General features: G+C 42.0%; 62 protein-coding genes and 1 other RNA gene. 54 read left to right on the top strand and 9 right to left on the bottom strand.

Annotated features, from left to right (window positions below; all coding sequences use genetic code 11):
• Window positions 1-230: 230 nt before the first annotated feature.
• From mtrB to P855_RS0107680, 21 genes are all read left to right on the top strand, one after another.
• A complete protein-coding gene (gene mtrB / locus P855_RS0107780; protein ID WP_028783039.1) occupies window positions 231-455 on the top strand; it encodes a trp RNA-binding attenuation protein MtrB in 225 nt (74 codons plus the stop codon).
• Between the two features lie 104 nt (window positions 456-559).
• Window positions 560-1,351 carry a heptaprenyl diphosphate synthase component 1 gene (locus P855_RS0107775; RefSeq protein WP_235062618.1) on the top strand — a complete coding sequence of 264 codons (792 nt, stop codon included), beginning with the start codon at window positions 560-562 and terminating at the stop codon, window positions 1,349-1,351.
• 2 nt (window positions 1,352-1,353) lie between these two features.
• The gene (locus P855_RS0107770; RefSeq protein ID WP_028783037.1) at window positions 1,354-2,061 is read left to right on the top strand and encodes a demethylmenaquinone methyltransferase; all 708 of its coding nucleotides are present in this window, start codon (window positions 1,354-1,356) and stop codon (window positions 2,059-2,061) included.
• Window positions 2,062-2,077: 16 nt separating this feature from the next.
• A complete protein-coding gene (gene hepT / locus P855_RS0107765; protein ID WP_028783036.1) occupies window positions 2,078-3,052 on the top strand; it encodes a heptaprenyl diphosphate synthase component II in 975 nt (324 codons plus the stop codon).
• A gap of 94 nt (window positions 3,053-3,146) precedes the next feature.
• Window positions 3,147-3,593, top strand: a complete 447-nt coding sequence (gene ndk, locus P855_RS0107760) for a nucleoside-diphosphate kinase (protein ID WP_028783035.1) — start codon at window positions 3,147-3,149, stop codon at window positions 3,591-3,593.
• Window positions 3,594-3,832: 239 nt separating this feature from the next.
• Window positions 3,833-4,999: a chorismate synthase gene (aroC, locus tag P855_RS0107755; RefSeq protein ID WP_028783034.1), complete on the top strand. Its 1,167-nt coding sequence runs from the start codon at window positions 3,833-3,835 to the stop codon at window positions 4,997-4,999.
• A gap of 1 nt (window position 5,000) precedes the next feature.
• Window positions 5,001-6,077, top strand: coding sequence for a 3-dehydroquinate synthase (gene aroB, locus P855_RS0107750; protein WP_028783033.1), 1,077 nt, complete (start codon window positions 5,001-5,003; stop codon window positions 6,075-6,077).
• Window positions 6,077-6,457, top strand: coding sequence for a chorismate mutase (gene aroH / locus P855_RS0107745; RefSeq protein WP_028783032.1), 381 nt, complete (start codon window positions 6,077-6,079; stop codon window positions 6,455-6,457). Before aroB ends, aroH begins: the two co-directional genes overlap by 1 nt.
• A complete protein-coding gene (hisC, locus tag P855_RS0107740; RefSeq protein WP_028783031.1) occupies window positions 6,454-7,560 on the top strand; it encodes a histidinol-phosphate transaminase in 1,107 nt (368 codons plus the stop codon). The genes aroH and hisC overlap by 4 nt, the downstream gene beginning before the upstream one ends.
• Complete coding sequence (locus P855_RS0107735) at window positions 7,557-8,657, top strand: prephenate dehydrogenase (RefSeq protein WP_028783030.1); 1,101 nt, start codon at window positions 7,557-7,559, stop codon at window positions 8,655-8,657. The genes hisC and P855_RS0107735 overlap by 4 nt, the downstream gene beginning before the upstream one ends.
• A 21-nt stretch (window positions 8,658-8,678) precedes the next feature.
• Window positions 8,679-9,959, top strand: coding sequence for a 3-phosphoshikimate 1-carboxyvinyltransferase (aroA, locus tag P855_RS0107730; RefSeq protein WP_037985953.1), 1,281 nt, complete (start codon window positions 8,679-8,681; stop codon window positions 9,957-9,959).
• 66 nt (window positions 9,960-10,025) lie between these two features.
• Window positions 10,026-10,901 (top strand): hypothetical protein, encoded by an 876-nt coding sequence (locus P855_RS0107725; protein ID WP_028783028.1) that lies wholly within the window; start codon window positions 10,026-10,028, stop codon window positions 10,899-10,901.
• A gap of 18 nt (window positions 10,902-10,919) precedes the next feature.
• Complete coding sequence (locus P855_RS0107720; protein WP_028783027.1) at window positions 10,920-12,188, top strand: tetratricopeptide repeat protein; 1,269 nt, start codon at window positions 10,920-10,922, stop codon at window positions 12,186-12,188.
• Window positions 12,189-12,209: 21 nt separating this feature from the next.
• Window positions 12,210-12,776 (top strand): ReoY family proteolytic degradation factor, encoded by a 567-nt coding sequence (locus tag P855_RS0107715; protein ID WP_028783026.1) that lies wholly within the window; start codon window positions 12,210-12,212, stop codon window positions 12,774-12,776.
• Between the two features lie 84 nt (window positions 12,777-12,860).
• Window positions 12,861-13,316 (top strand): DUF2487 family protein, encoded by a 456-nt coding sequence (locus tag P855_RS0107710; protein WP_028783025.1) that lies wholly within the window; start codon window positions 12,861-12,863, stop codon window positions 13,314-13,316.
• Between the two features lie 131 nt (window positions 13,317-13,447).
• Window positions 13,448-13,957, top strand: coding sequence for a ubiquinol-cytochrome c reductase iron-sulfur subunit (locus P855_RS0107705; protein ID WP_028783024.1), 510 nt, complete (start codon window positions 13,448-13,450; stop codon window positions 13,955-13,957).
• A gap of 2 nt (window positions 13,958-13,959) precedes the next feature.
• Complete coding sequence (gene qcrB, locus P855_RS0107700; RefSeq protein WP_028783023.1) at window positions 13,960-14,634, top strand: menaquinol-cytochrome c reductase cytochrome b subunit; 675 nt, start codon at window positions 13,960-13,962, stop codon at window positions 14,632-14,634.
• Window positions 14,635-14,666: 32 nt separating this feature from the next.
• Window positions 14,667-15,482, top strand: coding sequence for a menaquinol-cytochrome c reductase cytochrome b/c subunit (locus P855_RS0107695; protein ID WP_028783022.1), 816 nt, complete (start codon window positions 14,667-14,669; stop codon window positions 15,480-15,482).
• An 88-nt stretch (window positions 15,483-15,570) separates the two neighbouring features.
• Window positions 15,571-16,158: a DUF1405 domain-containing protein gene (locus P855_RS0107690; protein WP_037985714.1), complete on the top strand. Its 588-nt coding sequence runs from the start codon at window positions 15,571-15,573 to the stop codon at window positions 16,156-16,158.
• Between the two features lie 62 nt (window positions 16,159-16,220).
• A complete protein-coding gene (locus P855_RS0107685; protein ID WP_028783020.1) occupies window positions 16,221-16,967 on the top strand; it encodes a sporulation protein YpjB in 747 nt (248 codons plus the stop codon).
• 65 nt (window positions 16,968-17,032) lie between these two features.
• Window positions 17,033-17,716, top strand: coding sequence for a zinc metallopeptidase (locus P855_RS0107680; protein WP_028783019.1), 684 nt, complete (start codon window positions 17,033-17,035; stop codon window positions 17,714-17,716).
• Between the two features lie 268 nt (window positions 17,717-17,984).
• Here the strand turns inward: P855_RS0107680 and P855_RS0107675 are convergent, their stop codons facing one another.
• On the bottom strand, window positions 17,985-18,857 hold the full coding sequence (locus tag P855_RS0107675) for a YitT family protein (RefSeq protein ID WP_028783018.1): 873 nt from the start codon (window positions 18,855-18,857) through the stop codon (window positions 17,985-17,987).
• A 188-nt stretch (window positions 18,858-19,045) separates the two neighbouring features.
• On the opposite strand from P855_RS0107675, the gene P855_RS0107670 reads away from it, so the two are divergent.
• From P855_RS0107670 to nth, 17 genes are all read left to right on the top strand, one after another.
• A complete protein-coding gene (locus P855_RS0107670; RefSeq protein WP_037985950.1) occupies window positions 19,046-19,375 on the top strand; it encodes a nucleotide pyrophosphohydrolase in 330 nt (109 codons plus the stop codon).
• Window positions 19,362-20,162 (top strand): 4-hydroxy-tetrahydrodipicolinate reductase, encoded by an 801-nt coding sequence (gene dapB / locus P855_RS0107665; protein ID WP_028783016.1) that lies wholly within the window; start codon window positions 19,362-19,364, stop codon window positions 20,160-20,162. The genes P855_RS0107670 and dapB overlap by 14 nt, the downstream gene beginning before the upstream one ends.
• Before the next feature lie 11 nt (window positions 20,163-20,173).
• A complete protein-coding gene (locus P855_RS0107660; protein ID WP_028783015.1) occupies window positions 20,174-20,587 on the top strand; it encodes a methylglyoxal synthase in 414 nt (137 codons plus the stop codon).
• Window positions 20,588-20,591: 4 nt separating this feature from the next.
• Window positions 20,592-21,716 carry an N-acetyl-alpha-D-glucosaminyl L-malate synthase BshA gene (gene bshA, locus P855_RS0107655; RefSeq protein ID WP_028783014.1) on the top strand — a complete coding sequence of 375 codons (1,125 nt, stop codon included), beginning with the start codon at window positions 20,592-20,594 and terminating at the stop codon, window positions 21,714-21,716.
• Window positions 21,713-22,936, top strand: coding sequence for a CCA tRNA nucleotidyltransferase (locus P855_RS0107650; protein WP_028783013.1), 1,224 nt, complete (start codon window positions 21,713-21,715; stop codon window positions 22,934-22,936). The genes bshA and P855_RS0107650 overlap by 4 nt, the downstream gene beginning before the upstream one ends.
• Window positions 22,912-23,913: a biotin--[acetyl-CoA-carboxylase] ligase gene (locus P855_RS0107645; protein ID WP_028783012.1), complete on the top strand. Its 1,002-nt coding sequence runs from the start codon at window positions 22,912-22,914 to the stop codon at window positions 23,911-23,913. Before P855_RS0107650 ends, P855_RS0107645 begins: the two co-directional genes overlap by 25 nt.
• Window positions 23,900-24,739 carry a 3-methyl-2-oxobutanoate hydroxymethyltransferase gene (panB, locus tag P855_RS0107640; RefSeq protein WP_028783011.1) on the top strand — a complete coding sequence of 280 codons (840 nt, stop codon included), beginning with the start codon at window positions 23,900-23,902 and terminating at the stop codon, window positions 24,737-24,739. Before P855_RS0107645 ends, panB begins: the two co-directional genes overlap by 14 nt.
• Window positions 24,736-25,596 (top strand): pantoate--beta-alanine ligase, encoded by an 861-nt coding sequence (gene panC, locus P855_RS0107635; RefSeq protein WP_028783010.1) that lies wholly within the window; start codon window positions 24,736-24,738, stop codon window positions 25,594-25,596. Before panB ends, panC begins: the two co-directional genes overlap by 4 nt.
• A gap of 22 nt (window positions 25,597-25,618) precedes the next feature.
• Window positions 25,619-26,008, top strand: a complete 390-nt coding sequence (panD, locus tag P855_RS0107630; RefSeq protein WP_028783009.1) for an aspartate 1-decarboxylase — start codon at window positions 25,619-25,621, stop codon at window positions 26,006-26,008.
• Between the two features lie 844 nt (window positions 26,009-26,852).
• On the top strand, window positions 26,853-29,639 hold the full coding sequence (gene dinG / locus P855_RS0107625; protein ID WP_028783008.1) for an ATP-dependent DNA helicase DinG: 2,787 nt from the start codon (window positions 26,853-26,855) through the stop codon (window positions 29,637-29,639).
• Window positions 29,640-29,696: 57 nt separating this feature from the next.
• Window positions 29,697-30,482: a hypothetical protein gene (locus tag P855_RS0107620; RefSeq protein WP_028783007.1), complete on the top strand. Its 786-nt coding sequence runs from the start codon at window positions 29,697-29,699 to the stop codon at window positions 30,480-30,482.
• Between the two features lie 206 nt (window positions 30,483-30,688).
• Window positions 30,689-30,859: a YpmA family protein gene (locus tag P855_RS21765; protein WP_084315639.1), complete on the top strand. Its 171-nt coding sequence runs from the start codon at window positions 30,689-30,691 to the stop codon at window positions 30,857-30,859.
• Window positions 30,813-31,346 (top strand): DUF5590 domain-containing protein, encoded by a 534-nt coding sequence (locus P855_RS0107610; RefSeq protein WP_152526194.1) that lies wholly within the window; start codon window positions 30,813-30,815, stop codon window positions 31,344-31,346. The genes P855_RS21765 and P855_RS0107610 overlap by 47 nt, the downstream gene beginning before the upstream one ends.
• 14 nt (window positions 31,347-31,360) lie before the next feature.
• Complete coding sequence (locus tag P855_RS0107605) at window positions 31,361-32,545, top strand: pyridoxal phosphate-dependent aminotransferase (RefSeq protein WP_028783005.1); 1,185 nt, start codon at window positions 31,361-31,363, stop codon at window positions 32,543-32,545.
• Between the two features lie 17 nt (window positions 32,546-32,562).
• A complete protein-coding gene (gene asnS, locus P855_RS0107600) occupies window positions 32,563-33,855 on the top strand; it encodes an asparagine--tRNA ligase (protein ID WP_028783004.1) in 1,293 nt (430 codons plus the stop codon).
• Between the two features lie 119 nt (window positions 33,856-33,974).
• Window positions 33,975-34,667: a DnaD domain-containing protein gene (locus P855_RS0107595; protein ID WP_028783003.1), complete on the top strand. Its 693-nt coding sequence runs from the start codon at window positions 33,975-33,977 to the stop codon at window positions 34,665-34,667.
• A 17-nt stretch (window positions 34,668-34,684) separates the two neighbouring features.
• Window positions 34,685-35,350 (top strand): endonuclease III, encoded by a 666-nt coding sequence (gene nth / locus P855_RS0107590; RefSeq protein ID WP_028783002.1) that lies wholly within the window; start codon window positions 34,685-34,687, stop codon window positions 35,348-35,350.
• A gap of 89 nt (window positions 35,351-35,439) precedes the next feature.
• On the opposite strand, the gene P855_RS0107585 is transcribed toward nth, so the two are convergent.
• Both P855_RS0107585 and recU read right to left on the bottom strand, forming a co-directional pair.
• Window positions 35,440-38,148, bottom strand: a complete 2,709-nt coding sequence (locus tag P855_RS0107585) for a penicillin-binding protein 1A (protein ID WP_028783001.1) — start codon at window positions 38,146-38,148, stop codon at window positions 35,440-35,442.
• A gap of 18 nt (window positions 38,149-38,166) precedes the next feature.
• Window positions 38,167-38,754, bottom strand: a complete 588-nt coding sequence (gene recU / locus P855_RS0107580; RefSeq protein ID WP_028783000.1) for a Holliday junction resolvase RecU — start codon at window positions 38,752-38,754, stop codon at window positions 38,167-38,169.
• A 126-nt stretch (window positions 38,755-38,880) separates the two neighbouring features.
• On the opposite strand from recU, the gene P855_RS0107575 reads away from it, so the two are divergent.
• From P855_RS0107575 to P855_RS0107560, 3 genes are all read left to right on the top strand, one after another.
• Window positions 38,881-39,831 (top strand): DUF2515 family protein, encoded by a 951-nt coding sequence (locus tag P855_RS0107575; RefSeq protein WP_051353118.1) that lies wholly within the window; start codon window positions 38,881-38,883, stop codon window positions 39,829-39,831.
• A gap of 318 nt (window positions 39,832-40,149) precedes the next feature.
• Entirely contained in the window at window positions 40,150-40,434 is a 285-nt protein-coding gene (locus P855_RS0107565) for a hypothetical protein (protein ID WP_028782998.1), read from the top strand.
• 61 nt (window positions 40,435-40,495) lie between these two features.
• Window positions 40,496-40,867 carry a DUF1798 family protein gene (locus P855_RS0107560; protein ID WP_028782997.1) on the top strand — a complete coding sequence of 124 codons (372 nt, stop codon included), beginning with the start codon at window positions 40,496-40,498 and terminating at the stop codon, window positions 40,865-40,867.
• A 13-nt stretch (window positions 40,868-40,880) separates the two neighbouring features.
• Here P855_RS0107560 and P855_RS22640 read toward each other — a convergent pair whose 3' ends face one another.
• Window positions 40,881-41,012 (bottom strand): hypothetical protein, encoded by a 132-nt coding sequence (locus P855_RS22640; RefSeq protein ID WP_268744482.1) that lies wholly within the window; start codon window positions 41,010-41,012, stop codon window positions 40,881-40,883.
• A gap of 68 nt (window positions 41,013-41,080) precedes the next feature.
• Window positions 41,081-44,152 (bottom strand): efflux RND transporter permease subunit, encoded by a 3,072-nt coding sequence (locus P855_RS0107550; protein WP_028782996.1) that lies wholly within the window; start codon window positions 44,150-44,152, stop codon window positions 41,081-41,083.
• Between the two features lie 180 nt (window positions 44,153-44,332).
• On the opposite strand from P855_RS0107550, the gene cdd reads away from it, so the two are divergent.
• The 7 genes from cdd (at window position 44,333) to P855_RS0107520 (ending at window position 49,708) form a co-directional block, all read left to right on the top strand.
• Window positions 44,333-44,734, top strand: a complete 402-nt coding sequence (gene cdd, locus P855_RS0107545) for a cytidine deaminase (RefSeq protein ID WP_028782995.1) — start codon at window positions 44,333-44,335, stop codon at window positions 44,732-44,734.
• A 172-nt stretch (window positions 44,735-44,906) separates the two neighbouring features.
• Window positions 44,907-45,407 carry a CotD family spore coat protein gene (locus P855_RS21505; RefSeq protein ID WP_051353117.1) on the top strand — a complete coding sequence of 167 codons (501 nt, stop codon included), beginning with the start codon at window positions 44,907-44,909 and terminating at the stop codon, window positions 45,405-45,407.
• Between the two features lie 112 nt (window positions 45,408-45,519).
• Window positions 45,520-46,083, top strand: a complete 564-nt coding sequence (locus P855_RS0107535) for an SLOG family protein (RefSeq protein WP_028782994.1) — start codon at window positions 45,520-45,522, stop codon at window positions 46,081-46,083.
• Between the two features lie 76 nt (window positions 46,084-46,159).
• A complete protein-coding gene (gpsB, locus tag P855_RS0107530) occupies window positions 46,160-46,486 on the top strand; it encodes a cell division regulator GpsB (protein WP_028782993.1) in 327 nt (108 codons plus the stop codon).
• Between the two features lie 102 nt (window positions 46,487-46,588).
• An RNA gene (rnpB, locus tag P855_RS21760) (RNase P RNA component class B) lies at window positions 46,589-46,965 on the top strand.
• Window positions 46,966-47,066: 101 nt separating this feature from the next.
• The gene (locus P855_RS0107525; protein WP_028782992.1) at window positions 47,067-48,203 is read left to right on the top strand and encodes a THUMP domain-containing class I SAM-dependent RNA methyltransferase; all 1,137 of its coding nucleotides are present in this window, start codon (window positions 47,067-47,069) and stop codon (window positions 48,201-48,203) included.
• 11 nt (window positions 48,204-48,214) lie between these two features.
• Window positions 48,215-49,708 (top strand): carboxypeptidase M32, encoded by a 1,494-nt coding sequence (locus P855_RS0107520; protein ID WP_028782991.1) that lies wholly within the window; start codon window positions 48,215-48,217, stop codon window positions 49,706-49,708.
• Window positions 49,709-50,225: 517 nt separating this feature from the next.
• On the opposite strand, the gene P855_RS0107515 is transcribed toward P855_RS0107520, so the two are convergent.
• Genes P855_RS0107515 through P855_RS22045 form a run of 3 tightly spaced genes read right to left on the bottom strand, consistent with a single transcriptional unit; the run spans window position 50,226 to window position 52,567 of the window.
• Window positions 50,226-51,884, bottom strand: coding sequence for a b(o/a)3-type cytochrome-c oxidase subunit 1 (locus tag P855_RS0107515; protein WP_028782990.1), 1,659 nt, complete (start codon window positions 51,882-51,884; stop codon window positions 50,226-50,228).
• On the bottom strand, window positions 51,881-52,387 hold the full coding sequence (locus P855_RS0107510; protein ID WP_028782989.1) for a cytochrome c oxidase subunit II: 507 nt from the start codon (window positions 52,385-52,387) through the stop codon (window positions 51,881-51,883). The genes P855_RS0107515 and P855_RS0107510 overlap by 4 nt, the downstream gene beginning before the upstream one ends.
• A gap of 30 nt (window positions 52,388-52,417) precedes the next feature.
• Window positions 52,418-52,567 carry a cytochrome c oxidase subunit 2A gene (locus P855_RS22045; protein WP_152526193.1) on the bottom strand — a complete coding sequence of 50 codons (150 nt, stop codon included), beginning with the start codon at window positions 52,565-52,567 and terminating at the stop codon, window positions 52,418-52,420.
• 393 nt (window positions 52,568-52,960) lie between these two features.
• Between P855_RS22045 and P855_RS0107500 the strand changes: the two genes are divergently transcribed.
• The 6 genes from P855_RS0107500 (at window position 52,961) to P855_RS0107475 (ending at window position 56,971) form a co-directional block, all read left to right on the top strand.
• On the top strand, window positions 52,961-53,728 hold the full coding sequence (locus P855_RS0107500; RefSeq protein WP_028782988.1) for an SDR family NAD(P)-dependent oxidoreductase: 768 nt from the start codon (window positions 52,961-52,963) through the stop codon (window positions 53,726-53,728).
• 126 nt (window positions 53,729-53,854) lie between these two features.
• Window positions 53,855-54,940 carry a type III polyketide synthase gene (locus tag P855_RS0107495; protein ID WP_028782987.1) on the top strand — a complete coding sequence of 362 codons (1,086 nt, stop codon included), beginning with the start codon at window positions 53,855-53,857 and terminating at the stop codon, window positions 54,938-54,940.
• Window positions 54,940-55,467, top strand: coding sequence for an isoprenylcysteine carboxyl methyltransferase family protein (locus P855_RS0107490; protein WP_037985707.1), 528 nt, complete (start codon window positions 54,940-54,942; stop codon window positions 55,465-55,467). Before P855_RS0107495 ends, P855_RS0107490 begins: the two co-directional genes overlap by 1 nt.
• Window positions 55,468-55,574: 107 nt before the next feature.
• Window positions 55,575-55,748: a hypothetical protein gene (locus P855_RS22250; protein ID WP_161628813.1), complete on the top strand. Its 174-nt coding sequence runs from the start codon at window positions 55,575-55,577 to the stop codon at window positions 55,746-55,748.
• A 57-nt stretch (window positions 55,749-55,805) separates the two neighbouring features.
• Entirely contained in the window at window positions 55,806-56,648 is an 843-nt protein-coding gene (locus tag P855_RS0107480; protein ID WP_028782985.1) for a sulfurtransferase, read from the top strand.
• A gap of 35 nt (window positions 56,649-56,683) precedes the next feature.
• Window positions 56,684-56,971 carry a DUF6123 family protein gene (locus tag P855_RS0107475; RefSeq protein WP_028782984.1) on the top strand — a complete coding sequence of 96 codons (288 nt, stop codon included), beginning with the start codon at window positions 56,684-56,686 and terminating at the stop codon, window positions 56,969-56,971.
• Window positions 56,972-57,081: 110 nt separating this feature from the next.
• On the opposite strand, the gene P855_RS0107470 is transcribed toward P855_RS0107475, so the two are convergent.
• Window positions 57,082-57,468 carry a ribonuclease HI family protein gene (locus P855_RS0107470; RefSeq protein WP_028782983.1) on the bottom strand — a complete coding sequence of 129 codons (387 nt, stop codon included), beginning with the start codon at window positions 57,466-57,468 and terminating at the stop codon, window positions 57,082-57,084.
• Window positions 57,469-57,671 lie beyond the last annotated feature (203 nt).

The raw sequence follows: 57,671 nt of genomic DNA, 5'->3' as shown, positions 1-57,671 counted from the left end.
ACAGGTATTGGTGGACTGGCTGTGGCTACCCTGCCAGGGTCACAGAAGTCGCATGCTTTCTATGACGAGAAGCATCAGGGTAAATCACTAAAAAGCGTTTATACACTTGGCCTCGTATGAACTGCACTTAAAAGACTCAAAATAGTAGTGTTTATGACAAAACGGGATGATTTGACATTCCTTGGATTGTAAGCGATATTAAATTTACAGAATAGGGGGAGTGGATGAATATGGATTTGAAAGGCAATGATTTTTTTGTCATCAAAGCATTGGAAGACGGCGTGAATGTGATCGGTTTGACAAGAGGGACTGATACCCGTTTCCATCATTCAGAAAAGCTGGACAAGGATGAAGTGATGATTGCCCAGTTTACGGAACATACCTCTGCGGTGAAAATAAGAGGGAAAGCCTTAATACAGACCAGTCATGGAGAAGTGACGAACGAAACGGAGTAAATCAGTGTTTCCTGTCGTTCGTACATAACACAGGCAATCCTGACAAAGTTATGCTATAATACATGTGTTGTAAACGTCTTTCAGAAAGGACTCAGGTGATCCAGGTGAGTAAAGAACTTGAACTGCAGACATTAAAACAAAAAATAATCGCTAAAGTTCGCCATCCTTTTTTAACCAAATTCATACCAGGACCTGTCATTGATGAAGACAAGTTGGTACTGCTGACGTCTATCATGGATGATACCAATTTGCCGGATGTGAAAAAAGAACAATATATCATCACGACCATGCTTGTTCAAGTAGCTCTTGATACCCATGACCTAGTCACGTTGACAGACGAAGATGAAGAACAGGAAACAGTACGGAACCGCCAATTGACTGTGTTGGCAGGGGATTATTACAGTGGGATGTATTATTACCTGCTATCTCAATTAGATGATATACCGATGATTCATACATTAGCTTCAGCCATCAAAGATATCAATGAACAAAAAATGGAGCTGTATTATAAAGATGTGGATTCTTTTCAGGAATTCATGAATGGCCTTAGAGATATAGAATCATTGCTGATTCAGCGGGTAGCTTCGTATGTGCAGCGGGCAAGCATCAATGATGTTGCGGGTGAATGGCTGCTGACTAAAAAATTATTAGATGAAAAGAAAAACATCCAGCAGAATGGTTTCTCTCCGTTATTTGATTTGCTGTTAAAAAGTCCGACCACTAACACGAACTATGCCCAGATCATGACCATAGTGGAGAATATGATTCAAAAAAATATCAACCGTCTGGAATTGACGATTTCTCAGCTGCCCTTACATTTCAATCAGTTGAAATCGTACGTCCATACGACCCTGAGTGATCACCAATATAAGAAACAATTTGCAGAAGAGGGATAAAGATGCAACAGACGAAGGAAGAACGCGTGCATCATGTATTTGAAAAAATCTATCAGCGATATGATGTAATGAATTCCGTTATTTCTTTTCAACGGCATAAAGCCTGGCGCAAAGACGTCATGAATAGGATGGATGTAAAGCACGGGGATCAGGCACTGGATGTTTGCTGCGGCACGGGTGACTGGACAGTTGCGTTAGCGAAGGAAGTAGGCCGGGATGGCAAAGTCATAGGTCTCGACTTCAGTCATAACATGCTATCGGTAGGTATCCAAAAGAAACTATCCTCTGGTTTGAGTCAAATGGAATTAGAACATGGTAATGCGATGGATCTCCCATTTGAAGATAACAGTTTTGATTTTGTAACGATCGGTTTCGGTTTGAGAAATGTACCAGACTATCTCCAGGTATTAAAAGAGATGACCAGAGTAGTAAAGCCTGGCGGCAAAGTCATCTGCCTTGAAACATCCCAGCCCACTATGCCGGGGTTCAGGCAGGCTTATTATACTTATTTCAAATATATCATGCCTGCATTCGGAAAATTATTTGCGAAAAGCTATCGGGAATATAGCTGGCTGCATGAATCCGCGAAGGACTTTCCGGGTAAAGATGAACTGAAGCAGATGTTTGAGAAAGCTGGTTTACACAATGTCAAGGTGAAGTCATATACCGGCGGGGTAGCTGCGATGCATATGGGAGAGAAATTATCATAACATAAGGGTGGCCACCATGAAGTTAGCTATGATCTATTCTTTTTTAAAACAGGATTTAGCCAAAATAGAAGATTCTATCAATAATACGATACAAGCACAGCATCCCGTTTTACGTGAAGCATCCACCCAATTATTAGCTGCAGGAGGGAAACGGATCCGTCCTGTTTTTGTTTTATTGGGGGGAAAGTTTGGAAACTATCAACTTGACCGTATGGAAGCAGTAGCTGTATCGCTGGAGTTGATTCATATGGCCTCACTGGTACACGATGATGTCGTCGATAATGCTGAGCTTAGAAGAGGTCAGCCGACAATAAAGGCGAAATGGGATAACCGTATTGCTATGTATACAGGCGATTACATATTTGCAAGATCGTTGGAATCACTATCTACTCTCGAAGATCCGAGAGCACATCAAGTACTCGCGAAGACGATGGTAGAATTATGTCTCGGAGAAATAGAGCAGGTTAAGGATAAATATCGGTTAGAACAGAACTTACGTGATTATCTGTTGAGAATCAAGCGGAAAACAGCTCTTTTGATTGCTGCCAGTTGTCAGCTCGGTGCAATTGCATCCCAGGCTCCGCGTGAGTATGAAAGGGCATTATACCGATACGGTTATTTTGTAGGAATGTCTTATCAGATCATTGATGATGTGCTGGATTTTACTGCTTCAGAGGAAGAATTAGGTAAGCCGGCCGGAAGTGATCTATTGCAGGGGAACATTACATTACCGGTCCTATATGCCATGGAAGATAACGCCATTGCTGCTGAACTCTATGAATTGTTCCAGGGGGATACAGAGACCCTGACAGCTGAAGAGCTGGCACGTGTCATCGGTAAAATCAAAGCGAGTGATGCGATTGACCGGTCATTAGAAGTCAGTGACCGATATTTACAAAAAGCCTATCAGGCACTGGAGGTACTTCCCCCAGGACGTGCGAAGCAGACTTTACGCGGGATTGCAAAATATATTGGGAAAAGAAAGTCTTAACAGATTGCCACCAGGGAGAGAATCTGTTAGAATTTTCTTCGGTACTGTTTTTAAGCGCTTACACAAACAAATACATAATTAATGAGGTGTTATTATGGAAAAAACATTTTTAATGGTTAAGCCGGATGGAGTACAACGTAACCTGGTAGGAGAAATCGTGTCCCGTTTTGAGGATAAAGGTTTCAAGCTTGCTGGAGCTAAATTGATGAATATTCCAACGGAACTTGCAGAAAAGCATTATGGCGAACATAAAGACAAGCCTTTCTTTGGGGAATTGGTTGATTTCATCACTTCCGGACCAGTTTTCGCAATGGTTTGGGAAGGTGAAAGTGTGATTGCCACTGCACGTCAAATGATGGGTAAGACAAATCCGCAGGAAGCTCTTCCTGGCACAATCCGCGGTGACTTCGGTGTTACAGTTGGTAAAAACGTCATTCACGGGTCTGATTCTCCAGAGAGTGCTGAGCGCGAAATCGGACTGTTTTTCCAGGAAGAACAAGTGTTATCGTACAATAAGAATGATCAAAATTGGGTTTATTAATCTATTTATCAAAAAACCGTTCTCTAGATTTGAGAGCGGTTTTTCCTTTATAAGATGAGGCTTTCACCAATGAATTACCCGTCCCGGTACAAAAATGTACCGGGATTTTTAACTCTATGACAACCATTTAATGCTTTGACGCTTTTATGTTTTAACCTATTAAAAAATTTAATGCACACAAGCTTGATAAGATATGATATAGTAGAACATAAAATTTATACTATGGAGGGACGTCCACCATGCGCTATTTAACTGCTGGAGAATCACACGGAAAACAACTCACTACAATTATTGAAGGAATTCCTTCTCATTTACCATTATTGAATGAACAAATAAACGAATCCCTGCTAAGGCGTCAGGGAGGCTACGGTCGTGGTCGTCGCATGCAGATTGAAAAAGATCTGGTAGAAATAACTGCAGGGGTCCGGCATGGCTATACTCTGGGCTCACCTATTTCGCTTGTCATCAACAATGATGATTTCAAACATTGGAGAAATATAATGGGGGAAGAGCCTATTCCGGAAGATGAAGAAGTCCGCAGGACAATATCCCGGCCAAGGCCAGGCCACGCCGATCTGAATGGCGGAATGAAATATGGTCACAGAGACCTGCGTAATGTACTGGAACGTTCATCCGCGCGTGAAACAGCTGCCCGGGTAGCTGCTGGAGCTGTTGCGAAAGTATTACTTCAGGAACTGGGAATCAGCGTAGGTGCCTATGTTCGTGAAATAGCAGGTATCGTCAGCAGCTTTGATGAATCGATGTCCTTGAAAAAACGAGTAGATTTAGCGGAATCCTCTCCGGTAAGGACGTTAGATAAAAAAGCAGAAAAAGAAATGATGGAAGCGATTGATCAGGCGAAAAAAGAAGGGGATTCCATTGGCGGAGTAGTAGAGGTATATGTTGAAGGTATGCCTCCTGGCGTCGGTTCTTATGTGCAATATGACCGTAAACTCGACAGTCGTATCGCTGGCAGTGTCGTAAGCATCAATGCTTTCAAAGGCGTAGAGTTCGGTATCGGTTTTGAAGCAGCAAGACGAAATGGCAGCGAGGTTCATGATGAAATTGCCTGGGAAGAATCACAAGGTTATTACCGGAAGACAAATCGTCTTGGAGGATTCGAAGGTGGCATGACAACTGGTATGCCGTTGGTGGTGAAGGGAGTAATGAAGCCGATCCCTACTTTATATAAACCACTTCAGAGTGTCGATATTGAGACGAAGGAGCCTTTTGCTGCCAGTATAGAACGATCCGACTCCTGCGCTGTGCCGGCGGCTGGTGTAGTGATGGAACATGTAGTAGCGTTTGAACTTGCACGTGCCATGATGGAACAGTTTCCAGGGGATTACTTCCCTCGTATGAAACAAGCAGTGGATGCTTACAGGGAAGAGGTAAGGAGATTTTAAGATGAAGCAATTATCAATTCAGGCCAGCAATCACCTATATAAAGTTCAAATTGGCAGTGGACTGCGCCATTCGATCGGCAGTCTTATCGAAGGCAGTTACCCACATGTCCTCATTATCACAGACAGTGAAGTAGCTCCACTATATCTGGAAGATATCAAACAGTCTTTCTCTTCCACGAAGGTAGATACAGCCATTTTTCCAGCGGGTGAACAATCCAAATGTATGAGTCAGTACGAAGAATTACTGACAGCATGTATTGAAAATGGTCTGGATCGCAATTCCCTGGTGATCGCACTGGGGGGCGGAGTAGTTGGAGACTTGGCAGGGTTTGTTGCTGCCACTTATATGCGTGGTATTGATTATATCCAGGTACCTACTACGATACTTGCCCATGACAGCAGTGTCGGTGGCAAGGTTGCCATTAATCATACGCAAGGGAAAAATTTGATAGGCTGTTTCTATAGTCCAACACAGGTCCTGTATGACATCGAGACACTGCGGACGTTACCATTTCACGAAATACGCTCGGGATATGCAGAAATAGTCAAACATGGCTGTTTGGATAATCCGGAATTATTTAAAGATGTAATATCGCGGCCACTTACCAGCGATATCAAAGAAGAGGTGTTAGTAGATCATCTCCTGCAGGGAATAGCAATCAAATCTGCAATTGTAGAGCAGGATGAGAAGGAAAAGGGCATAAGAAAATATTTGAATTTAGGCCATACTCTTGGCCATGCTATAGAAGCAGAATCGGGTTACGGAAGTTTGACCCATGGCGAAGCAGTGGCCATCGGTTTATTGTTTGCGATGTATGTAAGTAAAGAAAAATTGGGTGCAAATTTACCGTTTATGGAGTTGTATAACTGGCTCGAACGGCAAGGATACCCGCTTGATGCTTTGCAATCTTTACATTCCAACCGTTTGGTAGCTCGCATGAAAAAAGATAAAAAATCATCGGCGGGAATTGTGAATATGGTGTTATTACAACAGCTTGGAGAACCAGCCATGATGGAGTTGCAAGAGCAGGAACTGACCGATATGTTAATTCATTTCCAAGAAGAGGTGATGAGCTGATGATCAGGGGGATCAGAGGAGCGACCACAGTAGATAACAATGATAAAGAAGAAATAATTGAGCGTGCCCATGAAATGATGATTGATTTGATTGATGCGAACGATATAAATGCAGAAGATGTCGTTTCGGTTTTATTTTCAGCAACAGGCGATTTGAACCAGGCTTTTCCGGCAAAATCGCTTCGTCAAATCGAGGGGTGGACCTTTGTACCTGTGATGTGTATGAGGGAAATTGAAGTGCCAGAAGCGCTTCCTAAATGCATCAGGGTTATGGTAACTGTCCTTACGGAGCGCGATCAAGATCAAGTGGAACATATTTATCATTACGGGGCGAAAAAATTACGTCCTGATCTGCAAGAGTCGAAAGGAGAATTGGGATGAAAGCAAAAGAAATTTTAAAAACAATGCAGCCGTATAAACCTGGCAAACAAATTGAAGAGGTTAAAAAAGAATATGGGTTAACAGAAATCGTCAAGTTAGCTTCCAATGAAAACCCATTTGGTTTTTCTCCTCAGGTGAAAAAGGAGTTGCCTGGTTTGATAGCAGGTTTAGAAAAATACCCGGATGGATATGCGGCAGAGCTGAGAAGAATTTTGAGTGATAAGCTGAAGGTAAAGGAAACACAACTGATATTTGGAAATGGCTCCGATGAAATCGTTCAGATTATTAGCCGTACGTATTTAGAGCCAGGAACCAATACAGTAATGGCTACGCCTACTTTTCCTCAATATAAACATAATGCTTTGATAGAAGGGGCTGAAATTCGGGAGGTGCCAGTAATTGATGGATATCATGATTTAGATCGCATGCTGGAAGCCATAGACGACCAAACCCGAGTCGTATGGCTGTGTACCCCTAATAACCCGACAGGCTCACACATTTCAGCTCCTGATATGGAAAGATTTCTGGAACGTTGCCCCGATGATGTCCTGGTAGTGATTGATGAAGCTTACTATGAGTACATGGACGCTTCGGATAATTATGATGCGGTAGCAGGGTTAGAGGAATATCCAAACCTCATCGCTTTACGTACATTCTCAAAAGCTTATGGATTGGCCGGTTTGAGAATTGGTTATGGTATAGCCCGTACAGAGGTTATACATCAGCTTGACCCGGCACGTGAGCCTTTTAATACTTCTACAATCGCGCAAGCTGCAGCGATCATCGCTTTAGAAGATAAGAAGTTTTTGAATGAGTCAGTGTCACGCAACAAAGATAATCGAAAAGCGATGATGGATTTCTGTGATGAACACGAATTAGGCTATTTTGATTCACAGGCGAACTTTTTATTGATCAATCTTCCTGTAAGTGGGGACGAATTGTTTGAGCACTTACTAAGCAAGGGATTCATTGTTCGTTCCGGTGAAGCACTCGGGATATCGAACAGTATCCGATTAACGATTGGCAGTAAGGAAGTAATGGAGCAAATCCAACAGGAGATCAGTCAGTTCTTATCTGCTAGTAAAACAGGTGTGAAAAAGTGAAAGAGAAAGTAATGGTAGCGGGACTTGGTTTGATTGGCGGATCATTGGCCATGAGTATCAGGTCCCGCCGGCAATTTCATGTCATAGGGTATGATACACATGAAGAAACGAATAGAATAGCGTTGGAAAACGGGGCTGTCGATGAAATTTGTACGGATTTCATTACTGGTGTCGCTCGGGCTGATATCCTGATTCTTGCTACTCCGATTCCCATTACATTACAGTACATCAGGCTGTTGAATGACATGGATTTGAAGGATAAATTACTGGTCTCTGATGTTTCATCCGTGAAAGGGAATGTAATGAAACAGTCTGCAGAGATTACGAATAGATCTCTCGTCTTCATTGGTGGGCATCCGATGGCGGGGTCCCATAAACAGGGGATACAGGCAGCCAAAGCTCACTTGTTCGAAAACGCCATTTATGTACTCACTCCTTCTGAGAATGCGATAATGGAAGATGTAGACAAGCTGAAGGAAGTATTAGCACCTACCGGGGCCAGATTTTTAATTTTTTCTACAGAGGAGCACGACGAGATGACAGCAGTCATCTCCCATTTTCCCCACCTGATTGCTTCCTCTCTCGTCCATCAGGCACGTAACTGGCAGGAGACCCATCCTTACCTGGAAGATCTCGCTGCAGGAGGTTTCCGTGATATTACAAGGATAGCATCCAGTAATCCTGGACTATGGAAAGATATCTTTTTGCAGAACAGGCCGATATTGATTTCCATGCTGGAAGACTGGATTAGAGAAATGGAGCAGGTAAAATCTTTGTTAAGTGAGAGCAATGGGAAAGCGACAGAAGAATATTTAATGCAAGCAAAACAATATCGAGATGGGTTGCCGGTTAAGAAGCGTGGAGCCATCCCATCTTTTTATGATATCTATGTGGATATTCATGACCAGCCCGGAGCGCTATTGCATGTCATCGGACACCTGGCTGACAAAGAGATATCTATCAAAAATATAGAAATACTTGAAGTACGGGAAGGGATAACCGGAGTACTGCGAATAAGCTTTCAAAGCAGTAAAGAACAAAAAGAAAGTAAACGAGTACTGGAAGACCACAATTATGAGGTTACGATCGAAGATTAGGAGGAAATAGCCGTGAATGAAATGACATTGTCGCCTATTGACCATGCAATTGCTATGGAATTGACAGTACCTGGAGACAAATCAATTTCCCATCGTGCAGTGATTTTTTCATCACTAGCCAAAGGGACCTCCCATGTTTCTAATTTTTTAGCAGGTGAGGATTGTATGCGAACCATTCAGGTTTTTCGTGAATTAGGTGTGAAGATTGAACAATCAGATACAGACCTGGTTATAACAAGTGAAGGGATAGCTTCTCTGAAAGAGGCGGAACGCCCGGTCTATTTTGGAAATTCCGGTACAACTGCCCGCCTTGTCACAGGTGTATTGGCTGCTCTGCCATTATTCACCACTTGTCATGGCGATGCCTCCTTATCGAAACGGCCGATGGATAGAGTTATACTTCCGTTGCATCAAATGGGAGCGAAAATAGACGGAAGAAGTGAAGGCAGCTACCTTCCGCTTGCGATTCATGGCACCAGCCTGCGGGGAATTACTTATGAAATGCCAGTAAAAAGCGCACAGGTGAAATCTGCCATATTGCTTGCAGGTATGCTCAGTTCAGGTGAAACCACCATTATCGAACAGGTGAAAACAAGAGATCATACGGAGCAGATGCTCCCTCAATTCGGGGTTGACTTGACCATCGAAGGCAAGAAGGTGATCATCCATGGAGGACAAGAACCAGTTCCAGCTGATTTGACTGTGCCTGGTGATATTTCCTCTGCTGCTTTTTTCCTGGCCGCTGCTGCCATTGTCCCGGGTAGTCATATCATCGTCCGTGATGTTGGGTTAAACCCTACAAGAATTGGCTTAATCGAGGCATTGGAAATGATGGGAGCAGATATTCTGGTTAAAGAAACGAGAAGAATAGGAGGAGAACCAGTAGGAAATGTGGAAATAAAATACAAAGTCCTGTCAGGTGCTCATATTGAAGGGGAACTCATCCCTTCTTTGATTGATGAGCTGCCGATCCTTGCATTGATAGCAACTCAGGCCAGGGGTAAGACAATCATTGGGGATGCGGGTGAATTACGCGTCAAAGAGACAGACAGGATAGCCGCTGTAGCACAAGTACTCACCAGTTTTGGAGCCGAGGTTGAAGAAAAAGAGGACGGTCTGATCATTCATGGGAAAACCTCATTGAAGGGCACTGTGGCTGATTCTTATATGGATCATCGAATTGGTATGATGATTTCCATTGCTTCACTGGTAGCTGAAGGGGAAACGGTCTTGACTAACGGACAGTGTATTGATATATCCTATCCTGGATTTTTTGATCACTTGGAATCATTGAAAAAATAACATAGTTTATCATACAACTGGTCAAGCTCTCATACCTTATAGAAAGCCTGTCGGAGGTGGACAAGTATGGGAGCTTACTATTTTTATCAACGGACTTGGCATAAAGATGAATGGATGAATAAAGAAGTACTGGTAGAAGAAGACCGCTTTGTAAGGAGGTTCCTTGCTGCATCCCATCCGATGGAGTTGAATGTTGATGCTTTCCACATTACTCCAGGGTACGTCATGGTAGATGTGGCAACCCCTTTGTATCCCTCTGCAGATAAAATGACGCTCAGCTTTGATTACCTGAAAAGAGGCTGTACGTTACTGATCGTACAGCTGCCGATCAAAACTTCTCATCTATTTAAGGAGAAATATGAATCTTTTTGCAGGATGCTTGCTGGACTTCCTCTGGATTATATGATTACTCCTGTCGTTGCACCTCGCCTGTTGACACCCGCTATGGTCCGATTCTTCGGTATGCAAAAAGTTCCTTTCATTTTGTTCGAAGGGACGGATGAAAAAGTATATGAAGAGGTTGCGTGGGAATGGCTTGCTCAAGCTCAAAGTTACTCCAGGACTCCCATTGCACCCCTTGTTTCTCCACAAAAGGAGAATCATCCAAAAGTATATACAGAGTGGAATAAAATAGTAGAGCATTGTGATATGATTACCTTGCAGGATCCTGTTACGGACCTTCCACTAACCAGTAAGAATCTTCGAAGAGCAGGTATTTATCCTTATAAAGGAGAATTGGTACCTGGGGGACAAGCGGATTTCAATATGCATTTGCATAATGGAGACACACTGATTGATGATCCTGCGGAAATCAGTTACTATGGGTCTGTTCCTGATATTACAATCAAGGATGGGAATGTAATCCAGATACATCAGCAAATCCTAAATGAAAAAGTAACAGGAATGCACAGAAAAGTTTCGATACCAATGCATTTTGTATAGATGAGAAAGGATGTCCATATGGAGGAAATACAAGAAGCTGTCCGGCTCATGGAAGCAAACCGGACTGATGAAGCATTAAAAACCTTACAATCCTATTTGCCGGAAGCAGACGAAGAAGAGCGTTTTACCATCGCGGAGTTGTATATCCAATGGGGGATGTTGGAAGAAGCAAAGATGATTCTCAAAGAATTAAGTCAGCGTTATCCAAAAGAAAATGAATTGAAGATTATGTTGTCAGAAATTCATATTGATTTGGAAGAAGATGAGGAAGCGATTGATCTCTTAAATCAATTCGGACCGGAAGATGAAGATTACCTGCCCTCATTGATGCAGCTTGCTGATCTATATCAATCGCAAGGATTATATGAAGTCGCCGAACAAAAGCTGCTGGCAGCTAAACAGGCGGCTCCGAATGAAGCGGTCATTGATTTCGCATTAGGAGAACTTTCCTTTTCTAATGGGGAATACAATAAAAGCATCCCTTTTTATGAGAATGCTTTTCACCGCGAACCTGTCATTGGAGATGTCGAGGTAGCGGCAAGATTGGCGGAAGCCTATGCGGCGACTGGAGATTTTGAACAATCACTTGCTCATTTTCAAAAAGTCGAGGAAGAAAATGCTGATGTCAAATTCAGGTATGGATTTGTCGCTTTTCAGGCAAACCGTAATGATATAGCTATTAAGGTATGGGAAGATCTTGTGGATAGAGACCCTTACTATCAATCTGCCTATCCTTTACTTGCTCAGGCATATGAAAGTGAAGGGATGATAGAAGAAGCTTATCAGATGACACAAAGCGGTCTTGCAAAAGATGAATTCAATAAAGAGCTTTATCACTTGGCTGGCACGCTTGCCCATAGACAAGGAAAGAAAGAAGAAGCTTATCAATCCATGAAAGAAGCCGTCAGTTTAGACCCGGGTTATAAGGAAGCGATTTTATTCTTAATCGAGAATTATAAAAAAGATGATGATTATGAAGCTATCATCGATCTTTTAGAGCATTTGCTGGACCTTGGGGAAGTTGATCCGAATTATAACTGGGAACTTGCAAAAGCCTATGAGATTGAAGAACAATATTCTGATGCTATAAAACATTATGAAGCCGCATATAATTCCTTTAAAGAAGATAGTGCATTTTTGAAAGAATATGGCTATTTTTTAGTCGAAGAAGGGAGGATGCAAGAAGCCGGCCGTATATTCAGGGAGTATTTGACAATTGAACCTACTGACAGTGACATAGAGGATTTCGTTCATCGTTTGGAGAATCGTGAAGATGGTATCACGTAATACGATGTGGGAGGGGTGTAAATGGAAACACCTATATCCGTTCAAGATAAAAAAGATTTTGTCCGGTGGTTTCTAAATCATTACCAATTGAAAAAAAGAGAAAGTGTCTGGATTTTGAATTATTTGATCAACCACGAAGCGATTCTGCAGCATGCCCATTTTGTCGATGAAGTCGAGTTTTGCCCAAGAGGGATTCTTATCAGCGCTCAAGGCGTGAAAGCTCCTCCGTTCCGATTCTATAAAGACAAAGTAATGACGACGGATGCGGAAAAATCATTCCATGACATCAGGCTTAACCAGGAAGACCCACTATATATCGAGTTGAACTTTGATCAGGCTAATCAATCTGCCAGATACGCTGCAGTTTTGGAAGAAAATCCATATGTTCCGCTAAATCACTATTTGACAGCCAAGGATAAAAAACTGGCAGGGCGGCTATTGGATATAAGTTTGCTTGAACATCAGAGACAACAATTAGAACGGGAAATAGATGAAGCACTGGATAATGGGGATAAGCAGACATTCAAGCGGGTAGCCAAGCTGTTGCAAAAAGTAAAGCAGGAATTGGCCGAAATAACAGATAAATAAAAACTGGATCTTTTTTTAGATTCAGTTTTTTATTTTGATTTTTTTTAGTAAAATAAGAGATATTGGAAAGGATAGTGATTAGTAATGCGTTGGAATCAAGAAGACATTTCCCTGTACGCCGAATCCAAAGAATATATTGATACAATGATTATTCCTTTGATTCCTTTTGATGTGCAAAAGGACGAGCTAATGAAAAAACAGGCATTTCAAAAAGAACTATTAAAGTTATTTGCAAGTGAAGTAGAGAAGGAGTATAAAGGCCGTATCCTTTTGGCGCCGGAATATCACTACATATCTGGCAGACACAAAGAAGAAGTGGATCGTGTCAATCATTGGATCGGGCAATTTACCAATTTACCATTTGATCACATTTTTTTATTTACTTTGGATATGAATTGGAGAAAGTTAAGTAATGACCTCCAAGGGGAAATCGTTTGGCTGCCTGGACTTCAATCCGGTAATCTGCAAAGTTCAGAAGTACAATCATTCATCAAGGAACAAGTCAGCCAAATCGCAGAGATGATAAGATCTTATTGGTGATTACAATTTTTTTTCATTTATAAGATAATTTATTGACCCGATTATAAGTTTGCGCTATCATGGTAATGTCCTAGTAAACTGTGTGTAAAATATCCATGTAGTATGGATTACAGCATAGAGGGGGGAAAAATATGAGCGATAAAAAACAAGTATCCCGACGTCAGTTCCTTAACTACTCATTGACTGGAGTAGGCGGATTTATGGCAGCAGGAATGCTTGCTCCAATGGTTCGTTTCGCTATCGATCCAGTATTGCAACCATCAGCAGCAGGTAAATTTAAAGCTGTTGTTGAAGAAAGCGAACTTACTAGTGAACCACAGCGATTCACATGGAAAATCAACCAGAAAGATGGTTGGTATGAATCAGAAGTCGAAAAAAGTGCCTGGGTTTACAAAAAAGAGAACGGCGAAATCGTAGCCCTTTCTCCCATTTGTACACACTTGGGCTGCACCGTGGACTGGGCTTCGAATGAAGAGTATCCAAATCAATTCTATTGTCCATGTCACGGCGGGCGTTACAAGAAAAACGGGGTGAACATCCCCAACACTCCACCGACAGCTCCGTTACCATTGTATGAGCATAAAGTGGAAGAAGGCATGCTTTATCTTGGCCAAGCCAAATCAAGAGGAAGTGGGGTTTAATCATGTTACAGAAGATTTATGATTGGGTCGACGAAAGGATGGACATCACTCCTTTGTGGCGTGACATCGCCGACCATGAAGTTCCTGAACATGTCAATCCCGCCCACCATTTCTCTGCTTTTGTTTATTGTTTTGGCGGTTTGACATTTTTTGTTACGGTCATCCAAGTATTATCCGGTATGTTTTTGACGATGTATTATGTTCCTGACATTGAAAATGCATGGGAATCTGTCTATTACTTGCAAAAAGAAGTCGCACACGGTCAAATTGTCCGTGGGATGCATCATTGGGGTGCCAGTTTAGTAATCGTAATGTTGTTCCTACATACCTTACGTGTATTTTTCCAGGGAGCCTATAAGAAGCCTCGTGAATTGAACTGGATTGTCGGGGTATTGTTATTCTTCGTCATGTTGGGACTAGGTTTCACAGGTTACCTATTGCCTTGGGACAACAAAGCTTATTTTGCTACACAAGTTGGTTTGGAAATAGCTGCAGCCACACCATTCATCGGAGATTATATCCGTACGCTGCTGGCTGGTGACCCGAGTATAGTCGGAGCACAGACGTTAACGCGTTTCTTCGCTATTCATGTATTTTTCCTGCCTGCCGCATTATTCGGATTGATGGGAGCTCATTTCATCATGATCCGTAAACAAGGTATTTCTGGACCACTATAAGATGACAGCTTTTGTGAAAAGGAGGGAACGCTGTGCATAGGGGTAAAGGCATGAAGTTCGTCGGAGATTCTCGTATTCCGGCGGAACGTAAACCGAACATACCTAAAGACTATTCTGAATATCCGGGCCGTACGGAAGCCTTTTGGCCTAATTTCCTTCTAAAGGAATGGTTAGTTGGGGCAGTATTTTTAATCGGATTTCTTGTCGTCACTGCTGCGCATCCATCACCATTGGAACAGCAGGCAGATCCGACAAATGCTTCCTATATTCCGTTGCCGGACTGGTATTTCTTATTTTTATATCAATTCCTTAAATATGAATTCGCAGGTGGTAACTACATCGTACTTGGTGCGATCGTTATGCCTGGACTGGCATTTGGTGCGTTGCTGCTGGCTCCGTTCCTGGATAAAGGGCCGGATCGCCATCCGACTAAACGCCCGATTGCTACAGGGCTGATGCTATTAGGTGTTATCGCAACGTTCTGGCTCACTTATGAGTCTGTCTCTCACGTCGATTACGAGCAACGTTCAGAACAATATGGCGTTAAAGAAGAGGGGGAAGTCCCTAAAATTAATACGGACGACCCTGGATATGCCATTTATGAGCAGAACTGTCTGAGCTGTCATGGAGATTCCTTGCAAGGGCAAGGAAGCAACCCATCACTACTCAAAACAGAAAAATCTGTAGAGGAAATCAAGAAAATTGCTCGGGAAGGTATCGGCAATATGCCTGCCGGTATGTTCAAAGGCTCTGATGAAGAATTGGAGAAACTGGCTAAATTCATTGCTAGTGCCGGCGAAGGAGAAGGCTCCGGAAAAGGCAAAAGTGAAAGTGGATCAGGTCATTAATGGAAACATATACAAGCCGCGCTAATACATAGCGCGGCTTGTCTTATATCATGGACATAATATATTCAGCAGGACTGAGGTGGCGTCTTTGTTTTATCACATATTAACTAATCGAACCTTTATTTGGCTGTTATTTTTAATTAATTTGGCTGGCTCTGTTTATGGGTACATATGGTATGGATTTCAGCTGGAACAGACAGAGCCGGTCTACTTGATTTTTGTACCTGATAGTCCTACTGCGAGTTTGTTTTTTACCATTTTCTTATTGCTGATGTTTTTTGGCAAAAAAGCACCTTATATCGGCAGCCTTGCTATGGTAACCTTGTTCAAATATGGGGTATGGGCGGTAGTGATGAATTTGCTCACTTTAATGGTAGAAGGTTCTCTGCACTGGACAGGATATATGCTTATCATTTCCCATGGTGCGATGGCCGTCCAGGGATTGCTATACGCGCCGTTTTACCAACTGAAATTAAGACATTTGGCAGTAGCAGGGATCTGGACGCTGCATAATGACGTCATTGATTATGTCTTTGAGCAAATGCCGGTTTATGGACCTCTCATGGACTACCTCAACCCAATTGGATACTTCACTTTTTGGCTGAGTATTGTCAGTATCGGCTTAGCATATATACTAGCCGTCCGGCCAAGGTTAACTAAAAGCTACGATTATTGAAGGTCTAATCTTGTCCCACCTCTCATAAAATGGTTAGAGAACCTAGAGAAGAGGTGGGCATCATGTTACGGAAGTCGTCGACCGTAGGGCTGATATTTGTTTTGTCATGTATTCTTTTTACCCCAGTGCAGGCCGCCGCTCCTAATACAATTCCTGAATTTCTGGACGAGTATTATGAAGCCATCAAAAATAACGATGTAACCCTTTCCCATAATTTACTTCGCTACAATGAGGAAAGATTGGAAAACTATATGAAGGAAAATCATTCCGATCGAATCGAACAATTCCATGAAATAAAAAAAAGTGCCTTAGGAAATAAGGCTGACATAGATTCGGTACTATACGGTCATTTGGAATTGGTTTTGTGGCTGGATGCGCTGGTGCACCCTGAACCTCGTTTTTTCAAAAAGGAAAAGATCGAGCTGGTAAACAGCATCGAACGTTACCATAACCGTATTGAACCGGATACACCAGTGGATCTGGCTGATATCAGGCAATTTTGGGACAGTGTCCTGCCAGCGGCATCTCTGACATACGATGATGGTTTCTTCCAACTGTTCAGTCGTCATTATGAACTCTTGGCACAAGCGGAAAATCCGGAAGAAGTCGCACGTATTTTAAGCCTTTCTTTAGAAATGATGCAGGCAAGTGAGGATGAGGGCGGGATTCGTCTTGACGCTCTCTTATGGACGATCATTATTGTTGGTGGCTGTATCCTTATGACTCTTTCCTATGTTGGTTATCGAAAATATCAGGCAGAGAAGAAAGAAAAAACATCAAGACTTCAAAGGAGAAAACCAAACAGTTGACCTTTTTCTGACAATTGACTAATATTAACCTATAGAAACATTACAACTTTGATGGAGGAATGGAAATGGGTTTAGGATCCTATTTGATTTATGTCACCCTTTTGATGATTATTCCGCTTTGGGCACAATCACGAGTGAAAAGTACGTATAAAAAATATTCCAGGGTTGCTACTTCTTCCTATATGACAGGTGCGCAGGTGGCCAGGAAAATTTTAGATGATAATGGACTTTATGATGTTACCATCGAAGAAACCAGGGGTAGGTTATCCGATCATTATGACCCTCGTAAGAAAGTGGTTCGTCTTTCTTCTGACAACTATCATGGCCACTCGATGGCAGCATCAGCGGTTGCAGCGCATGAGGTTGGACATGCCATCCAGGATGCTCAAGACTATGCTTTCTTACGATTGCGTTCAGCGTTGGTACCTGTGGCTAGCTTCGGCTCAAATATATCCATCTTCCTGATAATTGGTGGAATTTTGATAAATATGAGTGGTCTGTTGCTATTAGGGATTGTATTCTTTGCGGCAGCTGTATTGTTCCAGCTGATCACGCTTCCTGTTGAATTCGATGCTTCCAACAGAGCCATGGCACAGATGGTTTCAACGGGGGTCATCACAAATAATGAAGAGCGTCCGACCAAGAAAGTTTTGAACGCAGCTGCCTTGACTTATGTGGCGGCAGCATTAGTAGCTTTAGCAGAATTGATTCGTTTCCTTCTTATGTTTTTCGCTATGAATGAAGATTAAGTAACAAAAGCGCAAGCGCCTTGCTCACCCCCGACAAGCTTAAGCCAAGCCTCGTCGTGACGTATTTGGTCCCAGAGAGGATTGACTCAAGACCTCGAGGGGGTAGGCGCTGGCCGATGAAAACGCCACGTCCTGTGGCGTCATCGGCACTAGCACGTCCTATGCGTCGGAGCTGGATGCAGCCCGCCGAAGCAGGTTGTCCAGAACCATCAATTTTTATAAATTCATAGACAAAAAAACCCGGTTCCAAAAGTATTGGAGCCGGGTTTTAGTATTCTATCGGTTTTTTGTTTTCATCTAACGTGAAGCCTTCGCCAAGCACGTCATGAACCGAAGTAACTGCAACAAAGGCATGCGGGTCAATTGAATCGATTACATTTTTTAAGCGGACGATTTCATTTTTACCTACAACGCAATATAAAACATCCCGTCGTTCTCCTGTGAAAGAACCACGACCTTCGAGTACAGTGACACCACGATCCATTTCCTTCAGGATTATTTCTGCGAGCGATTCACTTTGCGAAGAAATGATTGTAGCTCCTCTTGCAGCATAGGCTCCTTCCTGAATCAGATCGATGACCCGGGCAGCTATGTAGACAGCTACTAAGGTATACATTCCCTGGATCATATTCAAATAGGTGATGATAGACGTAAAGATGACAGCGGCGTCAAAAACAAACATCGCTCTTCCCATCGACCATCCCCAATATTTATGAATCAGCCGGGCCAGGATATCTACGCCACCTGTGGTTCCTCCAAACTTAAAGATAATCCCCAACCCCACACCTACAAAGACACCCGCAAACAGAGCGGCTAATGTCATATCATTTTGCAGGTTGATATGAATGGTATAGATCTGAAAGAGCCAAATGAAAAGGGAGACAGCGAAAATTCCTATAAGAGAATAAAAAAACGTATTTCTTCCTAAAATTCTCCATCCTATAATTAATACTGGTACATTTAGAAGGATATTCATCAATCCTGGGTCCCAGTCGAATAGGAACAGCAGTAAAAGTGTGATACCGGTAAAACCGCCTTCCCCTAAGTTGTTTTGAATATTAAAATGGACAAGACCGAAGGAGAAGATTGCGGAGCCGAGCAGAATGAAGAATATATTTTTATATTTTAAGCTGAAAATCATTGGCGCTTCCTCCTTTCCTGAATTCGTTTGCATGTCTTTCATTATAATCAAATAACAGGAAAGCGACAATCTCCGTGCAAGTTCGATTAAATGATTTGTCAAAGTCTCCAGTTTTGGCTAACATTTAGAGAGATGGATTAAATACAGGGGAGGTAGCGGTTTTGAGTGAGAGGTTTACGACAAAACAAATGCAGGAACGTGTTGATCGATACATATCCCAGTTCAAAGAAGGGTACTTTTCTCCTTTGAGCATGATGGCCAGGATGACGGAGGAAGTTGGAGAGCTTGCCAGGGAAGTCAATCATCATTATGGAGAGAAACCCAAAAAGAGTTCGGAAGCAGAAAGGTCTTTGGAAGAAGAATTGGGAGATGTAGTATTTGTACTTACAAGCTTCGCTAATTCATTGGATATCGATCTTTCCGAAGCCTTTGATCGCTCAATGAGCAAAATTGAAAGCCGAGATAAAAACAGATGGACGAGAGTAACAGAAGGGAGCAATAAAGATGAACACAATTAAAGTGATTGTAGCAGGACCAAGAGGAAAAATGGGATCCGCGGCTTTGCGAATGATTGAGCAATCAGATAACCTGCAGTTAGTTGCTTGTATAGATCGTAAATACGATGGTCAGTATGTGAAAGATTTGGACAGTCTGCCTGATTTTGAAGCAAAAATATATGAAGATCCTGAAGTTTGCTTAAATGAAGTGGAAGCAGATGTACTTATTGATTTGACCACACCGGAATTTGGATATAAACATACGAAACTTGCGCTCAAAAATGGCGTAAGGCCTGTGGTAGGTACCACAGGGTTTACGAAAGAACAGTTAAACGAATTGACGGAAATGGCCGAAAATAAAAAAATTGGAGCAGTCATCGCCCCGAATTTCGCCATTGGAGCTGTATTGATGATGCAATTCTCTAAGTGGGCGGCGAAGCATTTTCCAGATGTAGAAATCATTGAACGCCATCATGATCAGAAGCTGGATGCTCCATCCGGCACCGCTGTTAAGACTGCCGAGCTGATTCAGGAGGAAAGAGAAGCAAAACACCAGGGACACCCAAATGAAAAAGAGACGATGGAAGGCGCCCGGGGAGCTGATAGCGAAGGGTTGAAAATCCATAGTGTCCGTCTTCCAGGATTAGTAGCACATCAGGAGGTCATGTTTGGAGGTTCAGGGGAGACCTTGACAATAAAACATGACTCTATTAACCGTGATTCCTTTATGACAGGAGTCAAACTGTCAGTGGAGCGTGTCATGGAAATGGACATCCTGGCGTATGGTTTGGAAAATTTATTGGATTAGGGGAGAGACTAATGAATATAGCCTTGATTGCACATGATGAAAAAAAGCCGGAGATGCTTCAGTTTGTGTTTGCCTATGAGCAAATCTTAAAAGACCATACGTTATTTGCTACTGGGACCACAGGGAAACGGATTGCAGAAGCGACTTCCTTAGAAGTCGTCCGTTTCCAGTCAGGGCCGTTGGGCGGCGACCAGCAAATCGGAGCTAAAATAGCAGAAAATGATATGGATATTATCATTTTCTTCCGTGATCCTTTGACTGCCCAGCCTCATGAACCGGATATAAGCGCTCTTTTACGCCTGTGCGATGTACATAAGATTCCATTAGCGACCAATATGGCCGGTGCTGAGATTTTAATCAGGGCTTTGGAGCGGGGAGATCTTGAATGGCGGGAAATTATTAAAGACAGAAAAAAGCAAGGGTGATTATGTGAAGAAAATAGGCATTACATGTTATCCCACCGTGGGAGGTTCCGGTGTAATCGCTACGGAGCTTGGTAAGCTTTTAGCAGAAGAGGGGCATGAAATTCATTTCATAACCTCCCAGGTACCTTTCCGCTTGAACCGTATTTACTCAAATATATTCTATCACGAGGTAGAGGTGACCAATTATCCGGTTTTCAGTCATCCTCCTTATGATTTAGCACTTGCAAATAAAATGGCAGAAGTCATCAATAGAGAACAACTGGATATTCTTCATGTCCACTATGCGATGCCTCATGCTATATGCGCGATCCTTGCTAAGCAAATGGTTGAACATGATGTAAAAATTATCACTACTTTGCATGGAACTGATATTACAGTACTCGGAATTGATCCCAGTATGAAAAATATTATCAAATTCGGTATCGAGCAGTCAGACCGGGTTACAGCTGTTTCCCGCAGTCTGGCTGAACAAACCAAAGAAATGCTCTCCGTTGAGAGAGAAATGGATGTTCTTTATAATTTTGTAGACGAACGGGAGTACTACCGCCACTCGGATCAGGATTTAAAAAAACAATATCATATACCTGAGGAAGAGAAAGTCATCATCCATATCTCCAATTTCCGTAAGGTGAAAAGGGTGCAGGATGTCGTTTACGCTTTCAGTAAGATTGTGAAAGAATTACCTGCTAAATTGTTGCTCGTCGGGGATGGCCCTGAATTTTCGACTACCTATCAATTAGTGAAGGACCTGGACCTTCAGGATCATGTACTATTTTTAGGAAAACAGGAAAATGTATCAGAACTATTGTCTATTTCGGATCTGAAACTTTTACTTTCAGAAAAAGAAAGTTTTGGGCTGGTACTGCTTGAAGCGATGGCATGTGGTGTCCCGTGTATAGGTACAGAAGCCGGAGGTATACCGGAAGTGATTTTACATGGTGAAACCGGCTATATATCTGAGGTTGGTAATGTAGAAGATATTAGTGAAAAGAGCATAAAAATTTTGACGGATGATGCCTTATGGGAAGAGTTCTCAAAAAAGAGTGAAGAAAGAGTGAAGGAAGAGTTTCATTCCCACCAAATATTGAAACAATATGAAGCTCTTTATGATAAGGTGTTGAAATCATGAAAGTAAACATAAAGAGTTTCCTGGCATTTCAAAAAGCTCTGCCAGTCATTAAGCGGATAGAAAGTCATGGCTTTCAGGCTTTTTTTGTTGGAGGGGCTGTGCGTGACGCATTGATTGGCAGGCAAATCGGTGATGTTGATTTGGCAAGTTCTGCTATACCAGAGAAAATTTTGGATATCTTTGAGAAAGTTATTCCAGTAGGTATCGAACATGGTACAGTAATTGTACGCTTCGATGGAGAATCTTACGAGATTACGACGTTTCGATCCGAGTCAGGATACCAGGACTATCGTCATCCGGATAAGGTGGAATTTGTGTCGGATATTAAAGAGGATTTGGCGAGGAGAGATTTTACCATCAATGCGATTGCTTTAGATAAAAATGGAGATGTGATTGACCCTTTTGAGGGGCTGCAAGCCATTGAAAGCAAAAAAATACAAGCTGTCGGAAACCCTTATGAAAGGTTTGAAGAAGACCCATTGCGAATCATGCGGGCAGTCCGTTTTGTAAGTCAACTGGGATATACGATTGAAGAAGAAACCATGGCAGCCATTCAACAACAAGGCATGTTACTCGAAAAAATTGCTGTAGAACGTGTAGCTATCGAATTTGAAAAAATGCTTCAAGGCGAAGCTCTGGTCCAGGCGATTGATATTTGTGATGATGCAAGCTTATTTTGTCGATTTCCAATTTTCCGTGATTATCCTGACTTGTTCCACCAGGCAAAAACAATTACTTTTCCTCTTGGTGGCTTTGCAGAAATCATCAGTTACTTTGTTTTCCGTCTTCCCGAGGTCTCTATAGAAGATTGGAGTAGGCAATGGAAGCTGTCAAAACAAGTTAAAAACGATGCTAAAGGTATCAATGAAGCGATCCAGTATTACGATAGTAATGGTCTGGATGAATGGCTGGTGTATCAGCTGCCTGAAAAACTAATCAGCTCTTTTGCGAGAGTGGCAGGTATTTTGTATACGCGGGACCCTGACCGATTGAAGGAGAATGTAAAAAAACTAAGAACAACACTGGTTATCACTAATCGGAGGGAGCTTGCTTTTCAGGCAAAAGACCTGTTTGATATAACTCCACAAAAACCAAAAGGCCCATGGATTGGCAAGTTACTCAAAACCCTTGAAAAGAAGGTAGTATCCAGGGAGCTTAGGAATGATTATAATGAAATAAAGGAGTGGGTGAGCAAATGGAATCCACCCGGCAAAGACTGATAAAAATCTTAGAGAGCAACAGGGATTCCTACCTTTCAGGTCAAGAACTATCAGAACAGCTGGAAGTATCCAGAACGGCTGTTTGGAAACATATGAAGGAGTTAGGAAAAGACGGTTATGAAATAGAAGCTGCCCCCCGGAAAGGCTACCGTATAGTAGCTTACCCGGATAAGGTTACGAAAAACACCTTGCAATGGGGGCTGAATACCAGTCGAATTGGCAAGGACATCTTTCACTATGAGCAAGTTTCATCTACACAGGATATTGCTCATAAGTTAGCAAAAGAAGGATACGGGCATGGAACTGTTGTCGTAGCTGATGAGCAGGTAAAAGGGAAAGGACGAATGTCCCGTTCCTGGCATTCAAAAAGAAATGAAGGCATCTGGTTCAGCTTATTGCTGAAGCCCGAGCTTCCCCCTGTCCAAGCCCCTCAAATTACGTTGCTTGCTGCTGTAGTATTGGCAGAGGCGATAGCATCAATATCAGACCTATCTCCACAAATCAAATGGCCGAATGATTTGTTGATCAACCATAAAAAAGTTGCAGGAATATTGACAGAAATGCAAGCGGAGCAGGACCAGATCCAATATATTGTGTTGGGAATAGGCATCAATGTCAATCAGGACCAATCCAGCCTCCCTGAAGACATCAGGTATAAAGCTACTTCCCTCCGCCAGGAATCCGGTGAGACCTGGGATATAAACTGGCTCATCCAGCTGATTTTGGAGACCTTCGAAAATACATATGAACAGTTTATTCAAGAGGGTTTCCTTCCCGTTAAGAAAAAATGGGAAAAGTATGGGTACAAAATTGGACAGGATGTTAAGATATCTACGATGCGTAAGACATGGGAAGCAACGCTGGTCGGCATCGAAGCTGATGGTGCGTTATTGACTCAGACAAAAGATGGCAGTCAGGAAAAGCTTTATTCTGCTGAAATTCACTGGGGAGAGGGTGGTTACAATGCTAACCCGTAAACAAATGCTTGATATGAAGGAAAATAATGAAAAAATCGCCATGGTAACAGCTTATGATTACCCATCAGCCAAGCTCGCGGAACAAGCGGGCGTTGAAATGATATTAGTAGGGGATTCTTTAGGTATGGTAGTGTTGGGTTATGATTCCACGATACCTGTTACGGTAGATGATATGATTCACCATGGAAAAGCTGTTGTCCGGGGAGCTGGTGACACTTATGTTGTTGTGGACATGCCTTTTATGTCTTACCATATTTCAGCTGAAGATACGTTAAAGAATGCGATGAAGATTTATCAGGAAACCCAGGCGCAGGCATTGAAGGTAGAAGGGGCGGGAAGCGTTCTTCCAATGATTGAACGATTGACAGAAGGCGGTATACCAATAGTCGGCCATCTCGGACTCACTCCGCAAACAGTTAATGTATTAGGAGGCTACAAAGTCCAGGGAAAACAAAAGGAAACTGCAGAACAATTACTAAAGGACGCCTTAGCGGTTGAAAGAAGCGGAGCAATAGCATTGGTGCTGGAATGTGTGCCAAGGGAACTGGCTGCTTTGATCACCGAACAGCTTTCCATTCCAACGATAGGAATTGGTGCAGGTGCTGGATGTGATGGTCAGGTATTAGTTTATCATGATATTATGAACTACGGCGTGAATCGATTGCCTAAATTCGTGCAAACCTACGAGGATGCTAACCGGACTTTTACTGGAGCGATTGAAAAATATGTAAAAGAAGTTAAAACAGGAGATTTCCCTAAAGAGTCACATACGTTTACCATGGACACATCAAGTCTGCCGCGCGTTAACAACGGAGATGAATCATGAAAATCATCGAATCACCTGAAGAATTACAGAAAGTAACGAGCAATTATCGTGTTCAGGGTAAAAAGATTGGGTTTGTACCTACCATGGGTTTTTTACATGAAGGTCATGAACAGCTAATCAGGCAGGCTAAACAGCAAAATGAAATTGTCGTATTAAGCATCTTTGTCAATCCGCTCCAATTTGGCGAAGGAGAAGACTTGAATCATTACCCAAGAGATGAAGAACACGATAAAGAAGTAGCGCGAAAACTTGGTGTAGATATTATATTTTTTCCTACAGTAAAGAATATGTATCCAACAGAACCAGCTATCAAGCTGACAGTAACTAAAAGGACGAATGTACTCTGCGGGAAAAGCCGTCCTGGTCATTTTGGCGGGGTGGTCACAGTATTAGCGAAATTATTTCATTTATGCCAGCCCTCATCAGCATATTTTGGAATGAAAGATGCTCAACAAGTAGCTGTAGTGGAAGCCTTGGTGAATGACTTGAATTTTCCTGTGGAAATCGTCCCGGTTCCTACGGTGAGAGAACCGGATGGATTAGCGAAAAGCAGCAGGAATGTGAATTTGAGTCCCCAGGAACGGGAGGAGGCTTCCGCTATCCTAAAGGCGTTGCAAAGCGGCAGGAAAATGATTCAAGATGGGGAAACAGGCATAGAAAACGTAAAGACTGCTGTAAATACATTTATTGAAAACAATACTCATGGTAAAATAGATTATATTGAATTATTATCTTACCCAAGCTTAGAACCTGTCGACAAACCAATGGGTCAAATGATTCTAGCCACTGCTGTAAAGTTTGAAAGAGCCAGATTAATTGATAACTTGGTTTTTGACAGCAATGGTGAAATAATCTGATGACGTAATAGGAGGAGACATCATGTATCTGACTATGATGAAAGCGAAAATTCATCGTGCCCGCGTTACCGAGGCGAACTTGAATTACGTGGGGAGTATTACGATTGATCAGGATATTATTGAGGATGTAGGTATCCTCCCTCACGAAAAAGTACAAATAGTCAATAACAATAATGGAGCACGTCTCGAAACTTATGTGATTGCCGGCGAGCGGGGCAGCGGAGTTGTTTGTCTGAATGGAGCAGCTGCTCGTCTGGTCCAGCCGGACGATGTCATCATTATTGTATCGTATGCTATGCTCTCACAGGATGAGTTAGCTGATTTCAAACCGAAAATCGCCTTGATGGATGAAAATAATCAAGTAAAACAGATTATTGAAGAAGAACCACCATTGACTCCGGTCACTAATTAGTAAAGGACAGGTTGTTCCAAATAGCGTTACCCAGGGGATTCTCGCTTACAGCCAAGCGGAATCCTTTATTATTGCAGTATTCATAGCAGGCATTTAACGTCTTGTTAATTTTCAAGTTGATTTTACAAATAAGCTCCCTTTTGTTGAAGACTCAGTTTCGAGAGAAACTGTTTCCGTTACGGTAGATATTCTCTGGAGGGCCGGGAAATCACTCGCTTTCCATGGGCGGACGGTGAGCTTCCTCAGGCTCCGCCTTGCGGGATCTCACCATGTCCTATCCTCCCATAGGACTTTGACTAAGCTTCCTGAATAAACACCGCACGAAGAAAATGCGTAGCATTTTCGAGGAGTCTCGCAATTTCCCGGCCCTCCTTGCATTTGTAAGACTATCGGGAACATCGTTATGAAGTCACCCAACATAGGAAGAGCTACTCATAAAAGCATCAAAAAGCGCTTATAACCTGCATCATAGTTCCATATGATTTGTGGAAGACATCTTCATCTATCGCAGGGTTCGTTCCTCTCATCCTTCGGATGGGGTGGTTGGGGAACTGCGAGACTCCCGCAGGAATGCGAGTAGTTTCCAAGCCACCCTCGACTCTTTTTTAGTAAAGAACCCCTTTTATCTTGAAACTGAGTCTTCCACAATTCGTCAGTAACAAAGTTAACAGCGCATATGTAAAAGAAGTTCGGAATTTTAAATACATAAATACAGATTAAAAATAAAGCTGACCCATTACCTTTTATGATTGAAGGGTAGTGGAAGCCGGGTAAGTATATTAATTATGAGGCTTACCAAGTATGTATACAATTATCTATGTAAAGATGAAAAGAGGGGTAAGGGATGGCAAGATTTACAGTCGTTGATTTAGAAACAACCGGGAATGCACCAATGAAAAACGACCGGATTATCGAAGTCGGAATTGTAATTTGGGAAGATGGCGAAGTTGTAGAAGAGTTTTCTTCTTTAGTCTACCCAGAACAGGATATTCCGCCATTTATAACAAATTTAACCGGGATAACCAATGAACACGTAGAGAATGCCCCTCTCTTTTCAGAAATTGCCCCGGAGATTCACCGAATGTTTACAGGTGCCTATGTCGTTGCCCATAATATTCAATTTGATCTGGGTTTTTTAAATAAAGAATTGGCGGGGTGTGGCCTGGATGCTCTTGATAATTCTGTCATTGACACAGTAGAACTTGCTCGCATCCTTATGCCTCAATCTCCAGGATTCAAATTAGGGCAGCTTGCAGAACAATTGCAAATTCAACATAATGATCCCCATCGTGCCCTGTCTGATACGAAAGTGACCGTGGATTTATTAGCACATTTATTTAAGAAATTCACTATGCTTCCATTGGTTACCCTGCAGCAGCTTTTAGAAATTGAAGGCTCGCTTAAAAGCGATTTAAGAGCTTTGCTGGTAGATGAAATCCAGCGAAAAATGTACAGCGGCCAGGACAGTCATGAAGTGGAAATGATTCATGGCCTGGCTGTAAAAGCGATAGCTCCTAAGTCAGAAACTGAATACGAGGCTCTTGATTCTTTCGGTGATTATCTTGATCAGTTATTTCTTTCTGCCGAAGGATTAGCTTCTATCATAAATGATTATGAATACCGGGAAGGGCAAAGGACCATGGCAGAAACGGTTTATGATGCATTCACTTCCAAAGAACATGCATTGATCGAAGCAGAAACCGGTACAGGAAAGTCATTGGCTTATTTGATTCCAGCCGTCTATTATGCAGTCACGAACCAAAAAAAAGTAGTCATAAGTACGTTTACCACCCAACTGCAGCGCCAGCTTCTGGAAAAAGAAATACCCCAGGTGAAAAGGCTGTTCCGTCATCCTTTTGAAATAGCATTATTGAAAGGAAAAGAACATTACATCAGCACTCTTCGTTTCAGTAAGGAGTTGAAAGAAGGAAGCAGAGATAATTACGACATTATATTATCAAAAGCGATGCTTCTCGTCTGGTTGACAGAAACGATTACCGGGGATATCGACGAAATTCAATTACCTTCAAGCGGCAAATATTTGTGGAACCGTATCTCTACGGATCAGGAGGAAGCAGAAGAAACATGGTCAAAAGCCAACAAGGATTCCTTTTACAGAAAGGCCAGAAGTCACGCAGAGAAAGCTGATATCATTATTACCAACCATTCGTTACTATGTACAGATCTGACGCTGGAACATTCATTCATACCTGATTTCCATCATTTGATAGTTGATGAAGCCCACCATTTAGAAACGACAGCAAGCAAATATTTTGGCCTCCATATGGATTATGGATTATGGCAAAACTACTTTAACCAGCTGGAAGCTTTATATACTGCTAAGCAATCAGCCTGGTCAAAAAAAATGCTTGCTATTGCCGAGGAAAATATTCCTGTCTATAAACAGTTGAAAGAAGACCTGGATAGTTTGTTCCGATATCTTTTTCAACTGGTGGTTGCTAACAATAAAAAACGTACCGATAGAAGTGATGTCGGCAGAGTCCAATTTACTTATCAGCATGCCAAGATCAAACCAAAACAGTTATCAACTATTCAGGAAATGATCCAAAGAATAAGTTTTGCTGTCAATCACCTGGATAGAGGTATAGAAACGTTGAACGCTCATTTGGAAGCGGAGAATATTCTTACTGACTTCTACAATTCAGATTTCATTGAAATCTCTGCTTTCATCCAGAAATTGAAACAAATCAATAGAGAGCTGCACCAGTATTTATTGGATGATGAGGAAGAAGAGATTAAATGGCTGGAAATTGATGCAATGGGAGCGCATAATTCCGTATACTTGTATAGCGAGCCGATAAACGTGGCAGAAAAGTTGAAGCATTCATTATTTGAAGCAAAGGATAGTATCGTGCTTACAAGCGCTACTCTAACTATGAAGCATTCTTTCCGTTATATTACCGACCGTTTGGGAATCACTGACCTCAAACCCGTTCAAGTGAAAATTCCATCACCTTATCCTTTTGCAGAACAGGTCCAGCTGATGGTACCGAACGATTTTCCGGATATAAAAAGCAATCAGGCAGAATTTATTCATGCGACCTGTGAAGCGATTTATTCCATGGCGCAAATTACCGAAGGGAGAATGCTTGTTTTATTCACTTCCTATGATATGTTGAAAAAAACATATGAATTGCTTAGGGAGATTATACTCCCTGAAGAATTCATGTTGTTTGCTCAGGGAATTACCAGCGGGAGTCGAGAACGTTTAAAGAAAAACTTCCAAGCCTTTGACCAGGCGATTTTGCTTGGGACCAGCTCATTTTGGGAGGGTGTCGACATTCCTGGTGATGACTTATCTTGTCTGATGATTGTGCGTCTTCCCTTCCAGCCGCCGAACCATCCAGTTTATCAAGCCAGGGCAGACCGATTGAAGCAGAATGGAAAGAATGCTTTTATGGAACAATCTTTGCCTCATGCAGTCATCCGCTTCAAACAAGGATTCGGACGCCTTATCCGTTCCAGTACGGATAGAGGCATAGTCTTTGTGTGTGATCAACGCTTGATTCATGCACGTTATGGTAAATATTTTCTTGAATCGATTCCCGAGGTTCCACTAGAAATTGATAGTACAGCAAGATTAATGGAAAAAGCTCAAAAATGGTTATGATTGTTTCGTCTGCATATGCTAATGATGTTAAATTCTTTGAAGATAGCAGGGATGCAGATGTTACGATTTTTGTTTCTGTTACTGGTAAGTCTTGTCATGGCAGGAGCAAGTCAACCAGAAGAATCATTTTACGAACCAAAAGAGCAAAGTCAAGCAAAAATCACATTTTTTAATTTGCCTGATGGAGAAGCGACATTGCTCCAAACCGATGGAAAAAAATATTATCTATTCAATACAGGCTCAAAAGACAGTTATAAGCAGTTGATGGAGGAATTAGAGCGTTTTCATGTTAAAACAATCGAAGGGATAATTTTGACTGGCCAAACCGATGACTATTGTGGAAACATGGATCGCCTGGTTGACCAGTATCAAGTAGAGGAAATTTATCATACAGGAAAAATGCAATCCAATTGTGAGCCGGAAGCAGATGTAATGACTACTAACTGGAAAGAAGATGATGAAGTAAATTTGGATGGTATTTCATTAAAGGTTATTTTCACGGAAGACGAAAAAATGGCGCTCCATGTATCCTTTTATGAAACAGGTATCATATTTTTCGCAAAAGGTGATATCAAGGAAGAAATCCATATTACAAAAAAGACATTACCACCTTTTCAAATTTTAAAAATCGGTGAATATGGCACAGGTAGCGCACCCACGGAACAATTTCTTGAAAAAACAGATCCTCATATGGCAGTGATTTTCACAAGACACGGAAACTCGATGAATGACGGTTTAATTGAACGTATGCACGGTTTCTGGATGGATGTATACCGTCTCGAGCAAACCGGGACCACCACCATTGAAATGGACAAAGACCAATACAATGTACCATCCGATTAAAAAAAACTGTGCCCGAAAGGCCGGGCACAGGATGGTTGTGGGTTAGGTTATTTTAGTTTATGTGGAATTCACCATCAAATTTTGTCAGGTGAACTGTTATAATGATAAAGGTGATGACTTTACGTTACAGTAATATTGTCCGTTAAACTGACATTTATATGAGTAGCAAATATTGAGATGAACAGATTTTTTTGGAGGAATCAATAATGGGGAATAAAATCGAAACACTTTCAACGGTTAAAATTAAGAATAGTGATGATTTGTACAAAATCGTCGATACGTTGAATCGTACATTGAAAGAACAAAATTTAATGTTTGGGTTGGCATTGGATGATGATGATCAGGACACAGCAGTCTTCACGATCTACCGTACCTGATTGGGTAAAATGGACAGTTCTGGGCAGTGTCGTCATCGGTATGGTTTTAATCGTTGCTGCGTACTGGTTTTACACTGGTATCATGGCTGATAAGCAGGAAGGGTATGAAGCATCAAAGCAGGCAGCTATTGAAGAAACAGCTTTGATTGACATCGACTCCATTCAAAGGTATAACGGTAACGAGGTGCTTCACATTGTTTCAGGGAGAACAAGGTCCGGTAAACAGGCGTATGCGTTTATCGGTAAGGAAAACAACAGGCTGGTCACGTATGTCGAGAAAAAAGAGCTTGTCGACGCAGCCAGTTTAAATAAAGCATGGCAGGATAATTGTGATAAGTGCGAATGGAAAGATATTAAGCTAGGATATGAAGATGAAAAAGCAGTTTGGGAAATGACTTACATAGATGAGCAGGGGAGATACGTCATTGCTCATTATGATGCCAAGTCAGGAGAACGGTATCAGCAATTTGCATTCAAACGATCTTAGGAGGAGTGGAGAAAATGAAACTAGCAAGCCGGGTACAAGCTTTGACACCATCCAGTACATTAGCAATAACAGCAAAGGCGAAAGCATTGAAAGCAGATGGACATGATGTTATCGGTTTAGGTGCAGGAGAGCCTGATTTCAACACCCCAGAATATATTTTGGATGCAGCTTCTTATGCGATGAAACAGGGATTGACGAAGTATACTCCATCGGGAGGTATCCTTGATTTGAAGCAGGCCATTATTGAGAAATTCTCAAAAGATCAGGGCTTAAATTATAAAGATACACAAATTGTCGTAACGACAGGGGCAAAGCACGCTTTATATACTTTATTTCAAGTTATCCTGAACCCTGGTGATGAAGTGATTGTTCCGACTCCGTATTGGGTAAGTTACCCGGAACAAGTAAAACTGGCAGAAGGTAAGCCGGTGTTTGCTGAAGCAAAAGAGGAGAATGGATTCAAAATCACTCCAGAACAATTAGAAAGTGCTATATCATCAAAGACCAAAGCTGTAATTATTAATTCCCCAAGTAATCCTACAGGTATGATGTACACAAAAGAAGAATTGCAAAAACTGGGAGAAGTCTGCATGAAGCATAATCTGCTTATTGTTTCTGACGAAATTTATGAAAAACTGATTTATTCAGAAGAAGAGCATGTGTCGATTGCTTCCTTATCAGATGAATTGTACAAGCATACCGTCGTTATAAATGGGGTATCAAAATCACATTCCATGACGGGCTGGAGAATCGGATACGCAGCTGGTGATCCAGACATCATCAAGGCGATGACAAGCATGGCATCCCACTCTACATCCAATCCGACTTCGATTGCACAGTACGCTGCACTTGCCGCTTATACCACGGATGAACATGAGGTTAATAAAATGAAGCAGGCATTCGCTGAACGCTTGGAAAAGCTATATGACTGGATTGTTGAGATACCTGGTGTATCGTGCGTAAAGCCCAAAGGAGCTTTCTATTTATTTCCCAATGTCAAAAAAGCCAGCGAGCAGAATGGCTTTGAGACGGTAGATGCATGGGTGGAAGCATTATTGGAAGAAGAGAAAGTAGCGGTAGTACCGGGATCAGGATTTGGTGCACCAGAAAATATACGGCTTTCGTATGCTACTTCTTTAGATCAATTGGAAGAAGCAGCAAAACGAATCAAACGATTTGTAGAAAAAAATAATTCATAGCAGGTGGAGGGAACATTGTGAAAACGACAATAGCAGAAGTGCACAAACATGTAGGCAAAGAGGTGACAATTGGGGCCTGGCTTGCTAACAAAAGGTCCAGCGGAAAAATAGCTTTTTTGCAGCTGAGAGATGGAACGGGCTTTATGCAGGGAGTGGCAGTCAAGGCTGAAATTGGGGAAGAAAAATTCCAGGAAGCAAAAAGCCTGACGCAGGAATCATCTCTTTATGTGACAGGGACCATTGTGGAAGACACGCGTTCTCCGCTTGGTTTTGAAATGCAGGTAAGTGATTTTGAATTGATTCATGAAGCGGTTGATTATCCGATCACCCCTAAAAATCATGGAACAGAATTTTTGATGGACCACCGTCATTTGTGGTTACGTTCTAAAAAACAGCACGCTGTAATGAAGGTCCGTAATGAAATTATCCGTGCGACCTATGAATTTTTCAATGAGCAAGGCTATGTCAAAATAGATCCTCCGATTTTGACAGGAGCGTCAGCAGAAGGTACGACAGAATTATTCCATACGAAATACTTTGATGAAGATGCTTACCTGTCCCAATCAGGACAACTATACATGGAAGCAGCTGCGATGGCACTGGGAAAAGTATTCAGCTTCGGTCCGACATTCCGAGCGGAAAAGTCAAAGACAAGGCGTCATCTGATTGAGTTCTGGATGATAGAACCGGAAATGGCTTTCATGGATCATGAAGATAGTCTCCAGGTACAGGAGCAATATGTTTCTCATGTGGTTCAATCCGTATTAAAAAATTGCACCATTGAACTGCAAGTACTGGAGCGTGATACTGCTCAACTGGAAAAGATACAAGCTCCGTTCCCGCGAATAACCTATGATGAAGCTATCCAGTTAGTGAAAGAAAAAGGGTTTGATGATGTCGAATGGGGTGACGATTTTGGAGCTCCGCATGAAACTGCAATTGCAGAAAGTTTTGACAAGCCCGTTTTCATTACTCATTGGCCTGCGGAAATCAAAGCATTTTACATGAAGCCAGACCCGAAACGCCCGGACGTTGTGTTGTGTGCTGATTTGATTGCTCCTGAAGGGTATGGAGAAATAATAGGCGGTTCACAACGGATCGATGATATCGAATTGATGGAACAAAGGTATAAAGAACATGGATTGACGGGACCTGCTTATGAATGGTACCTGCAACTGCGCCAGTATGGCAGCGTTCCTCACTCTGGTTTTGGACTGGGGTTAGAGCGTACGGTAGCGTGGATAGCAGGGGTAGAGCACGTTAGGGAAACTATTCCATTCCCACGCTTGTTGAATCGCTTATATCCATGATGAATCGATGCCTCCATAAAGTTTTTCATAGACCATGCTTCTTTTGACGGGCATGGTCTGTGTTATGAAAAGCGGATGGAAAAAAGACAGCCAGTATTTATACATTAAGGTGTGAAATCATGAGTAATTATCAGCAATATCAGGATATATTGAACGATCAGATGGTTATATCCAAACGCTTATTAAAGAATTACCAGACGTTAGGATTGTCGGAATCAGAATTATTAGTTTTGCTTCAGGTTCAACGCTTCTACTATGAGGGAAACCCATTTCCTACTCCAGAAGAGATTGCTCAATTTACTGCTGGAACAGAACAGGATTGTTCACGCCTGCTCCGTAATATGATCAAGAAAAAGATACTGGTGATTGAACAAAAAAGAAATGAAGACGGTATTCTGAATGAATATTATTCTTTTGAGCCGTTGTGGGAAAAACTGTATACTGTCGAAAAAGAAGTTGCGCCTGAATCTAATAAAGAAGCACATGAGAATTTATTTGTATTATTTGAACAGGAATTCGGCCGTTTATTATCTCCTTTCGAAATTGAAACCATCAATATTTGGCTGGATCAAGATGGACAGCAGCCGGCACTAATCAAAGCCGCTCTCAGAGAAGCCGTCTTGATGGGGAAATTGAATTTCAAGTATATCGACCGCATCCTTAGGGAGTGGAGTAAGAAAGGGATTAAGAGTGTAGACCAGGCTAGACAGGCTGGGAAACAATTCAGAGGTCAACAGCATGCTGATCAGCCAGTAACTCCACGCTCCAATAAGGATATATCTTTATACTATAATTGGCTGGAGGAAGAATAGGGGGGAGAGATGGACAGGTGCTTAATAGAAAACAAATCGAATACTGTCTGGAAGTATTTGAAGAAATGTTTCCACACGCAGAATGTGAATTGAATCATTCGAATCCATTTGACTTATTAATTGCTGTGGTACTCTCTGCTCAGTGCACGGATGCGTTAGTCAACAAAGTGACTAAGGACCTTTTCCAAAAATACCGTACACCTGAAGATTATCTCGCAGTTCCTATCGAAGAATTAGAACAAGACATTCGCTCCATAGGTTTGTACAGGAATAAGGCTAAAAATATTCGTAAACTGTCAGAAACTCTGCTGGATAAGTTTGGCGGAGAAGTACCGCGGACGAAAGAAGAGCTTGAGAGTCTGGCGGGTGTAGGCAGAAAGACAGCTAATGTGGTGGCTTCTGTAGCCTTTGATGAACCTGCCATCGCTGTTGATACCCATGTTGAACGTGTTTCGAAACGATTAGCTATCTGTAGATGGAAAGACTCTGTATTAGAAGTAGAGAAAACACTTATGCGGAAAATACCTAAGGAAAAATGGAGTGAAACACACCATCGTATGATTTTTTTCGGGCGTTATCACTGTAAAGCCCAACGTCCGAATTGTGAGCAATGCAAGCTGCTGGAAATATGCAGAGAAGGACAGAAGCGAATGAAGAAAAAGAATAATACCATAAATCCGTAATAAAAGAAGCCGGTAGATGGAGTATCCGTCTACCGGCTTTTGGTGGTAATTTAATGTTTATTATATTCACTTACAGTAAGGTTTCCCTTTTAGTTTTCTTCCGAGCTGTTTTCAGAAGTGTCGCCCCCGGAACTACCGTCCGTGTTGTCTCCTGAACTGCCACCGGAACCACCTTCAGTACTACCTCCAGAGTCATTACCAGAACCATCTTCAGTACTATCTCCAGAGTCATTGCCTGAACCGTCTTCAGTTCCGTCACCAGAGCCGCTACCGGAACCACCTTCTGTTCCATCACCGGTACCGGAACCGTCTTCAGTTCCACCTTCGGAGCCGGTACCATCTTCTGTGCTGTCTCCGGAACTAGAATCGTCACCAGTATCGTCATTTCCCTGGCCGTTTCCTTTGTCTTTGTTTTTATCTTTCTTATCTTTCTCTTTATCTTTTTTATCCTGATTCTCTTGAGATCCTTCTTCTGAATTCTCTTCAGAACCATCGCCGCCAGGGACTGTTACTGAAGCTGACTGCGGGTCACTCTTACTATCATCATTGACCGCTACTATGCTGAATTCATATGTTGAACCTCGATTTATCTGGGTGACTTCCAATGACTTTTCTTTCATGGTTGTAATTTGTCTGTTATCGGAACCGTCAACCGAAACATAGACCTCAAATTGGACATCATCATCTGGATGGTCCCAGGATAGATCGATCACGTGTTTATCTGCATTATATTCCGCGGATAACCCTGACACAGGGTCCAGCTTGTCATACTGTTGTGATGTCTCCGTCGGTAAGTTATCAACAACAAATAGTTCCGTGACAATTTGAGAAGCTGGAGTATACTTACTAGGCAATTTCGCTGGATGAGAACCTTTTTCCACTTCCACCGATTTTACCGTATCCGGTTTAACGAAATCTTGCGTCTCTTTTCCTTCGGAGATGGTAGTCATCAGTGATTCGAACAATTGTTTAGGAATATCCTGAGCTGTTTCTGGAATATGCCTATCGTTCGTATCTCCATAACCAGTCCAGGTCGATATCGTGTAATTGGTGGTATATCCGTTAAACCAGGCATCCGGTGTGACATCGTCTCCAAAGTTGGTCGTACCTGTTTTACCTGCAACCGGCAAACCAGGAATGTTGGCTTCACGTCCTGTACCGCTAGGATTTGTCATAACGCTTTTCAGCATGTCTGTAATCATATAAGCAGTGTATTTGCTCATTGCAGCTTTTGGTTCCGGCTTCAAGTCAAATTCTTCTCCGTTCGGAAGTTCTACTTTAGTCACAGCATATGGCTCATTATAAACGCCTTCGTTACCAAAAGCAGCATAAGCACCTGCTAACTCTTTCGGTGTAGCAGTTGTGTTTCCGCCACCGATAGCATCAGATGGGTAGAACTTATTTTTGTCGATCTCGATTCCAAGGCCTTCAGCAAATGGAATAACTTTGTCTGGACCTACTTCCTGGAATGTTTTTACTGCTGGATTGTTTAAAGAACGATAAAGAGCTTCACGCATGGAGACCCAGCCATAATACTTTTCCTTATAGTTTTCGATTACATCCCCGTTTTTGAATTCCACCGGTCCGTCATCGTTATACTGATGGTATGTGGACCACTTAAAGTTTTCAATCGCGGGTCCATAAGCCATGATTGGTTTGAATGTAGAACCGGCTTGTCTGCCACCTTGTATCGCGAAATTATACCCACTGCTGGAGCCTTCTTTTGCCCTGCTTCCACCGATTGCACGTATTTCACCGGTTTGCGTATCTACCACAGTCGAAGCAGTCTGCAACTCTTCATCCGGGAAAGGAAGGGGGCTGTTTTCACCTAATAGTTCTTCCATTTTTTCCTGAACTTTCGGGTCAACCGTTGTATAAATCTTCAAGCCGTCTTTGTAGATATCGGCTCCATCAAGTTTTGCCTTGACCTCTCGCTGTACCTGATCAAGGAAAGCCTGATATTTGTTGGCTGTATCTTTTTTCGGGTTCAGCATGTCTTCGATTTTTACTTGTTTTGCTTTTTTTGCTTCTTCTTCCGATATCTTTCCGTGCTGGACCATCAAATCTAACACAATGTCTCTCCGCTCTTTAGCGTTTTCCGGGTGGTCTATCGGATTATATGCAGCCGGGCGCTGTGGGATGCCGGCAAGCAATGCAGCCTGAGGCAATGTCAATTTACTCAAATCGGTAATTCCGTAATAGGTTTCTGCAGCTTCAGCGACACCATAGGCACCAGCATCATAATAAATTTTGTTCATATACATTTCAAAAATTTCTTTTTTTGAATATTTTTGTTCCAGCTTGATCGCCAGCCATTGTTCCTGTACTTTACGTTCAAGCGTCTTGTCCGGGCTTAAGAAGGAGCGTTTAACGACCTGCTGGGTGATGGTACTTGCCCCCTGGGATCCAAAACCATTGGTGATATTGCTCCACACAGCAGCTACGATACGTCTGAAATCAATACCTGAATGTTCAAAAAAGCGTGCATCCTCCGTAGCTATTACTGAGTCAATCAAAACATCAGGCAGGTCACCGTAACTGATTTTCGTTCTGTTTTCATTGCCTAACTCTGCGAATAGCTCTCCGTTCATATCATAAACCCTTGAAGGGACTGGATCAGATAATTGCGATTTATCAAGCTCAGGAGCACCTGAAACATAGTAGGCAAATAAACTCCCTACACCAATCATAAGGAAGATTCCTAAAATGAGCAGTGCCATGAGCACCTTTTTAAAATTGATTTTTTTCGTGACTTTTTTATTTCTTCTTGCTGTTCGAGACTGGCTATCATTTGCCATAACTCATTTCCTCCATTTCTAGAAAAAAAGCTTATCAAGGACTTGAATGTAATCTACACGGGCCTGGTACGTAAAGGGTATAAGTTTTCCATTCCGCTGAATATAAGAATAAGGAATGGATTTTCGCCCTCCGTTATATTGTTCGTCCCACCAATAAAAAAGTTTCACAGCGGATAAAAAAAATGTTTCCTGATGCGGCGTGAAACGAATGATCATAAAACATATACCGCCGTGGTCATGTACTGCTTTCATATGATCAATTTGGTGCTGGTGGATATTGCTTAATGGAAAGGATGTTTTATTCCTCGTTTCCTTAGCTTCAAAATCAATATAATTGCCTCGATAGATCCCATTATAATCAGTAGTAGATGCCTGTTTAAAATAACCTTCTTTGATGACAGCAGCACTGCGTTTAGGGTAATCCACACGCACAATTTGGACTGGGGTGGGTTTTTTATGGATCACCGCAGTATTTGATGCTAAATAATATTCATTGGTTACATTGATATCCTCCTCAAGCGTCATTCCCCTGTTGCTGAAATCCGGCTTCTTCGGAGCTTTGTCCGTTTTAGAGACTGCGCTCCGTTTCCCATTCGGATAATTCATCTTCATACCTCCCACCATGAGAGTATCATACCAAATTTCTCTTAAAAATGAGAACTAAAATATTTTGGCATTGATAATTATAACGGTGACGATGATACATAATAAATCAATAAGGAGGTAATGAACGTGACATCCCGGCTTCTTGGCGAGATAATCCAGCAGGTTAAGTATAAAACAACTGTCCATAACTCGGATAACATTACCCGAACGCTTGCATATCAAAACTATTATTTAAAAAACCCGGAAATTCGCTGGGCACTGCTGGCAAGTATAGTATCCAGAAATGCAGGGTGGAATATGACAGATCTGGTCATCCCCCCCATAAAAAACATGCTGAACGAAAAGCAGCGACAGCAATTATTTTCCACCTATGAACGGGCGAACTGGCTGATTTTTTCAGACGCTTTTCCGCAGCTCCTCATTTACCAGCTATCGAAGGAGAAGGGGAAGCCTTTATTCGAATGCTTAAATGATTTTCATGTGTCACGTTTCATGATCAAAGAATGGCTGCGTTTCTGGGAAACGGCAAATGTGGATCGTCTTGTCAAAGCCCTGATCATCAATGAACAAAATGTCATTGAAAATCCCGTTATCCAGCAGCCGTACTTTCATAGCCGGATTTTTCATCGCGTACCATATTTGCTTGAATCTTTTTTACGTTTGAATGTGGTCATCTTTCCAATGAAAAGTGGTGAATTATATGGACTTCCCATTTATAAGTTCACACATATCGATCAGCGGATTGCGATTGGAAATACGTTAACTGATCTTCTTTTTGATCCCCGACTGTTACCAACATTTCTTGAATTTATTCATACCGTGGAACCTGTGGGAAGCAGGGAAGAGTATGAGCAGTTCCTGACTCTTCCTGAAATTCCTGCCCCTCCTTTGAAGCAAGTTTATCCAATCATCCAGCATCAAGACAATATTCGGGAGGATTGGCATCGCTTAAGGGGGTTGAAGCAAAAGTGGTGGGAGGCTAAAGTTCCTTTTCCCGAAAGTGCTCCAAAAAGGTATTATGTAAAAAAGAAAATTTTGCTGAAGATGAGTGAGCTAATATCTTTAACTCAAAGGTGAGGCCAGCTATAAAGCGCCAGCCCCGTTTGTGTGACTGCTGGTTCATGTAGCAGGATGGTTTTTTCCGTCTAATTTAGGGTTGCCTGTGTTACTGTGGTTGTTCTTACTGTTTTTCTTATTTTGGGCTTCGGTGCGTTTTTGGTCTCTTTTACTCATTGATGTATCCCTCCTTATCCCTATTCTTTGTCGAAATGCAATTTTTATGATGTTGACGATAGCTGTTTTTGTAAGATAAGTTCTAGTTTTGTCAGCTATGAAGGAGGCGAGGGGAGAAGCTAGAATTCATTATAGTAACAAAGCATAAGAGGAGGTTTGTGCATGGGAGTATCTGCAAAAGCACGACAGCAAGGTGTATCCCGTAGGCAGTTCGAACAATCCATCATTGATATGATGGATGACATGCAGCGTTTGGAACAAAAGATTTCCTTAAAAGCGGATGAGGTAGTATTCACGATGGCGGTCGCCCATCGAAAAGAAATCGATCGTTTGCAGGAAGAAATCCTGACAATGCGTGCAGAAATAAAAGACCTCAAACGCAACCAAAAAGATCTGCACATGGAAAAGTCATTTTCTATGGCCGGGAGAAAGACAAGATTGATTTGATTACTCTGGATGTACCGTTTTCCCCATGCGTGATAGGCTAGAGGGGAAGGGGTGAAATAGAATGACCGATCTGAATGAATTGACAATTCAAATTAAAGACATGGTTGAAAAGTTGCGAACCAGATATGAGGCCCAGGAAGGACCAGCTGATCGAAATGATCATGAATTTTTTCAAAAAGTCAAAACCGAAACAGCACCTATGTTCCAGTTAAATGACAAATGGCTTGAGACAGCAGAGGAATTTGTGAAAGACAAACAAGTCAATGTCCACCCGAACCAGGTGAAGTCCACTCATGAAAATGTGGAATTATTGATTTTGCATAGTTATTATATCGATGTGAAAAAGAAGCGTTATCAGGAGCTCAACCATTCCGTCCATTATGTCATGGATATGCTCATGAATGATTGGAGAAATATTAAAAGGGACCGATGAGTGGTCCCTTTTGTTATTCCTTCATGGAAGTGCCTTCCGGGATCTTTCTAACCTGGTCCCCGGACTCTGCGAACCGTTTTGCTGTTTTTGGTTTTTCATGTTCGTGGTTTTGTTTCTTTGCCTTGAATCCTTTTCCGCGTCCCATTCAATCACCCTCCTTAGTTGCATAGTATCTCCATTGACAGAAGAATTACTAAGGAAGTAAATGAAAAATTACCTGCGTCTAATACGGAAGAGCATCAAATAAAAAGCTGGTACAAGCAACAATGTAAGCAGGGTAGAGAATAACAACCCGGAGACAATGGATATGGCCAATGGTCGAAATAATACATCTCCAGTAAAAATAATTGGTGCAAGTGCGGCGATAGAAGTCAAAGAAGTCAAAATGATCGGCCTTAACCTTGCTCTTCCAGCCTGTGTTACTGCTTCGACAATCGTCTCATAACGATTACGGTTCTGTTCGATGAATTCCACGAGAATTACGGAGTTCCTTACCGCAATCCCTGATAAAGAAACGATTCCTAACACAGCGAGGAAACTTAGCGGCTGACCGAATACGAACAAACCGATGATTGCACCCGTTACAGCTAAGAATACCGAACTGGTAATCAAAAGTGGCATCGTCAAGGAATTGAATTGAATCGCAATCGTCAAGTAAATCAAAAATAAAACAATTACGAACAGTTTTGCCACTTCAATGAAAAATTCCGTTCGGGCATTTGATTCCCCAGTTTGAAATACCTGATAATCTTCGGGTACCTCTTTCTTTATCTCAGCAATTAAGTCATTTGCTTCTCGTTCGAATGTTGTTTCTTCGCCCTTTTTAGGATAAGCCTCCAGGGTGAAGGTTCTTTTTCCATCCAGATGGGGGATTGCCCCTGCCTGGGTAAATTCCTCTTTTGTAATAATCTCCTCGAGGGAGAAAATTGACGACGGCTGTTTTACTGATGGATTCTGATTGGGACCGGTTGATTGAGAAGTGACCTGTAAATCTTCGAGATTCACTCCATTTACTTTCCCATCATCTACAATGGCAGTAATAGGCAGCCGTTCTTTACCGTTATCAAATATCCCCATCGGTATCCCGGTATTTGCGACCTGTAAAAGTGAAGTTACCTGTTCGTCCGTAATGTTGTTTTCAGCCAGCAGCTCCCGATCGAGCTGGTAACGGATAAACGGCTGTTCACTACCTGCGTTCAGGGTAGTCAAATCTAAGCTTTCCAGCTGGGCAAAACGGGATTGGATATCTTTGGAGAATTGGATGAGCTGATCCAATTCCGGCCCTTGAATTTTCAACACGATAGGTGGTGAAGCAGGGGGACCAGACTCAATAGTATCCAAGAAGATTTCGGCGTTTTCGAATTCACTTCTCAATTCTTTTTCCCAATCATTGATAAAAGCTGTTGCACTTGTCTTCTCCCTGTCGATCCTTACCAATAATTGTCCTGTATTTTCACCGGATCTTTCCAGGCCGGAACTGAACAAGTTAGGCAGACCGCTTCCTGCATATACTGCAGTTTCTGTTATGGTAGTATTATTATCAACCAGAAATTCTTCCATTTTTTCAATTGATTCTTTGGTTTCCTCCAGAGTGGTACCTTGGGGATATGTCACTGAAACGGTGACCTCCGGCCGGTCAGCACTTGGGAAAAATTCAAAAGGTATTTTAAGAATCAGCAATGCCAGCAGGACACAGGCTAATAAACCGAGCAAACCAGTCGTCCAGGGACGTTTCGTCACTTTAGGAAGAAGCCGGTCTGCATAAAGATTTTCCATTCTGGTAAAAACTCCCCCAAGAAGCCCGGCTTTTTTGCCCGGTTTGGATGAAGCTTTTTTATTACGGGCATATTGTATCGTTGGAATAAAAGTCAGAGCCATTATTGTCGAAGCGATAATTGTCAGTATCAATACCATCGGCAGCGCTCTGATAAAATCACCATTACTTCCAGACAGGAAGGTTAACGGAAGGAAACTGAATATGATCATCAAAGTAGAAGTGATGATGGAGAGACCTACTTCTTTAACTCCTTTAATTGTCCCTTCTAATGGGGCATCTCCAAGTTGTAAGCGACGCTGGACGTTATCGTTTACTACAATTGCATCGTCTACCAGAATCCCGATTGCTATGATCATTCCGATTATCGAAATCTGGTTCAGGTCTACCCCAGTGTATGGCAAAGGAATCAAACCGATGATAATGGATATAGGTACCGCTAAACCTACCAAAATGGCAGAGGAGATCTGTAAGCCGATGATCATGATAAAAAATACCGCTAACAGTGAAACGGCAAAGGATGTCAGCAGGTTTGTGAACACTTCTTCTATGATCGTATTTTGCGTATAGAATCTGTCTGTCTTCACCTCATCAGGTAAATCAGCAGAAAGCTCGTCAACACTGTTGGATACTTCGCTTTGCAGCGATGACATATTTACGCCTTCTTCAGCCAAAAGAGTGATTGACAACGCCGGTTTGCCTTCAAAGGTTATTAAGTCTTCTGGCTCTACCGTATCGGTATTGACTTTTCCCACATCGCGAACCAATATGGGTCCATCTTCCCCCTGCGCTACCTTTATGTCCGTAAGGCTATCGATATTAGTCCTGTTTTCCATAACCAATTGATAAATTTTATCATTTTTCTCGGTAGTACCAATAGCATCAGGAGCCAACTCTTTGTTGACGGAGTCAATCACTTGAAAAGGGGACACTTTATTATCGTTCAGCTTTTCGTTATTGAGGGTCAACTTTATTTCTCTATCCGGAAGCCCCTTAATTTCGACTGCCTCGACCCCATTGATATTAGTTAGTTCCTCTTTCCATTTCTCCAAAGTCCCATGAAGGTTATATAAAGTTTCATAATTATCCGCTATCAGATGGTAAGAAGCAGCAGCTGACATCATCAGGTCTGTTTCTATTTCAGGCGACTTTGCTTCATCAGGGAAATTCCGTGAAGCATCAGAAACTGCCTGCTGAATTTTAGAGTTGACGTTGTCTTTATCTGCCCCGTCGGCAAGCGTAGCAGTAATAGTTGAAAATCCAGTAGTGGAAGCTGAGGAGATTTCTTCTATTCCATTGATAGATGAAAGTTCAGACTCCAAAGGATTGGTAATTGTTCGTTCCACTTCTTGAGGTGTAGCTCCTGGATAGACAGTAGAAAGAGAAGTCAGGTTGACATTTATTTCTGGTATTTCACGTTTTGGCAACTGAAAATATGTAAATATTCCAGTAAATAGTAATAATAATATAAAAACCCAGACGATTTTTCGGTATCGCAAAATTGTGGCCATTGAGAAAGCTCCCCCTTTTAAAATATCTTTACAAAAGTTATACAGATATATACCCACTTTATCATGTTTGTAACTTTTTAGAAGTAATTTTGACAATATTGTTGCCGCTGATTGTAAACGCTTTACATTTTAATTAGCATCAATTATACTTATCTTCCCAATAATAGGGGAGGGATAAAAATGACAAAAGCAGATTTGATAGATAAAGCAAAAAAAATCCGTGAGCGTGCCTATACGCCGTATTCAAAATTTCAAGTTGGTGCTGCGCTGATGACTAAATCCGGGAAGACTTATGAGGGATGCAACATTGAAAATGCAGCCTACCCGGTAACATGCTGCGCAGAAAGAGTCGCTATTTTTAAGGCGATTGCAGAGGGAGAGAATGAATTTCAGGAAATGGCTGTCGTGGCGGATACAGAGCGTCCTGTACCCCCATGTGGATCCTGCCGGCAAGTGATGAGTGAATTTTTCCCGAATGATATGAAGATTCACACCACCAACCTCAAAGGAGATGTCAAAACCCTTACAATGGAAGAATTATTACCATTCTCTTTTGCGCAAAGCGATTTATCTAACGACTAATAGTTCCTTACATAGAGCACCTGGTATATCCCGGGTGCTTTTTTTAATGGAAATTCACCTGCATCTTTATAGGACAGGTGCTTATAAAATGGTTATTTGCCTCAGTACATGTTATGGACCCAGTACATACCCTAATTATGAAAGATGAATCTTACAGAAAGGGGAATGAAAGATGCATCATAAAAACTGTATGGGTCCCGGGCAAACCCGCCCGAGACAGCAAGTCGTCTGCCCGACTAGACACTGTGTCCAGAATAATTACTTCCAGAATGAAGTAGATTATATTCATCCTACGCATACCACCATCATGAATCATCATTTGACCAGGAACATGCACCACTTCCCGCAGACACAATCAGTAATGAATACTTTCGACTCCGAGGATGTCTTTATGCCGCCTCAGGGTCCTGAAATGACAGGACCAATGGGAATGGGCCCTCAAGTCGCTGGAGCTGAGACGGGACCAAGACCTCCAATGGGAATGGGCCCTCAAGTAGCAGGAGCGCAGATGGGGCCAAGACCTCCGATGGGGATGATGCCCCAGGGAATGGGCCCGCAAGTTGCAGGAGTTGAAGATGACAACATGCCACCTCAAGGAGCTCAATGCGGCCCTATGGGACCGGGGATGTGTCACATGGGTAAAGGCTGCCATCACCCTTGGTGGCGTGATTAATCATTTCATAAACGAGTATCTGACAGATGCTCGTTTTTTTTAATGTTTGGATGACTACATAGGTTTGAGATATACTGATATAGAAGGGAATCCGTTCAAGGAGCCGATTTTTATGAAAACAATGGTAGTTACCGGCTATAAACCTATGGAATTAGGCATCTTTAAAAATGACGATCCACGGATCTTCTACATCAAGGAAGCGCTGAAAAAAAAGCTGACAGCTATGTTAGAAGAGGGAATGGAATGGGTATTGATATCAGGACAGATGGGAGTAGAATTATGGGCTGCAGAAGTCGTGATGGACTTAAAAGAACAGTATGATGTCCAGCTGGGCTTCATACCACCTTTTATCAATCAGGAATCACGATGGCCGGATGAAATGAAAAGCCGCTATGAAGAAATGTCCATGCTGGCCGATTTTTATAAACCTGTTTATGAAAAGGAATATCAGGGTCCATTTCAATTTAAAGCGAAGGATCAGTTTTTGGTTAACCATTCTGATGGTGCTTTGATGCTTTATGATCAGGACACACCGGGAAGTCCCGATTTTTTTCGTAAAGAAGCGTTAGCTGCCGAGGAAAAAAACGATTATAAGATATTTTATATAACACCACTTGATCTCCAGGAAACAGTGGAGCAAATACAAATGGCAGACCCGGATTACTGGAGCCAATAAAGCTACAATAAAAAATTGACATTCATGCTCCTTTTTGGAAAAATAGGAGTAAGGTGTGTAAATAGAGGTGATACTGATGATCAATGATAAATTAAATTTAGATGGTAAACAGATATTAGAAAAAGATTTTAAAACATCTATGAGAGGTTATAATCAGGAAGATGTGGATGAGTTTTTGGATTTGATTATTCAGGACTATGATGTCTTCAACCAGGAAATTGAGCGCTTAAAACAGGAGAATGAACGGTTGAAACGTACACCTGCAAGAGAGGCTACCAGAAGCCGTCCAGTCCAAAATGAAACTCAGGCGCAGACGCCTAACCATCAAGTGAATTATGATGTATTGAAGCGCCTCTCTAATTTAGAAAAAGCTGTTTTCGGAAAGAAATACGCTGACTCATAAGTTACCAATAATTGGCTTGTACAATTCTTTAAAATGTATGCTATAATGGTTATTCCGTTGACAGTAATTTGTCAACCAGGTAAAATAATAAAGCAGTTTTGAATACTTGGGTAATCGCTGCATATTATATGCAGAGGAAAGTCCATGCTCGCACAGGCTGAGATGCCTGTAGTGTTCATGCCTGACGAAACCATAAGTCAGGGTAGCCTTATGGCTAACGGCAGGGAAAATGCCTAAGTCCTTTTGGATATGGCATTCCAACCTTGAAAGTGCCACAGTGACGTAGTCAAAGTAGAAATGCTTTGAGTGGAACGAGGTAAACCCCATGAGCGAGCAACCCAAATGAAGGTAGGGGCACTCTTCGAAGGGAAATGAACCTGACAAGAGGCAAGCGTAATGCTTGCAGATAGATGATTACCACCGGAGTACGAGGTTGACCACCGCTGGCAGTACGATGGTACAGAACATGGCTTACAAAGTATTCAAAGGTCTGACTTTGAAACAATCCCTTTCTAAATGCAGTCATTGCGTTAGGAAGGGTTTTTTATTATAACTAACGATGAAAAGGAATGAAATTTTTATGCCGCAAAAAGTCACCTTGATTGCTACCGCAGCAATGGGTCTCGAATCAATTGTTGCTCAGGAAGTGAAGAATTTAGGTTACAAAGATGTAGAAGTGGAGAATGGCAGGGTAACCTTTGAGGCTGATGTATCCGCAATCCCACGTGCAAACCTTTGGTTAAGAACAGCTGATCGCATCAAACTTCAGGTAGGAAAATTCAAGGCTTACAGTTTTGATGAGTTATTCGAAAAGACGAAGGCACTTCCCTGGGAAACCTACATACCAGAAGATGGCGAGTTTCCGGTCATTGGTAAGTCTGTAAAATCAAAACTATACAGTGTTCCTGATTGTCAGTCAATCGTTAAAAAAGCAATTGTCGAAAGGATGAAGCAACGCCATGGAATAGCTTCATGGTTGAAAGAAGATGGGGCATTTTACCGTGTAGAAATTGCATTGCATAAAGACACCGCATTGCTGACAATTGATACTTCAGGCAGTGGTTTGCATAAAAGAGGTTATCGTACCGGACAAGGGGAAGCACCTTTAAAGGAGACCCTGGCTGCTGCGCTGGTACAACTGACAAACTGGACACCAGATAAGCCATTTGTCGATCCGTTCTGCGGGTCAGGAACTATAGCGATTGAAGCTGCTTTAATCGGGCAGAATATCGCCCCGGGATTTAATAGAGAATTCGCTTCGGAGGAATGGGACTGGATTCCACAAACAACATGGGATAATGCGTTTCAGGAAGCGGAGGACCACGCCAAATACGACCAGCCCTTAGATATTACAGGTTATGATATCGATCATCGTATGATTGAAATTTCAAAAGCGAATGCTATGGAAGCTGGACTGGGTGACTTGGTCCAATGGAAACAGATGCAGGTAAAAGATTTACGTCCAAAGCAGGAAAATGGCTACCTCGTGTCTAATCCTCCTTATGGAGAACGAATCGGGGAGCGGGAAGAAGTAGAAGCAATGTACAGAGATTTAGGGGGGATTATGCGAGATCATCCTTCCTGGAGTGTCTACGTTCTGACTTCCCATTCGAATTTCGAAAAAATTTATGGACGGCAGGCATCTAAAAAGCGGAAGTTATTCAATGGTTACATTCAAACTGACTACTATCAGTTTTTTGGAAAGCGGCCGAAATAGGGGGAAGCTGTGTGAGTAAAGCGTTGGAAAAGGATTTTCTCGATTTATTGAAAGAAAAGTCTTCATATGAAGAAGCACTGGGTTTGATGTTTTGGGATATGCGAACAATGGCGCCTAAAAAAGCAATCGGCAACCGTTCTGAAGTGATCGGGATAATATCACAGAAAGTACATCAAATCACTACATCTGACCAGATGAAAGCTTATATTGAAGAATTAGAGGGCAATACAGACAACGAAATCATCAAAAAAGCAGTAGAGAAGTCGAAAGAGAGTTACGAGCGCAGCGCAAAAATTCCTGCAGAAGAATATAAAGAATATGTCATGCTTCAATCGAATGCAGAAGCGGTATGGGAAGAGGCAAAAGAGAAAGATGATTTTGAAAGCTTCCAGCCTTATTTAGAACAAGTTGTGGCGTACAACCAGAAGTTTGCCGGGTATTGGGGATACAAAAATCATATTTATGACGCTTTATTGGATAACTATGAACCTGGCGTGACGGTAGCTGTATTGGATGAAGTTTTTCCTAAGGTGAGAAAATCGTTGTCGGGACTATTGGAAAAAATCCAACGTTCAGCGAGCAAACCGGATCCTTCTGTGCTGCAAGGCCACTTTCCAAAAGAGAAGCAGGAAAAATTCAGTCTGGAGATACTTGAACGTATGGGGTATGACTTTCAAGCGGGAAGGTTGGATGAAACCGTCCATCCCTTTGCAATTGGATTGAATATCAATGATGTCCGTGTTACGACTAAATACGATGAGAAGGATTTCCGAACTGCAGTATTCGGTACCATCCATGAAGGCGGGCATGCTTTATATGAACAGAATATTAATCCTGAATTGGCATTTACACCACTGGCTGATGGTACTTCAATGGGAATTCATGAGTCTCAATCACTGTTCTGGGAAAATTTCATTGCCAGAAGTGAAGCCTTCTGGGAAAATCATTATGATTTATTCAAGTCCTATGCACCTGATTCATTCAGCACGCTTCAGCTTGCACCGTTTTATCAAGCGATCAATGAAGTGAAACCATCTTATATTCGAATTGAAGCAGATGAACTGACATACCCGTTACATATCATGGTGCGGTATGAACTTGAAAAAGCTTTGATTGCCGGAGACATTAGGGTGAAAGACCTGCCGGAATTATGGAATGATAAAATGGAGGAGTATGTAGGCATCCGTCCCAGAAATAATGCGGAGGGTGTACTTCAGGATGTTCACTGGGCTGGTGGAAGCTTCGGTTATTTTCCTTCCTATGCCTTAGGTTATATGTATGCTGCGCAATTCTATAACAGGATGGAAAAAGATATTGATTTCGATCAAGTGATACGCGATGGTGATTTTACCAGTATCAAAGAGTGGCTTACAGAAAACATTCATCAATATGGAAGTATGAAGAAGCCACTGGAAATACTGACTGATGTCACAGGAGAACAACTGAACCCTGATTATTTGGTGAACTATCTCACAGGAAAATACAGAAAGATTTATCAATTCTAAATAGGGATAAGTAAGCTCCCATTTGCTGAAGGCGCAGTTTCAAGGGCCGTTATCGTGAGATGAGTGGGGATGTGCTGGGAAAACGACTCGCTTTCCAGCTTCATCGCCTAGACACTCGCGACATAAGCAGTCCATCAACAGGAAGAAAGAACGCTTCCCTTTTGCTGTTCTGCTTATGCGTGTCGTGTCTCCCTAGGCGATTACGCATTCATTTCTTTCCTGCGGGGGGATCTGGCAAGCTTCCTCGGGCTGCGCCCTGTGGGATCTCGCCTAGCCCCTTCTCCCGCGGGAGTCTCGACGTTTTCCAGCCAATTTAGTAATAACGGACCCTTCAAAAGGAGAAAGTGTAAAATTAAAACTTTCTTCATGACGTATTTAAAAAGGGTATAAAGGGGCTGAAGTCTTCTTTCTTTTACATTATAGGCCCTACATAAAAAAATTCCTTAAATAGTTAACGTCCAGACCCTCAGGGATCTGGACTTTTTTTGTTATTCTTTTTGCTAGTAATTGGTGTTAATTAATTGTTACCGATCGGCCACTCGAATGGAGGCGATCCTGGTGGTGAATTTTGAATGATATCGACAAATGGAATTGTATAGGCAAACCCGATCAAAACCACCGTGATACCAATCCATAACCGCCAGTTTTCCAGTACAAGAGGAGTCGGTTCAGTACCTGTAGGTGATGCTGCAATCGGAAATTCTTCTACACCTTTTGGTGCTTTAAAGGTCATATAGAAAAAGTTGTAGAGCATAATCAGAATACCGATAAACAGAATGGAACCACCGATAGCCTGACCGTATTGATAGCCAATCCATTCAGCTGCCTGGGCGCTCCCCTGGTATTCTGAAAAAGCGGATCTTCTCGGAGCTCCCAATAACCCTGCCAAATGCATGGACCCTGACATGAAGAACATCCCGACCAGCCAGACGATCGTTTGAGTCATGCCAAGGGTATTGATTTTCTTATCTATTTTTCTGCCGGTAAGTACCGGTACCAGCCAGTAGCTGATCCCAAAGAAAGTGAGAATAACAGTAGTTGCTAAAGTCAAATGGAAATGACCTGTTACCCAGATAGTGTTATGGACAACCTGGTTCATCTGGTTGGAGGCATTGATGATTCCACCTGCTCCTGCCGGAATGAAAGCAACCATTCCCATAAACGGTGCAAAGAAGCGAACATCTTTCCATGGGAGATGTCGCAGCCATCCGAACAATCCGGTATATCCTTTTTGCCGTCCGGTAATTTCGAAGGTAGCGAACATGGAGAACGCAGTCAATAACGATGGAATGACGACAGCAAAGGTCAGAACAACTTGAATGTACTTCCACATTGGGTCGATACCAGGTTCCAGCAACTGGTGATGGAAACCGACCGGAATGGAAAATATCAAAAATAGAATAAAGGCAAGACGTGCAAGGGAATCACTGAATATTTTACCACCGATGATTTTTGGCAGGATTGCATACCATGCCATATAAGCAGGCAACAGCCAGAAATAAACTAATGGATGGCCGAAATACCAGAATAATGTACGGCTGACCAGAATATTTATTTCACCGTCCAAGCCCAGTGACCAAGGAATGAACTGGATAAGCACAGTGGCTGCGACACCCAGTGTGCAAATGAACCACATCAGCATATTTATGACGACCATGAACGCCAACAGCGGTGAATGTTCCCCAGGGTGTTCTTTCTTCCATTTATACAACTGACGGAAGTTTACAAAACAGGCAATCCATGAACCGACTATTACTAAAGTCAGGCCGAAGTAAAAAATCGGATGAGCTTTAAGGGGCGCATAGAATGTGTAAAGGACACTGGCCTTACCTAATAAAATCATGATAGCGCTTGCGGTGGTACCGATCAGCATTACCCAAAAAGATGCCCAGCCATATTTTCGTTGTTTACTTGTCATCCCGACAGTTTTAGCCATCAGGGCGAACTGGAAGCCGATAATAAAAAATGTCGTGAGCACCAGGCCGAGAATGACTCCATGCACAGTCAATATTTGATAGTAACCGATGCCGAACGGCAGGGTGAAATTGCCGGTACGTACTAATGTCTGCAATAAACCCATCAGACCACCGATCAATAATGAAATGAATGTCACCCACATAAAAGCCATCGCTAACTTTGAGTCTGGTTTACTTAATCCGGTTTTTTCTGCAATCATTCTTCATACACCTCCACAGTAGCTGTCATCAAATGGTGGCCAGTGCCACAATATTCATTACATATCAATGTATAGGTCCCCGGATTATCCAGCGTCGTTTCCAGTGTGGAGATATAGCCTGGTTCCAGCATCATGTTGACATTAGTACCGGCAATTTGAAAGCCGTGAATGACATCTTTAGTTGTAGCCTGAAACATAACTTTTGATCCCGCAGGAATTCGGATAGTACGAATAGGATTACCTTCCTCGTCCTTACCGAAATCATAGTTGAAAGCAGAAGCAAGTACGTTCAAGGTATATTCTTTTTCTCCCAGTTTTTGCAAGCCGAGATTATCTTCTTTAAATGCTTCATGTGCCTGGACGTTAGTTGGATCCAGCGTTACCATACAGCTTGGCGGCTGGGTTCCCTGATAGAAGGCTCCTATCCCAAGCACAATTAAGAAAATGAGCAGCGTCCCTACGCCAGATGCCATCCAGATTTTTTCGTATTTATGCAGATGCATCGTAATCCCCCTCTTTACATATCAAAATTATTATCTTGCTAAAAACAGGCCGAATACTGCCAGCCACGATAACACTAAAAATCCACCAACAATAGAAACCGATATTAATGTTCCCTTCAAATTGGGTTCCTGGGAACTATGATCAGGTTCGGTCTGTTGTTTCAGATTTGTGTTAGGCATTTTTGCCCACTCCTTTCAAAAAAATGTTGGTTTGTTATTAACTATCTTACAGCAATTTCGTGTGAAATTACCCTGTAATTCACAATTTTCACAAAGTGTTCAATAACAACTGAAAACACTGTAGATAAAGGGTTTATGTGTGATTTAAATCATTTATATCCCTGTAAATATGTACAGTTTGTGAAAAGTGGAAAAGGTTTAACACAACATGCGATTGAAGGCAATCACATAAATCTATAGAAATGTGAATAAAATTAGAACTTTATACTTAGATTTAGTTAAAAGGAAATATAAAAAATAGAGATATTATGCTAAATGTGTTTGATTAAATAAGAGAAACTTTTAAGAATGTGATGGTATAATAATGGGAAATGATTGATAGGGGGTAACGAAATGTTTTTACCAAGTTTTGAACTGACCAATAAATTAGCTGCTGTTACAGGTGCTACCAAAGGAATCGGAAAAGCGATTGCCATCGCATTTGCAGAAGCTGGGGCTGATGTCGTATTAATCGCCCGTTCCAACGAGCAGTTAGAAGAGGTGAAACGTACGATTGAAAATTTAGGAAGGGAAGCTTTTACAATCCAGGCTGATGTGAATGATTACGACTATATTATGGAGAAAGCAGAGCCTATCCTTTCTGGACGCCAGCTGGATATATGGGTGAATAATGCAGGTATGAATACACGGAGTGAGGCTTTGAAAGTAACGGAGAAAGAATGGGATCAAATTGTATCCACTAATATGAAGAGTGCTTTTTTCCTATCCCAGTATGCAGCTAATAAGATGAAGCACAACCAGGCAGGGAAAATTATCAATATATCTTCGGTAGGCGGCCACACAGCACTAAGGACGGGTGTGGTTTACGCTATGACTAAAAGTGCCCTCATACAGATGACTAAAAATTTAGCCATGGAGTGGGGAAAGTATAATATTAATGTAAATGCTATTGGACCGTGGTATTTCCCGACTGCTTTAACGGAAAAGCTTCTCCAGGACGAAGACTATGTGCAGGATATATTAGCTCGCACACCACTTAAGAGAATCGGAAAATTGTCAGAACTGGCAGGTACAGCGGTGTTTTTGGCATCTGAAGCAGGTGATTACATGACCGGACAGACCTTGTTCGTTGATGGTGGAATGACTATTTACGGCTTTTAATTGGATTACATAATCCCGCAATGCGGGATTTTTTATGCACAGACGTCTACTATGGTCGGCGTTCTGCGTACAGAAGTACATAATTACACTGAAAAATACACAACATAAGCCTAAAAAGGAGTACGTATGGCTTATATACTCTCGATAGGTAAAAGTGAACCCCCATATGATATATCACAAACGCAGGTGAAAAGTTTGGTTGAATCGTTATTTCCATTATCCGAGCGGGATAAACAACGATTACTTCCTGTTTTTGATCATGCCATGATAGAAAAACGACAATTTGTTGTGAATCAGGAATGGTTTAAACACCCGCATGGCCTGGGTGAGAGAAATGGGATTTATATTAAGGAAGCTTATCGTCATTCGCTTCATGCGATCGATGATTGTTTGGGAAGTGAGTTGTTTCTTACCGAGCCTGTTAGTTTTAATGATATCGATATGATTATTTTCGTATCCACTACCGGTCTTGCTACCCCTTCTATAGAAGCCAGAGTAATGAATGCAAGATCATTCCGGGAAGATGTAAAGCGGGTTCCTTTATTCGGTTTAGGTTGTGCCGGGGGTGTCAGTGGTCTGGCCAGAGCCTATGATTGGGTCAAAGCTTATCCTTCTAAAAACGTGTTGGTTGTTAATGTGGAACTTTGCAGTCTTACTTTTCAAAAAACTGATTCAAAGAAAAGCAACTTTGTCGGAACTGCGTTATTCGGTGACGGTATTAGCGCGGTGTTAGTAGCAGGTTCCAAGTCCGATCTGTTGGGAAAAAAGAAGCAAACCGTACCGGTGATTGATGGTGCAAACTCAAAAACCAAAAAAGACTCTATTGACATCATGGGGTGGGAAATAAAGGATACCGGCTTTGAAGTGGTATTCAACAGAAGTATTCCTCACCTGGTAAAAGATTTTTGGAAAGACCATGTCCAGAGTTTTCTGCGCGATCGTGGATTGAATGCGGATGAGCTTCCGTTTTTTGTAGCCCATCCAGGTGGAAAAAAAGTGTTGGAAGCTTATCAGGAAGTGTTGCAGTTGGATGAAGATGCCTTCAGCGAATCGTACCACGTATTAGCAAAACATGGAAATATGTCATCTGTCACTGTCTGCTATGTTTTATATGAGTATATGAAATCATTCCCAGAAGTTGGAACGAGATCCTTAATGGCTGCCCTAGGCCCGGGATTCAGTTCCGAGTTGATCAGTTTGGAGTGGTATTGATGCCAATTCCATTGATGATTCTTTTAGGTGCTATCCTGTTGCAGCGTATAGTGGAATTGTTCATTGCAAAAGCTAACCGGCAGTGGGCGATGAAGCATGGTGGTAAAGAACATGGTAAAGAACATTATAAATGGTTCATAGCCCTGCACACACTATTTTTTATCAGTATATATTTCGATGCTTCTTTATTTTTTGATAGTTGGAGACCAAAAGCTTTCATCGGGTTATTTATAGCCTTTTCTATCCTCCAGTTATTTCGTGCCTGGTGCATACTATCGTTGGGAAAGTACTGGAACACCAGGGTCATCATTGTCCCTGGACACCAGCTTATAGCGAAGGGGCCTTACAGGTTCATAAAGCATCCGAATTATTGGGTCGTTTTACTGGAATTAATTATCCTTCCATTGCTATTCCAGGCTTATATCACCGCTGTGCTTTTTCCCATTCTGCATCTATTGCTTATGAAGATCAGAATTCCTGTCGAAGAAAAAGCGCTAAAAGATTCCCATGAGGTACTGCAATTGTGACAATAATTCGTACAATTTTTAATATCAATTGCAAACCCCAAATAGCTCTGCTATACTTCTAGTTAGAAATGAAAATCATTATCAATTGTAGAAAAGAGGTTCTGCATATGATTTTTTTGATCGGATTAACAGTAACGGTGTATAGTGTATTGATGGTTTATATTTTAGGTAAGTTGAACTCCCCAATGGCGCAGCGGTTTATGAATGGTAACAAAAACAGAACCCATAAAAGTATGGAACAGAGACAAAGACAATATGAGCATATTCTCTCAGCCAGGTGACCTACACCTGGCCTTCTTTTTTGTTATAATGGAATAAAACTCGAAGGGTGAGGGATCGTGTCGAATATAATATCAGTGGCGCAAGCGGAGCAATTGGCCAAAGAAAATAAAGTAGTGTTTGCGGATTGTCGTTTTGATTTGAGGGATCCCGACGAAGGACTGCGGAAATACAACGAAGGACATTTACCAGGTGCTGTTTATTTTGACTTAGAAAAATCATTAAGCGGAAAAATCAAGAAACATGGGGGAAGGCACCCCTTGCCTGAAATAGATTCTTTTGAAACAACGATTGCCGATGCGGGTATCGACCGGGACACAGTGGTAATTGCCTACGATCAGAATCGCAGCGTCATGGCTGCCAGAATGTTATGGTTAATGAAATTTGTGGGGCACGAAAAAGTGTATTTACTTGATGGCGGTATGGAGGCCTGGACAAATGCAGGCTTCCCTATAATTACAGAAGTACCACAGGTGCACCAGGCACCCGGCTTTTCAATCCAGTTACAGCATAACATGGCCTGTGGAGAAGCTTATGTGAGATCCAGACAGGACGAAACAAACACGGTGCTGGTAGATTCACGAAGTTTTGAACGGTATGCAGGGTGGAAGGAACCGATAGATACAAAGAGCGGACATATCCCAGGGGCAGTGCAATATGATTGGGCAGACGTGTATAAAAAAGATGGAACATGGAAATCACAAGCAGAATTGCAAAATCATTTTCAGGAGCTTTCCGAACAGGAGGAAATCATTGTCTATTGTGGCTCTGGCGTAACGGCTGCCTCTAATGTCATCGGTCTCTGGGAAGCAGGATTGGAACAGGTGAAATTATACGTCGGAAGTTTCAGCGATTGGATTTCGTATCCAGAAAATGAAGTGTCTGTAGTAGATAAACGTTAAGAAGGAATAAAACTCAAACCAGAGGGTGGCGGTGCATGAAACAGCAATATACTTTAGCTTATTTTCTTGAAGATTTATGGGCCAAAGGATTCAAACTATCAGATGAAGATGTCCGGTTCATTTATTTTGGTATGAACTCGACAAATGCACCTGTATGGAAGGTGATCATAGCTCTTAAAGCTACATTACAATTCCAACAAACCTTTGACGGTAGTTTTTATATGGGTGTACTCGAACATATTTCTACGCGGGGAATTAATTCTAAAAAGAAGGCGTGGAAGGTTTTAGAAGCGAAAGGCCTATCGAAAAGAAAAGCTTTATAAGGAATATTTAGAAAAAGCCAGGTAATGATGACAAAAGACTTCGAAATTCCAAGGTAATCTTTCTTAAATTATAAGCAAATCCCGCCAGGCTTCTTAAAAAAGCAGGCGGGTTATTTTTTTAATACTCCACGGGCAAGCAAATCAGCTTTCCCATTTTGTTTTTCTGGTATCCACTTAAAAAATACAAACGGAAAACCGGATTGCAGATGATTGATTTTTTCTAACAGGGGGAGGAATCGATGATTTTTGGTATAGTTCTTTTCGATCGTTTCAACTACAATTTTAGAATCGCTCCTAAACGATAATATATCCTCAGGAAACTTATCGCGACAGATTTCCAATGCTCTGATCACTGCCCAGAACTCTGCCTCGTGGTTGGATAATTCTCCTAAAGGGATGGCGTACTCATAATGTTCTTTACCGTTTTTAATAAAAATACCAGCACTGCTGGGACCAGGGTCTCCAGCAGCAGCTCCGTCTGTATAAACTTCAATCATGTCATCATCCTTCCTTGACCAACGGCTTCATAACAAGCAGTAAAGTGAAGTTCACTAATGCAAAAAGCACCCAAAGCCAGTCATTTGCCATCCTTATGTCTCTCTTCGTTTTGATGACGAGGGAATTTTTTTGAACCCCGCGTTTGTATGAAATGAACTGTACTAATTATACGTTTCCCTATGCTAATTAAACAAATGAAAAA

Source organism: Thalassobacillus devorans MSP14, from assembly GCF_000496835.1.
GTDB lineage: Bacteria > Bacillota > Bacilli > Bacillales > Halobacillaceae > Thalassobacillus > Thalassobacillus devorans_B.
This window is presented reverse-complemented; position numbering and strand designations above follow the sequence as displayed.

What these genes read in the sequence shown, in the direction of transcription:
- mtrB (WP_028783039.1), top strand. Translation starts at nt 231, where the DNA reads ATGGATTTGAAAGGCAATGATTTTTTTGTCATCAAAGCATTGGAAGAC.
- P855_RS0107770 (WP_028783037.1), top strand. Translation starts at nt 1,354, where the DNA reads ATGCAACAGACGAAGGAAGAACGCGTGCATCATGTATTTGAAAAAATC.
- hepT (WP_028783036.1), top strand. Translation starts at nt 2,078, where the DNA reads ATGAAGTTAGCTATGATCTATTCTTTTTTAAAACAGGATTTAGCCAAA.
- ndk (WP_028783035.1), top strand. Translation starts at nt 3,147, where the DNA reads ATGGAAAAAACATTTTTAATGGTTAAGCCGGATGGAGTACAACGTAAC.
- aroC (WP_028783034.1), top strand. Translation starts at nt 3,833, where the DNA reads ATGCGCTATTTAACTGCTGGAGAATCACACGGAAAACAACTCACTACA.
- aroB (WP_028783033.1), top strand. Translation starts at nt 5,001, where the DNA reads ATGAAGCAATTATCAATTCAGGCCAGCAATCACCTATATAAAGTTCAA.
- aroH (WP_028783032.1), top strand. Translation starts at nt 6,077, where the DNA reads ATGATCAGGGGGATCAGAGGAGCGACCACAGTAGATAACAATGATAAA.
- hisC (WP_028783031.1), top strand. Translation starts at nt 6,454, where the DNA reads ATGAAAGCAAAAGAAATTTTAAAAACAATGCAGCCGTATAAACCTGGC.
- aroA (WP_037985953.1), top strand. Translation starts at nt 8,679, where the DNA reads ATGACATTGTCGCCTATTGACCATGCAATTGCTATGGAATTGACAGTA.
- P855_RS0107725 (WP_028783028.1), top strand. Translation starts at nt 10,026, where the DNA reads ATGGGAGCTTACTATTTTTATCAACGGACTTGGCATAAAGATGAATGG.
- P855_RS0107720 (WP_028783027.1), top strand. Translation starts at nt 10,920, where the DNA reads ATGGAGGAAATACAAGAAGCTGTCCGGCTCATGGAAGCAAACCGGACT.
- P855_RS0107715 (WP_028783026.1), top strand. Translation starts at nt 12,210, where the DNA reads ATGGAAACACCTATATCCGTTCAAGATAAAAAAGATTTTGTCCGGTGG.
- P855_RS0107710 (WP_028783025.1), top strand. Translation starts at nt 12,861, where the DNA reads ATGCGTTGGAATCAAGAAGACATTTCCCTGTACGCCGAATCCAAAGAA.
- P855_RS0107705 (WP_028783024.1), top strand. Translation starts at nt 13,448, where the DNA reads ATGAGCGATAAAAAACAAGTATCCCGACGTCAGTTCCTTAACTACTCA.
- qcrB (WP_028783023.1), top strand. Translation starts at nt 13,960, where the DNA reads ATGTTACAGAAGATTTATGATTGGGTCGACGAAAGGATGGACATCACT.
- P855_RS0107685 (WP_028783020.1), top strand. Translation starts at nt 16,221, where the DNA reads ATGTTACGGAAGTCGTCGACCGTAGGGCTGATATTTGTTTTGTCATGT.
- P855_RS0107680 (WP_028783019.1), top strand. Translation starts at nt 17,033, where the DNA reads ATGGGTTTAGGATCCTATTTGATTTATGTCACCCTTTTGATGATTATT.
- P855_RS0107675 (WP_028783018.1), bottom strand. Translation starts at nt 18,857, where the DNA reads ATGATTTTCAGCTTAAAATATAAAAATATATTCTTCATTCTGCTCGGC.
- P855_RS0107670 (WP_037985950.1), top strand. Translation starts at nt 19,046, where the DNA reads ATGCAGGAACGTGTTGATCGATACATATCCCAGTTCAAAGAAGGGTAC.
- dapB (WP_028783016.1), top strand. Translation starts at nt 19,362, where the DNA reads ATGAACACAATTAAAGTGATTGTAGCAGGACCAAGAGGAAAAATGGGA.
- P855_RS0107660 (WP_028783015.1), top strand. Translation starts at nt 20,174, where the DNA reads ATGAATATAGCCTTGATTGCACATGATGAAAAAAAGCCGGAGATGCTT.
- P855_RS0107650 (WP_028783013.1), top strand. Translation starts at nt 21,713, where the DNA reads ATGAAAGTAAACATAAAGAGTTTCCTGGCATTTCAAAAAGCTCTGCCA.
- P855_RS0107645 (WP_028783012.1), top strand. Translation starts at nt 22,912, where the DNA reads ATGGAATCCACCCGGCAAAGACTGATAAAAATCTTAGAGAGCAACAGG.
- panB (WP_028783011.1), top strand. Translation starts at nt 23,900, where the DNA reads ATGCTAACCCGTAAACAAATGCTTGATATGAAGGAAAATAATGAAAAA.
- panC (WP_028783010.1), top strand. Translation starts at nt 24,736, where the DNA reads ATGAAAATCATCGAATCACCTGAAGAATTACAGAAAGTAACGAGCAAT.
- panD (WP_028783009.1), top strand. Translation starts at nt 25,619, where the DNA reads ATGTATCTGACTATGATGAAAGCGAAAATTCATCGTGCCCGCGTTACC.
- dinG (WP_028783008.1), top strand. Translation starts at nt 26,853, where the DNA reads ATGGCAAGATTTACAGTCGTTGATTTAGAAACAACCGGGAATGCACCA.
- P855_RS0107620 (WP_028783007.1), top strand. Translation starts at nt 29,697, where the DNA reads ATGTTACGATTTTTGTTTCTGTTACTGGTAAGTCTTGTCATGGCAGGA.
- P855_RS21765 (WP_084315639.1), top strand. Translation starts at nt 30,689, where the DNA reads ATGGGGAATAAAATCGAAACACTTTCAACGGTTAAAATTAAGAATAGT.
- P855_RS0107610 (WP_152526194.1), top strand. Translation starts at nt 30,813, where the DNA reads ATGATGATGATCAGGACACAGCAGTCTTCACGATCTACCGTACCTGAT.
- P855_RS0107605 (WP_028783005.1), top strand. Translation starts at nt 31,361, where the DNA reads ATGAAACTAGCAAGCCGGGTACAAGCTTTGACACCATCCAGTACATTA.
- P855_RS0107595 (WP_028783003.1), top strand. Translation starts at nt 33,975, where the DNA reads ATGAGTAATTATCAGCAATATCAGGATATATTGAACGATCAGATGGTT.
- P855_RS0107585 (WP_028783001.1), bottom strand. Translation starts at nt 38,148, where the DNA reads ATGGCAAATGATAGCCAGTCTCGAACAGCAAGAAGAAATAAAAAAGTC.
- recU (WP_028783000.1), bottom strand. Translation starts at nt 38,754, where the DNA reads ATGAATTATCCGAATGGGAAACGGAGCGCAGTCTCTAAAACGGACAAA.
- P855_RS0107565 (WP_028782998.1), top strand. Translation starts at nt 40,150, where the DNA reads ATGGGAGTATCTGCAAAAGCACGACAGCAAGGTGTATCCCGTAGGCAG.
- P855_RS0107560 (WP_028782997.1), top strand. Translation starts at nt 40,496, where the DNA reads ATGACCGATCTGAATGAATTGACAATTCAAATTAAAGACATGGTTGAA.
- P855_RS22640 (WP_268744482.1), bottom strand. Translation starts at nt 41,012, where the DNA reads ATGGGACGCGGAAAAGGATTCAAGGCAAAGAAACAAAACCACGAACAT.
- P855_RS0107550 (WP_028782996.1), bottom strand. Translation starts at nt 44,152, where the DNA reads ATGGCCACAATTTTGCGATACCGAAAAATCGTCTGGGTTTTTATATTA.
- cdd (WP_028782995.1), top strand. Translation starts at nt 44,333, where the DNA reads ATGACAAAAGCAGATTTGATAGATAAAGCAAAAAAAATCCGTGAGCGT.
- P855_RS21505 (WP_051353117.1), top strand. Translation starts at nt 44,907, where the DNA reads ATGCATCATAAAAACTGTATGGGTCCCGGGCAAACCCGCCCGAGACAG.
- P855_RS0107535 (WP_028782994.1), top strand. Translation starts at nt 45,520, where the DNA reads ATGAAAACAATGGTAGTTACCGGCTATAAACCTATGGAATTAGGCATC.
- gpsB (WP_028782993.1), top strand. Translation starts at nt 46,160, where the DNA reads ATGATCAATGATAAATTAAATTTAGATGGTAAACAGATATTAGAAAAA.
- P855_RS0107525 (WP_028782992.1), top strand. Translation starts at nt 47,067, where the DNA reads ATGCCGCAAAAAGTCACCTTGATTGCTACCGCAGCAATGGGTCTCGAA.
- P855_RS0107515 (WP_028782990.1), bottom strand. Translation starts at nt 51,884, where the DNA reads ATGATTGCAGAAAAAACCGGATTAAGTAAACCAGACTCAAAGTTAGCG.
- P855_RS0107510 (WP_028782989.1), bottom strand. Translation starts at nt 52,387, where the DNA reads ATGCATCTGCATAAATACGAAAAAATCTGGATGGCATCTGGCGTAGGG.
- P855_RS22045 (WP_152526193.1), bottom strand. Translation starts at nt 52,567, where the DNA reads ATGCCTAACACAAATCTGAAACAACAGACCGAACCTGATCATAGTTCC.
- P855_RS0107500 (WP_028782988.1), top strand. Translation starts at nt 52,961, where the DNA reads ATGTTTTTACCAAGTTTTGAACTGACCAATAAATTAGCTGCTGTTACA.
- P855_RS0107495 (WP_028782987.1), top strand. Translation starts at nt 53,855, where the DNA reads ATGGCTTATATACTCTCGATAGGTAAAAGTGAACCCCCATATGATATA.
- P855_RS0107490 (WP_037985707.1), top strand. Translation starts at nt 54,940, where the DNA reads ATGCCAATTCCATTGATGATTCTTTTAGGTGCTATCCTGTTGCAGCGT.
- P855_RS22250 (WP_161628813.1), top strand. Translation starts at nt 55,575, where the DNA reads ATGATTTTTTTGATCGGATTAACAGTAACGGTGTATAGTGTATTGATG.
- P855_RS0107475 (WP_028782984.1), top strand. Translation starts at nt 56,684, where the DNA reads ATGAAACAGCAATATACTTTAGCTTATTTTCTTGAAGATTTATGGGCC.
- P855_RS0107470 (WP_028782983.1), bottom strand. Translation starts at nt 57,468, where the DNA reads ATGATTGAAGTTTATACAGACGGAGCTGCTGCTGGAGACCCTGGTCCC.